Origin of the sequence: Streptomyces galbus (genome assembly GCF_005280195.1) — a bacterium.
GTDB lineage: Bacteria > Actinomycetota > Actinomycetes > Streptomycetales > Streptomycetaceae > Streptomyces > Streptomyces galbus.
Map to the genome: position 1 here is coordinate 168,468 of NZ_SZPR01000014.1, position 57,671 is coordinate 226,138.

The 57,671-nt window shown below is 73.5% G+C and carries 43 protein-coding genes and 1 other RNA gene (2 of these 44 cut by a window edge); 20 read left to right on the top strand and 24 right to left on the bottom strand.

Annotated elements, in window-relative coordinates:
- Both E4U92_RS17965 and E4U92_RS17970 read right to left on the bottom strand, forming a co-directional pair.
- Positions 1–138: the 5' end (the start) of a DUF3039 domain-containing protein gene (locus tag E4U92_RS17965; protein ID WP_137301448.1), read on the bottom strand. The gene continues 153 nt to the left of window position 1, outside the view; 138 of the gene's 291 nt are visible here — the first part of the coding sequence; it begins with the start codon at positions 136–138; the stop codon falls past the left edge of the window.
- 29 nt (positions 139–167) lie between these two features.
- On the bottom strand, positions 168–740 hold the full coding sequence (locus tag E4U92_RS17970) for a YqgE/AlgH family protein (protein WP_137301449.1): 573 nt from the start codon (positions 738–740) through the stop codon (positions 168–170).
- Between the two features lie 253 nt (positions 741–993).
- On the opposite strand from E4U92_RS17970, the gene murA reads away from it, so the two are divergent.
- Positions 994–2,340, top strand: coding sequence for a UDP-N-acetylglucosamine 1-carboxyvinyltransferase (gene murA, locus E4U92_RS17975; protein WP_137301450.1), 1,347 nt, complete (start codon positions 994–996; stop codon positions 2,338–2,340).
- A 107-nt stretch (positions 2,341–2,447) separates the two neighbouring features.
- On the opposite strand, the gene E4U92_RS17980 is transcribed toward murA, so the two are convergent.
- The 7 genes from E4U92_RS17980 to E4U92_RS18010 form a co-directional block, all read right to left on the bottom strand.
- On the bottom strand, positions 2,448–2,729 hold the full coding sequence (locus tag E4U92_RS17980) for an HU family DNA-binding protein (protein ID WP_004000874.1): 282 nt from the start codon (positions 2,727–2,729) through the stop codon (positions 2,448–2,450).
- Between the two features lie 381 nt (positions 2,730–3,110).
- Entirely contained in the window at positions 3,111–4,526 is a 1,416-nt protein-coding gene (locus E4U92_RS17985; RefSeq protein ID WP_137301451.1) for an NAD-dependent malic enzyme, read from the bottom strand.
- 400 nt (positions 4,527–4,926) lie between these two features.
- A complete protein-coding gene (locus tag E4U92_RS17990; protein ID WP_137301452.1) occupies positions 4,927–7,323 on the bottom strand; it encodes a HelD family protein in 2,397 nt (798 codons plus the stop codon).
- Between the two features lie 64 nt (positions 7,324–7,387).
- A complete protein-coding gene (locus tag E4U92_RS17995) occupies positions 7,388–8,218 on the bottom strand; it encodes an anti-sigma factor family protein (protein WP_137301453.1) in 831 nt (276 codons plus the stop codon).
- Positions 8,218–8,739: a sigma-70 family RNA polymerase sigma factor gene (locus tag E4U92_RS18000; RefSeq protein WP_010039908.1), complete on the bottom strand. Its 522-nt coding sequence runs from the start codon at positions 8,737–8,739 to the stop codon at positions 8,218–8,220. Before E4U92_RS18000 ends, E4U92_RS17995 begins: the two co-directional genes overlap by 1 nt.
- A 354-nt stretch (positions 8,740–9,093) precedes the next feature.
- Positions 9,094–9,708 carry a CGNR zinc finger domain-containing protein gene (locus E4U92_RS18005; RefSeq protein WP_137301454.1) on the bottom strand — a complete coding sequence of 205 codons (615 nt, stop codon included), beginning with the start codon at positions 9,706–9,708 and terminating at the stop codon, positions 9,094–9,096.
- A 308-nt stretch (positions 9,709–10,016) separates the two neighbouring features.
- Entirely contained in the window at positions 10,017–11,633 is a 1,617-nt protein-coding gene (locus E4U92_RS18010) for a M48 family metallopeptidase (RefSeq protein ID WP_137301455.1), read from the bottom strand.
- 289 nt (positions 11,634–11,922) lie between these two features.
- Between E4U92_RS18010 and E4U92_RS18015 the strand changes: the two genes are divergently transcribed.
- The 3 genes from E4U92_RS18015 (at position 11,923) to E4U92_RS18025 (ending at position 15,095) form a co-directional block, all read left to right on the top strand.
- A complete protein-coding gene (locus E4U92_RS18015; RefSeq protein ID WP_137301456.1) occupies positions 11,923–13,317 on the top strand; it encodes a nitrate/nitrite transporter in 1,395 nt (464 codons plus the stop codon).
- Between the two features lie 155 nt (positions 13,318–13,472).
- Complete coding sequence (locus tag E4U92_RS18020) at positions 13,473–14,624, top strand: uroporphyrinogen-III synthase (RefSeq protein WP_137301509.1); 1,152 nt, start codon at positions 13,473–13,475, stop codon at positions 14,622–14,624.
- A gap of 87 nt (positions 14,625–14,711) precedes the next feature.
- Positions 14,712–15,095: a hypothetical protein gene (locus E4U92_RS18025; protein ID WP_137301457.1), complete on the top strand. Its 384-nt coding sequence runs from the start codon at positions 14,712–14,714 to the stop codon at positions 15,093–15,095.
- Positions 15,096–15,140: 45 nt separating this feature from the next.
- On the opposite strand, the gene E4U92_RS18030 is transcribed toward E4U92_RS18025, so the two are convergent.
- Positions 15,141–16,115 (bottom strand): LysR family transcriptional regulator, encoded by a 975-nt coding sequence (locus tag E4U92_RS18030; protein WP_137301458.1) that lies wholly within the window; start codon positions 16,113–16,115, stop codon positions 15,141–15,143.
- 83 nt (positions 16,116–16,198) lie between these two features.
- Here E4U92_RS18030 and E4U92_RS18035 point away from each other — a divergent pair, with 83 nt between their 5' ends.
- The gene (locus tag E4U92_RS18035; protein WP_137301459.1) at positions 16,199–17,497 is read left to right on the top strand and encodes an MFS transporter; all 1,299 of its coding nucleotides are present in this window, start codon (positions 16,199–16,201) and stop codon (positions 17,495–17,497) included.
- Between the two features lie 88 nt (positions 17,498–17,585).
- Here the strand turns inward: E4U92_RS18035 and ssrA are convergent.
- The 5 genes from ssrA to ftsE form a co-directional block, all read right to left on the bottom strand.
- Positions 17,586–17,990, bottom strand: a transfer-messenger RNA (tmRNA) gene (ssrA, locus tag E4U92_RS18040).
- A 99-nt stretch (positions 17,991–18,089) separates the two neighbouring features.
- On the bottom strand, positions 18,090–18,569 hold the full coding sequence (gene smpB, locus E4U92_RS18045; RefSeq protein ID WP_137301460.1) for an SsrA-binding protein SmpB: 480 nt from the start codon (positions 18,567–18,569) through the stop codon (positions 18,090–18,092).
- Between the two features lie 92 nt (positions 18,570–18,661).
- Positions 18,662–19,831: a S41 family peptidase gene (locus tag E4U92_RS18050; RefSeq protein ID WP_137301461.1), complete on the bottom strand. Its 1,170-nt coding sequence runs from the start codon at positions 19,829–19,831 to the stop codon at positions 18,662–18,664.
- Positions 19,832–19,899: 68 nt separating this feature from the next.
- The gene (ftsX, locus tag E4U92_RS18055) at positions 19,900–20,817 is read right to left on the bottom strand and encodes a permease-like cell division protein FtsX (protein ID WP_137301462.1); all 918 of its coding nucleotides are present in this window, start codon (positions 20,815–20,817) and stop codon (positions 19,900–19,902) included.
- 50 nt (positions 20,818–20,867) lie between these two features.
- Complete coding sequence (gene ftsE / locus E4U92_RS18060) at positions 20,868–21,557, bottom strand: cell division ATP-binding protein FtsE (RefSeq protein ID WP_067235911.1); 690 nt, start codon at positions 21,555–21,557, stop codon at positions 20,868–20,870.
- 248 nt (positions 21,558–21,805) lie between these two features.
- Between ftsE and E4U92_RS18065 the strand changes: the two genes are divergently transcribed.
- On the top strand, positions 21,806–21,997 hold the full coding sequence (locus E4U92_RS18065) for a hypothetical protein (protein WP_137301463.1): 192 nt from the start codon (positions 21,806–21,808) through the stop codon (positions 21,995–21,997).
- Positions 21,998–22,112: 115 nt separating this feature from the next.
- Here E4U92_RS18065 and E4U92_RS18070 read toward each other — a convergent pair whose 3' ends face one another.
- From E4U92_RS18070 to E4U92_RS18085, 4 genes are all read right to left on the bottom strand, one after another.
- Entirely contained in the window at positions 22,113–22,880 is a 768-nt protein-coding gene (locus tag E4U92_RS18070) for a hypothetical protein (protein WP_137301464.1), read from the bottom strand.
- Between the two features lie 279 nt (positions 22,881–23,159).
- The gene (prfB, locus tag E4U92_RS18075; protein WP_137301465.1) at positions 23,160–24,266 is read right to left on the bottom strand and encodes a peptide chain release factor 2; all 1,107 of its coding nucleotides are present in this window, start codon (positions 24,264–24,266) and stop codon (positions 23,160–23,162) included.
- Between the two features lie 107 nt (positions 24,267–24,373).
- Positions 24,374–25,636 carry a serine/threonine-protein kinase gene (locus tag E4U92_RS18080; RefSeq protein WP_137301466.1) on the bottom strand — a complete coding sequence of 421 codons (1,263 nt, stop codon included), beginning with the start codon at positions 25,634–25,636 and terminating at the stop codon, positions 24,374–24,376.
- A gap of 134 nt (positions 25,637–25,770) precedes the next feature.
- Positions 25,771–27,474: a serine/threonine-protein kinase gene (locus E4U92_RS18085; RefSeq protein WP_137301467.1), complete on the bottom strand. Its 1,704-nt coding sequence runs from the start codon at positions 27,472–27,474 to the stop codon at positions 25,771–25,773.
- Between the two features lie 428 nt (positions 27,475–27,902).
- Between E4U92_RS18085 and E4U92_RS18090 the strand changes: the two genes are divergently transcribed.
- From E4U92_RS18090 to E4U92_RS18130, 9 genes are all read left to right on the top strand, one after another.
- Positions 27,903–31,562, top strand: a complete 3,660-nt coding sequence (locus E4U92_RS18090; protein ID WP_137301468.1) for an FHA domain-containing protein — start codon at positions 27,903–27,905, stop codon at positions 31,560–31,562.
- Positions 31,563–31,770: 208 nt separating this feature from the next.
- Positions 31,771–33,156, top strand: coding sequence for an ABC transporter substrate-binding protein (locus E4U92_RS18095; RefSeq protein WP_137301469.1), 1,386 nt, complete (start codon positions 31,771–31,773; stop codon positions 33,154–33,156).
- Between the two features lie 7 nt (positions 33,157–33,163).
- The gene (locus tag E4U92_RS18100) at positions 33,164–34,501 is read left to right on the top strand and encodes a carbohydrate ABC transporter permease (protein ID WP_137301470.1); all 1,338 of its coding nucleotides are present in this window, start codon (positions 33,164–33,166) and stop codon (positions 34,499–34,501) included.
- Positions 34,498–35,418 (top strand): carbohydrate ABC transporter permease, encoded by a 921-nt coding sequence (locus tag E4U92_RS18105; protein ID WP_137301471.1) that lies wholly within the window; start codon positions 34,498–34,500, stop codon positions 35,416–35,418. The genes E4U92_RS18100 and E4U92_RS18105 overlap by 4 nt, the downstream gene beginning before the upstream one ends.
- Before the next feature lie 183 nt (positions 35,419–35,601).
- The gene (locus E4U92_RS18110) at positions 35,602–37,863 is read left to right on the top strand and encodes a bifunctional glycosyltransferase/CDP-glycerol:glycerophosphate glycerophosphotransferase (RefSeq protein WP_137301472.1); all 2,262 of its coding nucleotides are present in this window, start codon (positions 35,602–35,604) and stop codon (positions 37,861–37,863) included.
- A gap of 158 nt (positions 37,864–38,021) precedes the next feature.
- On the top strand, positions 38,022–40,217 hold the full coding sequence (locus E4U92_RS18115) for a bifunctional glycosyltransferase/CDP-glycerol:glycerophosphate glycerophosphotransferase (protein ID WP_137301473.1): 2,196 nt from the start codon (positions 38,022–38,024) through the stop codon (positions 40,215–40,217).
- A gap of 35 nt (positions 40,218–40,252) precedes the next feature.
- On the top strand, positions 40,253–42,469 hold the full coding sequence (locus tag E4U92_RS18120) for a bifunctional glycosyltransferase/CDP-glycerol:glycerophosphate glycerophosphotransferase (RefSeq protein ID WP_137301474.1): 2,217 nt from the start codon (positions 40,253–40,255) through the stop codon (positions 42,467–42,469).
- A 26-nt stretch (positions 42,470–42,495) separates the two neighbouring features.
- Positions 42,496–43,743, top strand: a complete 1,248-nt coding sequence (locus tag E4U92_RS18125; RefSeq protein ID WP_137301510.1) for a cytochrome c-type biogenesis protein CcmH — start codon at positions 42,496–42,498, stop codon at positions 43,741–43,743.
- Positions 43,744–43,887: 144 nt separating this feature from the next.
- Positions 43,888–45,459: a hypothetical protein gene (locus tag E4U92_RS18130; protein ID WP_137301475.1), complete on the top strand. Its 1,572-nt coding sequence runs from the start codon at positions 43,888–43,890 to the stop codon at positions 45,457–45,459.
- 30 nt (positions 45,460–45,489) lie between these two features.
- On the opposite strand, the gene E4U92_RS18135 is transcribed toward E4U92_RS18130, so the two are convergent.
- On the bottom strand, positions 45,490–45,903 hold the full coding sequence (locus tag E4U92_RS18135) for an organic hydroperoxide resistance protein (RefSeq protein WP_137301476.1): 414 nt from the start codon (positions 45,901–45,903) through the stop codon (positions 45,490–45,492).
- A gap of 132 nt (positions 45,904–46,035) precedes the next feature.
- Between E4U92_RS18135 and E4U92_RS18140 the strand changes: the two genes are divergently transcribed.
- Positions 46,036–46,530, top strand: a complete 495-nt coding sequence (locus E4U92_RS18140; protein ID WP_137301477.1) for a MarR family winged helix-turn-helix transcriptional regulator — start codon at positions 46,036–46,038, stop codon at positions 46,528–46,530.
- Between the two features lie 31 nt (positions 46,531–46,561).
- Here E4U92_RS18140 and E4U92_RS18145 read toward each other — a convergent pair whose 3' ends face one another.
- Complete coding sequence (locus E4U92_RS18145; RefSeq protein WP_137301478.1) at positions 46,562–47,188, bottom strand: TetR/AcrR family transcriptional regulator; 627 nt, start codon at positions 47,186–47,188, stop codon at positions 46,562–46,564.
- Positions 47,189–47,423: 235 nt separating this feature from the next.
- Here E4U92_RS18145 and E4U92_RS18150 point away from each other — a divergent pair, with 235 nt between their 5' ends.
- Both E4U92_RS18150 and E4U92_RS18155 read left to right on the top strand, forming a co-directional pair.
- Positions 47,424–48,338 carry an ABC transporter permease gene (locus E4U92_RS18150; protein WP_137301479.1) on the top strand — a complete coding sequence of 305 codons (915 nt, stop codon included), beginning with the start codon at positions 47,424–47,426 and terminating at the stop codon, positions 48,336–48,338.
- Positions 48,331–49,155 carry an ABC transporter ATP-binding protein gene (locus tag E4U92_RS18155; protein WP_137301480.1) on the top strand — a complete coding sequence of 275 codons (825 nt, stop codon included), beginning with the start codon at positions 48,331–48,333 and terminating at the stop codon, positions 49,153–49,155. Before E4U92_RS18150 ends, E4U92_RS18155 begins: the two co-directional genes overlap by 8 nt.
- Positions 49,156–49,232: 77 nt before the next feature.
- On the opposite strand, the gene E4U92_RS18160 is transcribed toward E4U92_RS18155, so the two are convergent.
- A complete protein-coding gene (locus tag E4U92_RS18160) occupies positions 49,233–54,209 on the bottom strand; it encodes an NAD-glutamate dehydrogenase (RefSeq protein WP_137301481.1) in 4,977 nt (1,658 codons plus the stop codon).
- A 663-nt stretch (positions 54,210–54,872) separates the two neighbouring features.
- Here E4U92_RS18160 and E4U92_RS18165 point away from each other — a divergent pair.
- Entirely contained in the window at positions 54,873–55,439 is a 567-nt protein-coding gene (locus E4U92_RS18165; RefSeq protein WP_137301482.1) for a DJ-1/PfpI family protein, read from the top strand.
- A 71-nt stretch (positions 55,440–55,510) separates the two neighbouring features.
- On the opposite strand, the gene E4U92_RS18170 is transcribed toward E4U92_RS18165, so the two are convergent.
- Positions 55,511–56,176 carry an HAD family hydrolase gene (locus E4U92_RS18170; RefSeq protein WP_137301483.1) on the bottom strand — a complete coding sequence of 222 codons (666 nt, stop codon included), beginning with the start codon at positions 56,174–56,176 and terminating at the stop codon, positions 55,511–55,513.
- A 48-nt stretch (positions 56,177–56,224) separates the two neighbouring features.
- Positions 56,225–56,740, bottom strand: coding sequence for a DUF6912 family protein (locus E4U92_RS18175; RefSeq protein WP_137301484.1), 516 nt, complete (start codon positions 56,738–56,740; stop codon positions 56,225–56,227).
- A 330-nt stretch (positions 56,741–57,070) separates the two neighbouring features.
- On the opposite strand from E4U92_RS18175, the gene E4U92_RS18180 reads away from it, so the two are divergent.
- A protein-coding gene (locus E4U92_RS18180; RefSeq protein ID WP_137301485.1) for an Rv3235 family protein crosses the window boundary here: on the top strand, positions 57,071–57,671 show its 5' portion. 11 nt of this gene lie beyond the right edge of the window; only the first 601 of its 612 coding nucleotides appear in the window; its start codon is at positions 57,071–57,073; its stop codon lies beyond the right edge, outside the window.

Consider the following 57,671-nt stretch of genomic DNA (forward strand, 5'->3'; position numbering starts at 1 on the left):
GAGGGCGCTCGCCATGATCTTGTCCTTCTGGACGTAGTGGGCGAAGCGCTCGTGGTCACCGTCGCCGTGCGACACCTGCGGCGTCGGCTCTACGAGGGTCCCCGTACCGGTTCCGCGCTCGGGCTCGAGAGTGCTCATACCGCCAAGAGTACTGAAGCGGCCGGGCATCAGTTGAGCGACGGGTCGTCCGGGTAGGTGGCCACCATCGCCAGCTCGTTGCGCTGGCGGCGCAGCACTTCCCGCCACAGTCTCTCGGGGGCCGGCGAGGACACGTCACCGGGTTCGGACTCGACGACGTACCAGGCGCCCTCGGCCAGCTCGTCCTCCAGTTGCCCCGGGCCCCAGCCGGCGTACCCGGCGAAGATGCGCAGGGAGCCGAGGGCCGAGGCGAGCAGCTCCGGCGGGGCCTCCAGGTCGACGAGTCCGATCGCGCCGTGCACGCGCCGCCAGCCGAGGGGGACGCGGTCGCCGGAGGACCCGCCGGGGATCACCGCCACGCCGAGGGCGGAGTCGAGGGACACCGGGCCGCCCTGGAAGACGACGCCGGGTTCGCCGGCGAGGTCGGCCCAGCCTTCGAGGATGTCGCCCACGCCCACCGGCGTCGGGCGGTTGAGGACCACACCGAGGGAGCCCTCCTCGTCGTGGTCGAGGAGGAGCACCACCGCGCGGTCGAAGTTCGGGTCCGCCAGGGCGGGGGTGGCCACGAGCAGCCGCCCTGTGAGCGAGGACACCTCGGTCATGCCAGACATGATCCCGCATCTTCGCGCCGTGTGGGGAGGCAATGCGGGCACGGGGGTGAAGGCTGGTCAGGGCTCACGAGCGCACCCGCGGGCGCACACCGGCACCGGTGACCGCACGTGCCCGCCGCGGAACCGTTCGTGTTGTGACACAGCCATGACGTGGCTGGGCGGTCCTCGGGCTTACGGCAGGGGGGTGCACGGCGATTACTCTGTCTCCTCTGGCCCTTGCCCCACTCCACGGAACGCGAGATTCATGACCGTCAACGGCGCTGATGACGTACTGCTTGTCCACGGCGGGACCCCGCTGGAGGGCGAGATCCGTGTCCGCGGTGCGAAGAACCTCGTACCGAAGGCCATGGTGGCCGCCCTGCTGGGCAGCGCGCCGAGCCGGCTGCGCAACGTCCCGGACATCCGTGACGTGCGCGTCGTGCGCGGACTGCTGCAGCTGCACGGTGTGACGGTCCGTCCGGGCGAGGAACCGGGCGAACTGGTCCTCGACCCGACCTACGTCGAGAGCGCGAACGTCGCCGACATCGATGCCCACGCCGGGTCGAGCCGCATCCCGATCCTGTTCTGCGGCCCGCTGCTGCACCGCCTCGGGCACGCGTTCATCCCCGGTCTCGGCGGCTGCGACATCGGCGGCCGGCCCATCGACTTCCACTTCGACGTGCTGCGGCAGTTCGGCGCGGTCATCGAGAAGCGGGCCGACGGGCAGTACCTGGAGGCCCCCAAGGGCCTGCGCGGCACGAAGATCCGGCTGCCCTACCCGTCCGTCGGCGCGACCGAGCAGGTGCTGCTGACGGCCGTGCTGGCCGAGGGCGTCACCGAGCTGTCCAACGCCGCGGTCGAGCCCGAGATCGAGGACCTCATCTGCGTCCTGCAGAAGATGGGCGCGATCATCGCGATGGACACCGACCGCACCATCCGCGTCACCGGTGTCGACCAGCTCGGCGGCTACACCCACCGCGCCCTGTCGGACCGTCTGGAGGCCGCCTCCTGGGCGTCCGCGGCGCTCGCGACCGAGGGCAACATCTACGTCCGCGGCGCGCAGCAGCGCTCGATGATGACGTTCCTCAACACCTACCGGAAGGTGGGCGGCGCCTTCGAGATCGACGACGAGGGCATCCGCTTCTGGCACCCCGGCGGCCAGCTCAAGTCGATCGCGCTGGAGACGGACGTGCACCCCGGCTTCCAGACCGACTGGCAGCAGCCGCTGGTCGTGGCGCTCACCCAGGCCACGGGGCTGTCCATCATCCACGAGACGGTCTACGAGTCCCGGCTGGGCTTCACCTCCGCGCTCAACCAGATGGGCGCGCACATCCAGCTCTACCGCGAGTGCCTGGGCGGCTCGGACTGCCGCTTCGGCCAGCGCAACTTCCTGCACTCCGCGGTCGTCTCCGGACCGACCCGGCTGCAGGGCGCCGACCTGGTCATCCCCGACCTGCGCGGCGGCTTCTCGTACCTCATCGCCGCCCTCGCGGCCCAGGGCACGTCCCGGGTCCACGGCATCGACCTGATCAACCGCGGCTACGAGAACTTCATGGACAAGCTCGTGGAGCTCGGCGCGAAGGTCGAGCTGCCCGGCAAGGCGCTCGGCTAGCGGCCGGCGCCGGTCCGGCGCGGACACGGCGAAGGGGCGGCACCCGGACTCGGGTGACCGCCCCATCGGCGTACGGTGCGACACCCCCCTGGGCAGGGGGGCGCGGCTCACTTGCCCTTCGCGGCTTCCTTCAGCTTCGAGCCCGCGGAGACCTTCACGCTGTAGCCGGCCGGGATCTGGATCGGGTCGCCGGTCTGCGGGTTGCGCGCGGTGCGAGCGGCACGGTGGGTGCGCTCGAAGGTCAGGAAGCCGGGGATGGTGACCTTCTCGTCGCCCTTGGAGACGATGTCGCCGACGACCTCGGCGAACGCGGCCAGGACGGCGTCGGCGTCCTTGCGGGTCACCTCGGCGCGGTCGGCCAGCGCGGCCACCAGCTCACTGCGGTTCATGTTGTTACTCCCGTGTCTTTCTTGCCGTTGGGGCGTGCCACGCGGCGGAGCCGCACACGAGGCACTGCGATGCCGATGCGCTCGCGCCCAGGGACGCATCCTGCCCCCACCTGCGGCGGTAAAGCCAATCCGGCACCCCTAGGAGTCGTGAGAACACCCTGGGGAGTCACACGAAGGGCGCCGGCCCGGCCGCCACCCTAGAGGGCGTCCGAGCCCAGGTGGTTCCACGACGCGCCGGTGCGGGGGACCGTGGCGGTACTCACAAGCTGCTCGTATCCTCCGCAACCCGTATGTACGGTACGCCCCCGCGGCGGTGTCCCGGAGGGCCAGGGGGCTCCGGGGCGGCCGGGGCGCGCGCGGGCGTGCCGTCGCGCCGGGCGCCTACGCCGTCGCGCCCGCCGCCTTCGCCGCGTCGCGCACCGCGCCGGCGACCGCGCCCGCGACCTTGTCGTTGAAGACGCTGGGGACGATGTAGTTCGGGTTCAGCTCGTCCTCGGTCACCACGTCCGCCAGGGCCTTCGCGGCCGCGAGCATCATCTCGGTGTTGACGGTGCGGGACTGCGCGTCCAGCAGGCCGCGGAAGACACCCGGGAAGACCAGCACGTTGTTGATCTGGTTCGGGAAGTCGGAGCGGCCGGTGGCCACCACGGCCGCCGTCTGCCGGGCGATCGCCGGGTCCACCTCGGGGTCGGGGTTCGCGAGCGCGAAGACGATCGCGCCGTCGGCCATGGCGGCCACGTCGTCGCCGTCGAGGACGTTCGGGGCGGAGACGCCGATGAAGACGTCGGCGCCGCGCACGGCCTCCTTCAGGGTGCCGGTGAGGTTCTCCGGGTTGGTGTTGTCGGCGATCCAGCGCAGCGCCGAGCCGGCCGGGGCGTCCACCAGGTCCGCGCGGCCGGTGTGCACGACGCCGTGGATGTCGGCGACGACCGCGTTCTTGACGCCCGCGGCGAGCAGCAGCTTGAGGATGGCCGTGCCGGCCGCGCCGGCGCCGGACATGACGACCCGCACGTCACCGATGCCCTTGCCGACCACCCGCAGCGCGTTGGTGAGGGCGGCGAGGACGACGATCGCCGTGCCGTGCTGGTCGTCGTGGAAGACGGGGATGTCGAGGGCCTCGCGCAGCCGGGCCTCGATCTCGAAGCAGCGGGGCGCGGAGATGTCCTCGAGGTTGATGCCGGCGAAGCCGGGGGCGATCGCCTTGACGATCTCCACGATGGCGTCGGTGTCCTGGGTGTCCAGGCACAGCGGCCAGGCGTCGATGCCGGCGAACCGCTTGAACAGGGCGGCCTTGCCCTCCATGACGGGCAGCGCGGCCTTGGGGCCGATGTTGCCCAGCCCCAGCACGGCGGAACCGTCCGTCACGACCGCAACGGAGTTGCGCTTGATGGTGAGCCGGCGGGCGTCCTCGGGGTTCTCGGCGATCGCCATGCAGACGCGGGCCACGCCGGGCGTGTAGACCATGGACAGGTCGTCACGGTTGCGGATGGGGTGCTTGGACTGCATCTCGATCTTGCCGCCGAGGTGCATCAGGAACGTACGGTCCGAGACCTTGCCCAGGGTGACGCCCTCGATGCCGCGCAGCTTCTCCACGATCTCGTCGGCGTGGCCGGTCGAGGTGGCCGCGATGGTGACGTCGATGCGGAGCTTCTCGTGCCCGGACGCGGTCACGTCGAGGCCGGTCACCGAGCCTCCGGAGGACTCCACGGCGTTGGTGAGCTGCGAGACGGCCGTCCCGCTCGCCGGCACCTCCAGCCGGATCGTCATCGAGTAGGAGACGCTGGGCGCCGTTGCCATGGCCGACTTCCTCTGCTTTCACCGTGTCGCGAAGTTGTGCCGTCCGATCGTCGCACCTACCCCTCGGTACGTGGTAGCCGCCCTGGGTTGCGGACGTTGTGTTCACGGGGCGCGGTGCACGGCCGGTCGGATTCGGAAAATGTCTTCCGCCATGCGAGAGGATACGAGAGGTGATCGGCCAAAAGAAAGAGACCCACGTCACGAAGGACGTGGGTCTCTCGACGGATGAGTGGCACCGACCCGCCATGCTCGCCTCGCGGCAAGTGGTCGCTCGTAGCGACGAAGGTTGGGCCCGGGGGCTTGGATCGGGCCGGTGCCACACCCAGACTAACAAACGGATGGCGCGCACCCATTCCCGTCCGGCAGGTTCATCGGAAACAGTCCGGACGGACCACCCGGCTCAGTCCCGCAGGAGGTCCGGAACACCCTGTGCGTCCGGTTCGTCCCGGTCCCCCGAGACGACCGTGAGCTGCTGGGTGGCCCGGGTCAGCGCGACGTACAGCACGCGCAGGCCCGCCGGGGACTCGTCGGCGATCTCCGCGGGCGAGACGACCACCGTCGCGTCGTACTCCAGGCCCTTGGCCTCCAGGCTGCCGAGCGCCACGACCCGGTCGCCGAGTCCGGCGAGCCAGCGCCGGGCCTCCTCGCGCCGGTTCATGGCGACGACCACGCCGACCGTGCCCTCGACCCGCTCCAGCAGCCGCTCGGCCTCGGCCCGCACGGTCGCGCCCAGCGCCTCGCGCACGACCGCGAAGCGCGGCACCACGCCCGTCGAGCGGACCGCCGACGGCGCCTCGGCACCCGGCATGGCCAGGGCCAGCACCTTCGCGGCCAGCTCGGCGATCTCCGCGGGGTTGCGGTAGTTCACCGTGAGCTGGAAGCGGCGCCGGGGCCGGGTGCCCAGGGCCTCGTCGCGGGCCGCGGCCGCCTCGTCCGGGTCGGACCAGGACGACTGGGCGGGGTCGCCGACGACCGTCCAGGTGGCGTGCCGGCCGCGGCGGCCGACCATGCGCCACTGCATCGGCGTGAGGTCCTGCGCCTCGTCCACGATGACGTGGGCGTACTCGGTGCGTTCCTGGGCGAGCCGCTCGGCCCGCTCGCGCTGCGACTCCTCGCGCACCGGCATCAGCTCCTCCAGGCCGGTGAGCTGGTCCAGCGGGTCCAGTTCGCGCTTCCTGCGCGGGCGTGCGGGGACGCCGAGGAGCGCCTGGAGCTCGTCGAGCAGGGCGATGTCGTGCACGGAGTACCCGTCCCGCTTCAGCGACCGGGCCACCTTGCGGACCTCGCCGGGGTTGAGGACGCGGCGCGCCCAGCGGCCCAGGCGGCGCTCGTCGGCCATGGCGGCCAGCACGTCCTTGGGGGTCAGTTCCGGCCACCAGGCGTCGAGGAACTCGGTGAAGGAGTCCTCCGAGGTGATGTCGTCGTCGAAGGAGGAGCGCAGCTCGGCGGCCAGCTCCGGGTCGGTCTGCCGGCCGGCGGCCCCCGACTGCTCCCACAGCGCGTCCAGCAGCAGCTTGCGGGCACGCGGGCGCAGCAGGTTGACCGGGGCGGTGCCGCCGAGGGCCGTGCGGCGGACGCGGTCCAGCGCGGCGGCGTCCAGTTCGAGGCGCCGCCCGAAGGCGACGACCCGCAGCCGAGTGGGCGGACCGGCGGCGCCCGGCGTACCGGTCACCTCGCCGTCGTCGCCGCCGTCTAGGGTGAGCTGCCCGGCGGGCGTACCGGCGCCGCGGCCCAGCTCCAGCGCTCCCCGTGCCGCCTTGCGCAGCACCTTCAGCATCCGCGAGGAGCCCTTGGCGCGGGCCACCGCGGGCGAGTCGTACAGCGTGGCCTCGGCGCCCACCGCGTCCACGGCCAGCGAGCCGATCGCGCGGATCGCGACCTGGCCCTCCTCGCCGAGGGAGGGCAGGACGCCCTCGGTGTAGGCGACCAGCAGCGGCGTCGGCGACACGATCAGGATGCCGCCCGAGTACCGGCGCCGGTCCTGGTAGAGCAGGTAGGCGGCGCGGTGCAGCGCGACGGCGGTCTTGCCGGTGCCGGGGCCGCCCTCGACGTAGGTCACGGACGCGGCGGGGGCACGGATGACGAGGTCCTGCTCGGCCTGGATGGAGGCCACGATGTCCCGCATGGTGTGACCGCGGGCCTGGCCGAGGGCCGCCATCAGGGCGCCGTCGCCGATGACGGGCAGCTCCCGGCCGTCGAGGAAGGCGGTCAGCTCGGGCCGCATGAGGTCGTCCTCGACGCCGAGGACGCGGCGGCCCTTGGAGCGGATCACCCGGCGGCGCACGACCCGGCCGGGGTCCACGGGCGTGGACCGGTAGAACGGCGCGGCGGCCGGCGCCCGCCAGTCGATGACCAGCGGGGCGTAGTCCTGGTCGAGGACGCCGATCCGGCCGATGTGCAGCGTCTCGGCGATGTCGGCGGTCCGGTCGGGCCGTACGGCGCCCTCGGCCGGCTCGACGGCGGTGTAGGCGCCGTCGGGACCCTTCTTGCCGTCCTTGCCCGGCAGCAGGTCGATCCGGCCGAAGAGGAAGTCCTCGAACTCGTTGTTGAGCCGGTTGAGGTGGATGCCGGCGCGGAAGACCTGGGCGTCCCGCTCGGCGAGCGCGCCGGGCGTGCCGACCTGGCCGCGCTGCGCCGCGTCGTTCATGAGGAACTCGGCCTCGTGGATCTTCTCCGCGAGCCGCCGGTACACCCGGTCCAGGTGTTCCTGTTCCCCGCGGATCTCTCGGTCGCGCACGGAGTCGTGCTCGCCCCGGACCGAGTCGACCGCGTTGTCCTGCTGAGCCTGAGCGGCCACCGGGCCCCCTTCTGACGTGCTGGGCAGCCGTCAACCGTACGCGAAGGGGGCCGGTGCGCGGAAGCTACGCGTCGATCTCGAGGAGCTTCTTGCCGTCGAAGGTCATCACCTCGAAGTGGTCGATGTCGTTCACCGGCATCGACACGCCGCCCTGGACGTACAGCGGCTGCTTGGCCTGGTCGGTCTTGGCGTTGGGGATGCCGTAGCCCCACTCGGGCACCGACCAGGACGAGGCGGTCTCGCGCTCGCCGTTCTTGCCGACGGCGATCAGCGAGCACTTCTGCGGCCCGGTGACGTTCTTCAGTTCGACGACGGTCTCGGTGCCCCACGCCTTGTCCTGCAGCGCCACGGTCCCGGTGACCTTGGTGCCCGCGTCGGTGGCGGTGACCTTGTCGCCGATCGTGTTGAACACCGACCGCGCGGGGTTGCTCGCGCTCGCCACGGGCGTCCCGCCGCCGCCGTCGTCGCCGCCGGTCACCGCGACCGCGGTGAGCGGGCCGCCGATGATCAGCGCCGCCGCGGCCGCGACCATGTAGAAGGAGCGCCGGCGCTTCTGGGCGCGCCGCTCGGCCACCTCGTCGACCAGCCGCTCCGCCAGCCGTGGGCTGGGCCGGGCGGACAGGGACTCGCCGATCGCCGGCGTGCCGGACCCGGGCAGGTCCGCGAGCGCGGCGAGCATCGGCTCCATCCCGGCCAGCTCGTCGAGCTGCTGGGCGCACCACTCGCAGCCGGCGAGGTGGGCCTCGAAAGCGGTTGCCTCGGCGTCGTCGAGAATCCCGAGGGCGTAGGCGCCGACGGTCTCGTGCTCGCTCGGACTCGGAGATCCGTGCATCGATCCCTGCATGGGACCAGACATACCCGAACCACCTGTGCCGTATCCCCCGTACATGCTCATCACGCCGTCACCCCCCGCTCCTCCAGTGCCAGCTTCATCGACCGCAGGGCGTAGAACACCCGGGAGCGGACGGTGCCGCTGGGTATGCCCAGGGTTTCGGCCGCCTCGTTGACCGTACGCCCCTTGAAATAGGTCTCGACGAGCACCTCCCGGTGGGCCGGGGTCAGGTCGTCCAGCGCGTCCGACAGGGTCATCAACCACAGCGCCTTGTCGATCTCGTCCTCCGCGGGGATGACCTCCAGCGGCGACGGGTCGACCTCCTGCGGCCGGGCCTGCCGGCTGCGGTGGCCGTCGATGACGATGCGGCGCGCGACCGTCACCAGCCAGGGGCGTACCGATCCGGTCGCCCGATTGAGCTGACCGGCGTTCTTCCAGGCACGGATGAGCGTTTCCTGCACGACGTCCTCGGCGCGCTGCCGGTCTCCGGCGACCAGTCGCAGGACGTACGCAAGGAGGGGGCCGGCGTGCTCCCGGTAGAGGGCGCGCATCAGCTCCTCGTCAGGTTCCGAGGGCTGGGACATGCGATGTCGGGCCCTCGATCCACGTTCATTGGCCACGGCCGCATCCTTGCGCACGCCCACCTCCGGTGTCCGGGGGTTCCCCCAGTCGGTCGCTCCCCCACCGGTACGGATGTGAGCTGCGGAGTGTTCAAACCCGGGATGCGTATTTCTTCGAGGTGTCCCGACGAGGGGGACATGAACGCACATTCCCCCACCGGGTTCTTTACAGATCCGCCACACCGACAAGGCCGGACGGACTGCCCGTGGCGCGCGGGAGGCACACGAGGTGTAAGCGAGATCACGTGGCGGCCGGGCGGGGAGGAAGCGGCCGATCAGCGGACGGGCCCGACGTGTCGGACGCGCGGCCTCCGCCCCTCACCCCCGGGTGACGGCGGTGCGCCGACGGTGCCGGGCGACCCGCTCGCGGTTGCCGCAGACCTCGCTGGAACACCACCGTCGGCGGCGGCCGCGGGAGGTGTCGACGTACACCAAGGGGCAGTTGTCCCCCGCGCACTGCCGCAGCGCGGCCCGCGCGACCGGGTCGGTCAGCAGCTCGACCGCGTCCCGCGCGACGACGGCGAGCAGGGCGGCACAGTCCGGCGGGGCGTCCAACCGCCGTACGAGGGTGCCGTCTTCACCCCGTACGGCGCGGGGGGCCGGGGTGGCGACGCGGGCGAGGTCGTTGAGACGGGCCAGGGCCAGGAGCGGGACGGGGACGGGGACATGGGAGCCGTGGTGGTCCGCGGTCAGGGATGCGTGCACCAACTGCCCGACACACGAGCGCAGTTCCCGGAACGCCGTCACCCACGAGGGGTCCGCCTCCGGCAGCGGGGTGCCCGGGGGCACGAGTCCCGACGCGGTGATCCAGGCGTACAACGGGGGCGCGGAGTGCAGCCGTTCGACGGGGTGCGCGGTCGCCAGCAGGTCGAGACAGAGGCGCCCCGCCTCGAAGCGCGGCGTGTGCGGGGCCGTGGCCGTACCCGGTGCCATGAGCCTGTCACCGCCTAGGTAGGAGCAGTTCCCCCCGGTGTCCTTCGTTCCCCCTCTCACAGTGCCCGCCCGGGAGCACGGCCGGAAGTCCCCGGGCGGGACGGGCCGTACGGGGCGGGGGCGGACGCCGGTGGTCGCGGTCGACGCGGTCGTCGCGGTCGTCGCGGTCGTCGCAGTGGTGGACGCGCGCGTGACCGGGAGGTCCCGGTACCGGACGTGCCCGCCACCCCGGCGCCCCACCCGGTCCTCCGGCCCCGCCCGGCACGTCCCCCTGTGCGTTGCGGGTGGGGGACGGGCAGCGAGGAGGCTCAGCCCGTCCTGAGCGCCGGGCCGGCGGCGGATGCGGATCCGGTGCCGGCCAGGAGGGCGCGCAAGGGCGCCGAGTCCGGGGTGTCGGCGACGGCCGCGTCGAGGGCGTCGTCCATGCCCTTCTCCCATTCCTCGGGCAGGGCGAGCCCGGGCCGGCCCGACCAGGCCACGTCGGGGGCGGCCTGCCCCGCCTGGACGAGACGCAGGTGGACGAGACCGGCGAGGCCGTCGAAGACCCGAGGCCGGATGAAGTTGCGGGCCGACGCCCCGGTCAGCCGTGCCGCCTGATGGTGCTTGGGCATCCGCTCGGCGATCTCCCTCCACAGCAGGCCGCGGTCGAAGGCGTCCAGCACCTCCTCCAGACCGGGCAGCGCGTCGCTGTCGACCGGCCCGGCCGGTGCGCCCCCTTCGGTGCCGGCCTCCTCTGCGCGCACGGCCCTGGCCACCGCGACCCGCAAGGGCCGCGCCCACTCCTCGGCGTCGATGACGGCGCGGGCCATGACCAGGTCGTCCCAGCCCAGGCGGGGTAGCTGGGCCGCTTCGACGGGCAGCGTGCACGCCTCAAGCGCCGTGAACACCTCTTCCCCGCGGCGCACCAGGGTGAGCGCGGACCGGGTGTCGTCCAGTTCGGCGGCCCGGCCGTCGTCGGGCAACGCCTCCACCGCGGCGACCCGTTCGGCGATCGGGGGGTGGGAGTCGTACCGGTGCGGTCGCGGCGGGCGTCGTCCGGAGGACAGCTCGGCGATGCCGTCGGGCGACCGGGCATCGACCATGCGGCGGAACCCGCCGTACACCTCTCCCCGCCGCGGCAGAGCTCCCAGCGGCTCACCCATCGCGGCGTACGCCGTCAGGTAGTGGTCGTGGGCGGCGTCGAGCACGGGCAGGGCGCGCAGTGCGGCGGCGGTGGCGTCCCGTCCCGCGTGCCGGGCGGCCGTCCGGTCGGCGGCGCGTTCCTGCTCGCGGCCCGCGGCCTGCGAGCTGCGCAGGAACAGGTGGGCGTAGGTGACGTACAGCAGGCCCACGGCCCGGTGGAAGTAGGTGTCGTTCCGCCCGAACACGTCGACCGTGTGCAGCACGGCCGCACGACCACGCATGATGATGCCGCCGAGCCGGGTGTCGAGGTGCGCGTAGTGCCCGAACTCGTGGGCGAGCACGCCACGGAGCTGCGGGACGGTCAGACCGGTCAGCAGGGGCAGCCCGAGATACATGCGGCGCCGGCCGGGCAGCAGGCCCAGCAGGCGGCTCTGCTCGGCGACGGCGGCGTTGACGTCCGCGGTCAGGTACAGCTCGTCGGGCGGTCGCTCCCCCATCGCCTCGGCGGCCGCCCGGACGAGGTCCCACAGCTCGGGCTGGTCGTCCGCTCCCGCCGCGACCGCGTGCGGTTCCGTCTCCAGGCGCCCCGCCCGCAGGAAGGCGAACATGCCCTGCAGGATCGCCAGAGCCACCACCAGGGTGCCGGTCACGAGCGTGGCCGCGGCCCACGCCGCCCGGTCGACGAACACCCGCGTCACCAGCAGCCAGTCCAGCACTCCCATGGCCGCCAGCAGCACGAAGCCCATCAGGAAGAAGCCCGCCAGCAGCACGAACGCGCGCAGCACGCGCAACCGCAATCCCATTACTGTCCCCCCGCCGGACCCGCCGCCCGGACGGGCCGACGACGCGCGGATCCTACCGCCGGGTGAGACGCGGGGACATGCAATGACCGCCCCGGCAGGCGCGGCCCCGTTACCGGAACCGTCCACCCCGCCCCCCGTCACCTCTCACCCCGCCCCCCGCCCGAGTGAGAGCAACGTTCCCTCGCGGTCACCCGTGGGCACAGGGGCGAAACGCGGTCTGCCTACCTTCGGGACCCAGAAGCGCTCATCCCCCCGCACCACCTGAGTCCCGCAGCACCGTGGAGGCGTCATGACAGCCCCGAGCACAGCCCCCGCACCTTCCTCCGGCCCGCGCAGGGGCGGGCGGTGGATCGAGCACTGGGATCCCGAGGACGAGACCTTCTGGAACACGACCGGGGAGCGGATCGCCCGCCGCAACCTCTTCTTCTCCGTCCTTTCCGAGCACATCGGCTTCTCGATCTGGACCCTGTGGTCGGTGCTGGTGCTCTTCATGGGGCCGGAGTACGGGCTGACCCCCGCCGACAAGTTCCTGCTGACGTCGATGGTCACGCTCGTCGGGGCCGTCGTCCGGGTGCCGTACACCTTCGCCGTCGCGGTCTTCGGCGGGCGGAACTGGACGGTCATCTCGGCCGGTCTGCTGCTGGTGCCCACCGTCGCGGCCTTCGCGGTGATGGAGCCGGGGACGTCCTTCACGACGTTCCTGCTGGTCGGCCTGCTGGCCGGGGTCGGCGGCGGCAACTTCGCCTCCTCCATGACCAACATCAACGCCTACTTCCCGCTGCGCAAGAAGGGCTGGGCGCTCGGCCTGAACGCCGGCGGCGGCAACATCGGCGTCCCGGTCATCCAGCTCATCGCCCTCGCCATCATCGGCGCGAACGGCGGGCCGCGCGTGCTGCTCGGCATCTACATCCCGCTGATCCTCCTCGCCGCGGTGCTCGCCTTCCGCTTCATGGACAACCTGGAGAAGGTCAGGAACGACACCGGCGCCGCCCAGGACGCGGCCCGCGACGGCCACACCTGGATCATGTCGTTCCTCTACGTCGGGACGTTCGGGTCGTTCATCGGCTACAGCTTCGCCTTCGGGCAGGTGCTCACCAACCAGTTCGGCCGTACGCCGCTGCAGGCCGCGTACCTCACCTTCATCGGCCCGCTGCTCGGCTCGCTGATCCGCCCCGTCGGCGGCCGGCTCGCCGACCGCTGGGGCGGGGCCCGCATCAGCCTGTACACGTACGTCGGCATGGGCGCGGCCACCGCCGTCCTGGTGTACGCCAGCCAGCAGAAGTCGCTGGGGCTGTTCGTGCCGGTCTTCGTGGCGCTGTTCGTGCTCAGCGGGCTCGGCAACGGGTCGACGTTCAAGATGATCCCCGGCATCTTCCACACCAAGGCCCTCGCCCGGGGGCTGACGGGCGAGGCGGCCGCGGCGTACGGGCGGCGGCTGTCCGGCGCGTCCATGGGCCTGATCGGCGCGGTCGGCGCGCTCGGCGGCGTCGGCATCAACCTCGCCTTCCGCCAGTCCTTCCTCTCCTACGGCTCCGGCACCGGCGCGTTCGTGGCGTTCCTCGTCTTCTACGCCGCCTGCTTCGCCGTCACCTGGGCCGTATACCTTCGTAAGCCGGCCGGCGCGACGAGCCCGGCGGCGAGCGCCGCGGAGAAGGAGCCGCAGCTCAGCTACGCGGAAGTGTGACCGGACCGCCGGGTGCGACGTAACACCGGCGACATCGAGCCGAACCGAGCCTGTCACGCGCCGTTGACAGGCTCGATCGGCATGCGGGCACCGCGCCACTGCGGCATCCTCCTGGTGTCCGCGGCACGACGACCACGGGAATGCGGGACGACGTCATGTACGAGGAACAGCAGCGACCGGACCACGGGCCCCTGGCCGGCTTCACCGTGGGCGTGACGGCCGCGCGCCGGGCCGACGAACTGGGGGCCCTGCTCCAGCGGCGCGGCGCCGCCGTCCTGCACGCCCCCGCCCTGCGGATCGTGCCGCTCGCCGACGACGGGGAGCTGCTCGCCGCGACCCAGCAACTCATCGACCGGGCGCCGGACGTGGTCGTCGCGACGACCGCCATCGGCTTCCGCGGCTGGATCGAGGCCGCCGACGGGTGGGGGCTCGGCGAGCCCCTGCTGGCCCGGCTTCGCGAGGTCGAGCTGCTGGCCCGCGGCCCCAAGGTCAAGGGCGCGGTGCGGGCCGCCGGACTGACCGAGGAGTGGTCGCCGTCCAGCGAGTCGCTGGCGGAGGTGCTCGACCGGCTCCTGGAGGAGGGCGTCGACGGCCGCCGGGTCGCCGTCCAGCTGCACGGGGAGCCGCTGCCCGGGTTCGTGGAGGCGCTGCGGGAGGGCGGGGCCGAGGTGGTGGGGGTGCCCGTGTACCGGTGGATGCCGCCGGAGGACATCGGGCCGCTGGACCGGCTGCTGGACGCCACGGTGGCGCGCGGCCTGGACGCGGTGACCTTCACCAGCGCGCCCGCGGCGGCGTCCCTGCTGTCCCGGGCGGAGGAGCGGGGCCTTTTGACCGGCCTGCTGGCCGCGTTCCACCACGACGTGGTGCCGGCCTGCGTGGGACCGGTCACCGCGCTGCCGCTGCAGGCGCGCGGCGTGGACACCGTCCAGCCCGACCGCTTCCGCCTCGGCCCGCTGGTGCAGCTGCTGTGCCAGGAACTGCCCTCCCGGGCCCGTTCGTTGCCGGTGGCCGGCCACCACATGGAGATCCGCGGCCACGCGGTCCTCCTCGACGGCGAGCTCAAGCCGGTCCCCCCGGCCGGCATGTCCCTGCTGCGGGCCCTGTCCCGCCGCCCCGGCTGGGTCGTCCCGCGCGCCGACCTGCTGCGCGCCCTGCCCGGCGCGGGCCGCGACGAGCACGCCGTGGAGACGGCGATGGCCCGCCTGCGCACGGCCCTGGGCGCCCCGAAGCTGATCCAGACGGTGGTCAAGCGCGGCTACCGCCTGGCCCTGGACCCGGCCACGGACGCGAAGTACGCGGGGGCGTGACACCCCGGCCCGCCGGGCCTAGGTACTCGGGTCGTTCTGAGTATCCGCGCCCTGTTCCGGGGGCGGGGCCGGCGGGAGGCTGGGCGCATGAGCCAAGGACTTCCGAGACCCGTGCCCCGGCTGGTGCCCGTGCTGGTCCTCGCCGGGGTGTCGTTCGCGCTGTGGGCCGCCTGGCTGGGGTGGGACCAGCAGCGGGACGTGCAGGCCGACGGTTCGACCACCGGGCCGTACGAGGCGTGGCAGGTCGGGGGGCTCGTGCTGAGCCTGCTGGTGCCCGTGTACTGGGCCGCGTCCCGGCAGCACGTGGCGGCCGTCGCGGGGACGACCGCCGGTCTGACCCTCGCCGCCTACGGGGACTGGTCCGACGACGCCGGCGGCCTGTTCATGGTGGGCGTCACCCTGGTCATGCTGGGCAGCCTCGCCGCCACGGCCGCCGTGTCGGCGGTGATCCGCGCCGCGACGCGGGCGTGACGGCGGCGGCGTGGCGCGGCGTGCCGGCCGGTGCGCCACGCGGTGTCACGTGCGGGCGGCAGCCGAGTCCCTGTCCACGGCCGGGATCCATGCCGTGGCGGGCACCCGCAGCCACGACCTCTCGGCCGTCAGCCGGGCCGCCGCGCGCCGCAGCGCGTCGAGGCCGGGGTGGACCAGCCCCTTGCGCCAGACCAGCGAGACCGGGGACAGCGGCACCGGGTCGACGAGCGGCCGGAGCACCGTGCCGGGCAGGGCCGGGAACCCCACCACCACGAGGACCGGATCGCCCGATTTCTCGATGATGCGGCGGAACTCCTCGTCGCCGACGGCGAGCGGCGCGGGCGGCGCCACCTCGATGCCGCGCCCCTCGAACAGCCGGTGGGCGAGGTCCGTCCACTCCCGGGTGCGCGGGTTCCCGGCGCCCGCGTACACCCGCTCCCCGGCGAGCGCGGCCATCGGCACCTCCGCCAGCGCGGCCAGCCGGTGGTGTACGGGCAGCAGGACGGCCATCGGCTCGTGGCGCACGGCCTGGTGGTCCAGCGCGGCCCGCAGCGCCGGGTCCAGGCCCGCCCAGCGGCCGAACGACGCGTCCAGCCGGCCCGCCGCGATCTCGGCCGCGGCCCAGGTCAGCCCGCTCTCGAAGCGCGCCATCAGCTCCAGATCCGGGGCGAGTTCGCGGGCCAGGTGCAGCACCGCGCGGCCGGTGACCAGGCCCGGCGAGTTGAGGTCCACCAGCAGCGGGCGGGCCTGCCGGAACGCCGCGAGCAGCTCGTCCTGCGCCGCCAGCACCCGGCGCGCGTACGGCACCAGCCGCTCGCCGTCGGGCGTCAGCGTGACCTGGCGGGTGGTCCGCAGGAACAGGTCGGCGCCCAACTCCCGCTCCAGGCGCCGTACGTCACGGCTGAGGGCCTGCTGCGCGACGTACAGGCGGGCCGCGGCACGGGTGAAGTGCAGTTCCTCGGCGACGGCGAGGAAGGCGCGCAGCAGACGGGGGTCGAGGTGGGCGGGTGTGCCGGACATCCCGTGAACTTACAACGCGGGTGTGTCAATCGGTGCGGGACAGGTGTTGGACCGGGTGATCATCGCGGCGCCACCGTAGGGGCATGCCCCAGTCGACACGGCGGGACCACCCTGCCCGCACACCGTCCCGTCCCTTCCCCACGCTCACCGCGGACACCCTGGTCACCGTCGACTTCCGCCCCCGCGCGGCCCGACCGCCGGGCCCCTACCGGCGGCTGCTCGCCCGGCCGGGCGCCCGCGCCTTCGTCGCCGGGAACCTGATCGCCCGGCTGCCCGCGGGCATGTTCGGGATGAGCACCATCGTGATGATCGCCGACACCCGCGGCTCGTACGCCCTGGCCGGGGCCGTCGGCGCGACCGGACTCGCGGCGTCCGCGCTGGCCGGGCCGTGGATCGCGCGGCTCGTCGACCGGCACGGGCAGGCGCGGATCGCGGTCCCGGCCGCGCTGTGCGTGGTGCTCGGCAGCCTGGCGCTGGTGCTGTGCGTGCACTACGGGGCACCCGACTGGACCCTCTTCGCCGCGTACGCCACGACCGCGACCACGCCCAACACCGGGGGCATGGCCCGGGCCCGCTGGGCGCACCTGCTGGACGGGGACGCGGCCGCCCTGCACACCGCGAACTCCTTCGAGCAGGCGGTGGACGAGCTGTGCTACATGCTGGGCCCGGTGCTCGCGGCGTTCCTGTGCACGGCGGTCGCCCCGGAGGCGGGGCTGCTGGTGGCGGCGTCGCTGCTGCTGGTGGGCATCCTGCTGTTCGCGGCGCAGCGCGCCACCGAGCCGCCGCCGCGCCCGGCGGACCGCGCGGCGCGCTCGCCGCTGCGGGTCGCGGGCGTGCCGCCGCTGCTGGTGGGGTTCCTGGCGACGGGCGCGGTGTTCGGTTCGATGGAGGTCGTCACCGTCGCCTACGCCGACGCGCTCGGCCACCGGGGCGCCGCCGGGGTGGTGCTGATGCTCCAGGCGGCCGGTTCGTGCGCGGCCGGCCTGCTGTACGGCGCGCTGAAGCCGGCCGGTCCGGCCGAGCGGCGCCTGCCGTGGTGCCTGCTGGCGATGACGGTGCTGATGGGCCTGCCGTGGCTGAGCGCCCGTACCGCGGGTTCGCTGCCGCTGCTGGCGCTCGCGCTGCTGGTGGCGGGGATGGCGACCGCGCCGACGATGGTCACCGCGATGACCGTGCTCCAGGGCAGGGTGCCCGCGGGGCGGCTGAACGAGGGGCTGAGCCTGATGGTCACCGCGCTGCTCGCGGGGATCGCGTGCGGCTCGGCGAGCGGCGGCTGGATCGTCGAACACTCCGCGCCGACCACGGGGTTCGCGGTGCCGGTGGCGGCGGCGGGGGTGGCGTTCGTGATCGGCTCGGTGCGGGCGGTGCGTCGCGCCGCCTGAACGCCTGAACGCCTGAACGCCTGAACGCCTGAACGCCTGCGGGAACGACGAAGGCCCGGTGGCGGGTGCCACCGGGCCTTCTCATGGGGAGTGGAGATGGCGGGAATCGAACCCGCGTCCAACGGTGCGGAATCAGGGCTTCTCCGTGTGCAGTCCGCTGCGCTTTTCTCAGCCCCGGAGATCACGCGGACAAGTCTCCGACGGGCTCAGTCACTGTGTGATTTCCCTCTTCACCCCGTGACCGGGATCGAGGTTTAGTTCCCTAGCTGATGCCAGGAACCGGGTCGGGAACAGCCCCGGGCTGACACTCCCTTGAGTAAGGGGGCAGTTCGCTCGCTACCTGATCAGGCAGCGAGGGCGAACTGCTCCGCCTTGGGAGAATCGCTCTTGATAGTGGCGATTATTTTTTTCGGCCTGTGGTTTACGAGATCATGGCCGCTTCCTCGACACGCTTCCCCTGCTTCGACAGCCGCTGTCGAAACCGATCATCCCCATGTTGATTTTTCAATCCGCGCACCCGCTGTGAGGTGCAGGTGCCATCGTACGTGACCAACGTCCGTCGATGCCACCGTATTCCCCCGCCGGGGCCGGCCTACGCGCGCTGCTTGCGGCGGACGGCCGACATGGCGCGCTCGGCCTCGCGGCGGTCCTGCTTCTCCCGCAGGGTCTGGCGCTTGTCGTACTCCTTCTTGCCCTTGGCCAGCGCGATCTCGACCTTGGCCCGGCCGTCCTTGAAGTACAGCGCCAGGGGCACGATGGTGTGGCCCGTCTCCTGCACCTTGGACTCCAGCTTGTCGATCTCCGCTCGGTGCAGCAGCAGCTTGCGCTTGCGGCGCGCGCTGTGGTTCGTCCAGGTGCCCTGGCTGTACTCGGGCACGTGCACGTTGTACAGCCACGCCTCGTGCCCGTCTAGCTGCACGAAGCCGTCCACGAGCGAGGCCCGCCCCTGGCGCAGCGACTTCACCTCGGTCCCCATGAGCACCAGGCCGGCCTCGTAGGTGTCGATGATGAGGTAGTCGTGCCGCGCCTTCTTGTTCTGGGCGATCAGCTTGCGCCCTTTTTCCTTAGCCATAGTGCCGACCATTTTCGCACTACGCGGGGGGCGGACGGGAAGCCATTGACCACCAGGTGGGCGGGCGGCCCCGCGAGGCGGCCCGACGGGGGCTACTCGCCCAGGCCGTCCAGGACCGTCTCGGCCCGGCGCAGGGCGTCGTGGTCGGCCTCCAGGTCGGGGGTGATGCCCCGGCCGTCGACCGTGCGGCCCGAGGGGGTGCGGTAGTGGCCGACGGTCAGCTCGGCGACCGAGCCGTCGGGCAGCCGGCTCGGCATCTGCACCGAGCCCTTGCCGAAGGTGCGCGACCCCACCACGACCGCCCGCCCCCGGTCCTTCAGGGCGCCGGTCAGCAGCTCGGCCGCGCTCATCGTGCCGCCGTCGACGACCGCCACCAGCGGCCGTGCGGTGTCCCCGCCGCCCTCGGCGTGCAGGGCGCGCTGCTCGCCGTCCACGTCGTAGGTGGCGACCAGGCCGCCGTCGAGGAACGCCGACGCGCTGGTCACGGCCTCGGTGACCAGGCCGCCGGAGTTGCCGCGCAGGTCCAGCACGATCCCCTCGTCGGCCGGCGCCCGGCGCACGGCGGTGCGGACGGTGTCGCCGACGCCCTTGGTGAACGCGGCGATCCTGATCACGGTGGCGCCCCCGGCGAGCCGCTGCACGGTGACCGAGTCGGTCGACAGCCGGGCCCGGCGCAGGGTCTCGCGCCACGCGCGCGTGCCGCGCTCCAGGCCGAGGGTGACCCTCGTGCCGGCCGCCTCGCCGGTCGCCTCGCCGCGCAGCAGGGAGACGACCTCGGTGACCGGCAGGCCGTCCACGGTCCGCCCGTCGATGCTGCGCAGCCGGTCGCCCGCGCGGACGCCCGCGGCGGCGGCCGGCGATCCGCCCTGCACCTTGGTGACCTCGATGCGGCCGTCCCGCTCGCGCCGTGCCCACAGGCCGACACCGGTGTAGCGGCCGTCGAGGGCGTCCTCGAACTCCTCGTACTCGCCCGGGGAGTAGACGGCGCCCCAGCGGTCCCCGCTGCGGCTGACGGCCCGTTCCGCGGCCTCCGTGGGGGACTTGCCCTCGGCCATGGCCTCGGCGGCGGCCCGGGCGACCGCGTCGTGGCGGCTGCCCGGCGCGGCGGTCGGCCGTGAACTCCCGGTCGCCCCGGGCCCGTCGGCGTCGCCGGGCAGCGACCCGGTGGCGGCGCCGGCGACCAGCACACTGGCGAACACCAATGTCAGGGCGGCCCCGCGGCCGAAGCGGCGGGGCTGACGAAACAGGTCACAACCCGACATGGCGGTGAGTCTAGGCGAACGCGCGGGGCGGAACGGCGTCCGATCCGTACGGCCCCTTTTGGTATGCGTCACACCTTCAGGTACTTGCGCAACGCGAAGAACGCGGCCAGCGCGGGCATCAGCAGGCTCGTCGCGAGGATCAGCGGGAGCTTCGTCAACACGGCGTCCCAGCCGATGAAGTTGATGAGGTTCAGCTTCTGCGACAGCGCGAGGCCGTGGTCGATGATGAAGTACCGCGCGACCACCAGGAACCCGCAGGCGACCCCGCCGCCGATGAGCCCGGCGACCGCCGCCTCCGCGATGAACGGCGCCTGGATGTAGAAGCCCGAGGCGCCGACCAGGCGCATGATCCCGGTCTCGCGTCGCCGGCTGAACGCGGAGACCCGCACGGTGTTGACGATCAGCATCAGCGCGACGACCAGCATCAGCGCCATCACCATCCGCGCGGCCCAGTTCATGCCGTTGAGCAGCCCGAAGAGGTTGTCGAGGATGCCCTTCTGGTCCTGCACCGACTGCACGCCGTCCCGCCCGTCGAAGGCGGTCGCGATGACCTGGTACTTCTCCGGGTCCTTCAGCTTGATCCGGTACGACTCCTGCATCTGGTCCGGGGTGAGCGAACTGGCCAGCGGGGAGTCGCCGAACTGCTGCTTGTAGTGCTTGTACGCCTCGTCCTGCGACTCGTAGGTGACCGTGTCGACCACGGCCATCTTCTTGAGGTCGGTGAGGATCTCCTTCTTCTGGTCCTCGGTGACCGCGCCCTTGGCGCAGTTGGGGTCGGACTCGGCGTCGCTCTTGTTGCAGAGGAACACCGAGACGTTGACCTTGTCGTACCAGTAGCCCTTCATGGTGTTGACCTGGTCGCTCATCAGGAGCGACCCGCCGAACAGCGCGAGCGACAGGGCGACGGAGACGATGACGGCGAACGTCATCGTGAGGTTGCGGCGGAGTCCGACACCGATCTCGGACAGAACGAACTGGGCGCGCATGGCGGCGGGTCAAACCTTTCCGTGGAACGCGTGCGAGGAGCCGGGCGGTCTCAGTGCTGGTAGCCGTAGACGCCGCGTGCCTGGTCGCGGACGAGGCGGCCCTTCTCCAGCTCGATGACGCGCTTGCGCATCTGGTCCACGATGTTCTGGTCGTGCGTGGCCATCACCACGGTCGTGCCGGTCCGGTTGATCCGGTCCAGCAGCTTCATGATGCCGACCGAGGTCTGCGGGTCGAGGTTGCCGGTGGGCTCGTCGGCGATCAGCAGCTTCGGCCGGTTGACGAACGCCCGCGCGATGGCGACGCGCTGCTGCTCACCACCGGACAACTCGCCGGGCATCCGGTCCTCCTTGCCGCCGAGCCCGACCAGGTCGAGCACCTGCGGCACGGACTTGCGGATCTCGCCCCGGGACTTGCCGATGACCTCCTGCGCGAAGGCCACGTTCTCCGCGACCGTCTTGTTCGGCAGCAGCCGGAAGTCCTGGAACACGGTCCCGAGCTGGCGGCGCATCTGCGGCACCTTCCAGTTGGACAGGCGCGCGAGGTCCTTGCCCAGCACGTGCACCTGGCCGTGGCTGCACCGCTCCTCGCGGAGGACCAGCCGCAGGAAGGTGGACTTGCCGGAGCCGGAGGACCCCACGAGGAAGACGAACTCGCCCTTCTCCACCTCGAGGGAGACATCCCTGAGTGCGGGTCGGGTCTGCTTGGGGTAGACCTTGGAGACGTTGTCGAATCGGATCACGGTGCACCACGGGTCGCCGGGGGTAGATGAGCGTGACCATACGCGAACCGGGAGCGCGAGCGCAGGCGCCGTACGGGGTTGGGGCGTGCTTGTGCGGTTTTGTACGGTGCCCCGGGGGGAAAGGGAGCGCGCCCTTCGTCCGGCACCCCTGAGCGCGCCGGGCGGGAACCTGGCACAGTGGGAGGGGAACGTTCGCGTTTCCGTGAGCGTTGTACGGAGCAGAACCGGGTGCAAGGAGGGCGAGGCGCATGACGTACGACCGGCTGGTGTGCGCGAACTGCGCGGCGCCCGTGAGCGAGGGCCGGTGCCCCGTGTGCCGCGCGAACCGCGAGCGGCTGCAACAGGAGAGCTTTCTGGCGGGCCTGAACCCGATGGCCCTGATCGCGCTGCTGGCGGTGCTGGTGGCGGCGGTGGCCCTGCTGGCCCACCAGACCGCGTAGCCCGCGGCGGCGGCGCGAGCCCCCAAGACGGCACGAGAGACGGCAAGAGGCCCGGAGCGAGCGCTCCGGGCCTCTTCCTGTCACACGCGCACGGTCCGTGCGGTCGCGGCTACCGTCAGGCAGCGGCTCCGCCGCGGCCCGCGACCAGGCGCGGGAGGACGCGGAAGCCGACGCCGCCGGCGATCATCGTCGCGGCGCCGATGACGAGGAAGGTGGTCTCCCCGGCACCGGTCTCGGCGAGCTGCTTGCCGCCGCCCTGGGCGGTGGTGTCGGCGGCCGTGGCGTCCGAGGTGTCGGTCAGCGCGGAGCTGCCGGCCTCCTGGGCGGAGGTGCCGTCGGGGGTGGTGCCGCCGGTGCTGCTGGAGCCACCGCCGGAGGTGGAGCCGCCGTTGCCGCCGGTGCTGCTGGAGCCGCCGGAGGTGGAGGAGCCGCCGCCGTTGTTGCCCGAGCCACCGTTGTTGCCCGAGCCACCGTTGTTGCCGGAACCGCCGTTGTTGCCGTTGCCGTTCGAGGTGTTGCCCTGGTCCGAGCCCTGGTTCGCGTTGCCCTGGTCCGAGCCCTGGTTCGCGTTGCCCTGGTCCGAGCCCTGGTTCGCGTTCCCCTGGTCCGAGCCCTGGTTCGCGTTGCCCTGGTCCGAACCCTGGTTCGCGTTCCCCTGGTCCGCGCCCTCATCGGTGTTGCCCGGGTCGCAGTCGGGGGTGACGATGATGTCGCAGGGGTCGTCCGGAGACTTGACGTTCCCCTCGAGCGTCTCGACGAGGCCGCTGTCGCCGCCCTCGTTGTCGACGGCCTGGGCCACGCCCGCCACCGTCAGCGAAGCACCCGCGGCGATCACGGCGCCCGCGGCTATGCGCGCGACCCGGATCCGCGTCTTGTTGGTCATAAGGCTGCTACCCCCAGTAGCTGATCGTCGAAGAGGCCGCGTTCGGGGCCGTGATCGACGGAGGTAGCGAGATCTGCGAAGCCCCCCGGTTCACATGCGCCCCAAAGATACGCATGCCACGCTTCACCCTTCCGAGTTTTCCCAGCAGCGTCAAGGCCGTTGCGCGCGCAATGTCCCCCCGCGTACGCAATGGCCGGTTCTTGAGGCTGTGAGTGTGACGTAAAACCCAGACATAAGCCAACCGCCCCTGAACCAGGGGCGGTTGGCTTGTCGACAAAGTTACTTCTCGCGCTGCTTGCGCCAGCGAATGCCGGCCTCGAGGAACCCGTCGATCTCACCGTTGAACACGGCCTCGGGGTTGCCCACTTCGTACTCGGTGCGCAGGTCCTTGACCATCTGGTACGGGTGCAGGACGTACGAACGCATCTGGTTGCCCCAGGAGTTGCCGCCGTCGCCCTTGAGCGCGTCCATCTTGGCCTGCTCCTCCTGCCGGCGCCGCTCGAGCAGCTTGGCCTGGAGGACGTTCATCGCGGTGGCCTTGTTCTGGATCTGCGACCGCTCGTTCTGGCAGGAGACGACGATGCCGGTCGGCAGGTGCGTGATGCGCACCGCCGAGTCGGTGGTGTTGACGCCCTGGCCGCCGGGGCCGGAGGACCGGTAGACGTCGATGCGCAGCTCGGACTCGTCGATCTCGACGTGGTCGGACTGCTCGACCACGGGCAGGACCTCCACGCCCGCGAACGACGTCTGGCGGCGCCCCTGGTTGTCGAAGGGGGAGATCCGCACCAGACGGTGGGTGCCCTGCTCGACCGAGAGGGTGCCGTAGGCGTACGGCACCTGCACGGCGAAGGTGGTCGACTTGATGCCGGCCTCCTCCGCGTACGAGGTCTCGATGAGCTCGGTCTTGTAGCCCTTCTGCTCCGCCCAGCGCAGGTACATCCGCTGGAGCTTCTCGGCGAAGTCGGCGGCGTCGACGCCACCGGCCTCGGCGCGGATGTTGACCAGGGCCTCGCGGGAGTCGTACTCCCCGCTCAGGAGCGTGCGGACCTCCATCTCGTCCAGGGCCTTCTTGACGGCGGTGAGCTCGGACTCGGCCTCGGCGCGGGTGTCCGGGTCGTCCTCCTCCTCGGCCATCTCGAAGAGCACGGCGAGATCGTCGATCCGCGAGCGCAGCGCCTCGGTCTTCCTCACCTCCGCCTGGAGGTGGGACAGCCTGCTGGTGATCTTCTGCGCCTCGTCCGGGTTGTCCCACAGGGACGGCGCGGCCGCCTGCTCCTCGAGCACGGCGATGTCTGCCCTCAGCTTGTCGAGGTCCAGAACGGCCTCGATCGACTCCATGGTCGAGGAGAGGGACTTGAGCTCTTCGGATACGTCGACGACTGCCACACCCCCAGCGTAACGGCTCCGCCCGGCGGGCAGCGCCGGTGGCGGCCGGGGAGGCCGGGGACGGGCGCCGAGCCGGAGGTCAGGGGGCCGGGGGGGCAGGGGCGGGGTCAGGGGGCGGACGGGCCGGAGGGGGTCGAGGTGGCCGACGAGGTCGGCTTCGAGGGGCTCGCGTCGGCGTCGTCGCCGGAGGTGGCGAGCCAGGTGCCGACGCCCGCCGCGGCGGCGAGGACCACCGCGGCCGCGGCGAGGACCAGGCGGCGGCGCCGCGTGGCGGCGCGGTTGCGGGCCGAACCGGGGCGGGGGGCGCCCGCCGCCCGGGGGACGCGGGCCGTGCCGTGCGCCCCGCCGGCCAGCTCGTCGGGGGCCGGCACCCGCATCGAGGTGTGGGTGTCGCGGTTGGAGTCGGGCCGGGCGCCGGGCACCAGGGGCACCGCGCCGCGCCGCGCGCGGGCGGCGGGCGCCGCGGCCGGGGCGCCGGCGGCCGGGGCCGTCTCGGGCTCCTCCTCCGGCTCGGTGTCCGGCTCGTCCACGTCCAGCGGCGGCATCCCGGCGAGCGTCGGGAGCTGCTCGCGCAGCCGTGCCGCCAGCTCGGAGGCGCGCAGCCGGGAGGCGGGCGCCTTGGCGAGGCACTGGACGATGAGCTGCCACAGCTCGTCCGGGATGCCGGGCAGGGGCGCGACGCTCTCGGTGACGTGCCGGCGCAGCACCGCGCCGGGGTGGCCGCCGCCGAACGGCGTGAAGCCCGCCAGCAGCTCGTACAGCACCGTGGCCAGGGCGTAGATGTCGACGGCCGCGCGGGGCGGCAGGCCCTCGACGATCTCCGGGGCGAGGTAGTCCGGAGTCCCGATGATCTTCGTCGCGCGGGTGCGCCTGGGGGTGTCGATGAGCTTCGCCACGCCGAAGTCGGTCAGCAGGGCACGGTGCGAGCCGCCGGGGCCCAGCGGGCCCTGCATGTCGAGCAGCACGTTCTCCGGCTTGACGTCGCGGTGGACGATCCCGGCGGCGTGGGCCGCTGCCAGTCCCTCGGCGACGTCGGCGGTGATCGCCACGGCCGCCTCGGGGGCGAGCCGGCGGTCCCGGTCCAGCCGGGTGCGCAGGTCGGTGCCCCGGACCAGGTCCATCACCAGGGCCAGGTCGTTGCCGTCGACGACGAGGTCGCGCACCGAGACGACGTTGGGGTGGTCCAGGCCCAGCAGGGCGGTGCGCTCCTGGACGAAGCGGCCCACCAGCTCCTCGTCGGACGCGAGGTCCTCGCGCAGCAGCTTGATGGCGACGGGCCCCTCGGGTCCCTCACCCAGCCACACCGTGCCGGCGCTGCCCCGCCCGAGGATCTGGTGGGCGGTGTACCGGCTGCCGATCTTCCGTGCCAAGGCTGCTCCTACGTACGCGTGTTGCCGACAAAGCTACGCGTCCGAGGAGCCAACCTTCACCGCGGCGGCCGAAATCACCCGCCGGATGTCGACAAATCCCCAGAGTCGCCCGCATCGTTACCGGGCGTACCGGACTACTGGGAGGAACCGCTGCTGCCGAGGTCGCCGATCCAGGTGGTGACGGTGTCGATCCAGTCGCCGAGCTGCTGCCAGTAGCCCTTGCCGGTGCCGATCCAGTCCTGCAGCGGGGTGAACTCCCACACCATCCAGCCGGCCACGAGCAGGATGACGAGCGTGAAGAGGCAGCCCTTGAGGCAGCCGAGGCCGGGGATCCGCATCGGGTTGGCGCTGCGCCGGCGCGGCTCGCGCGGCTCCGGGGCCGGCCGCTGGGGCCGCTGCGGCTGGGGCGTGGGCGGCGGGGCGTAGCGCTGGGGCTGCTGGTGCTGCGGCGGCGCGTACGGCTGCGGCTGCTGCTGGCGGCCGTAGCCCTGCGGCGGGCGCTGCTGCTGGGGCTGGGGCTGGGGGCGCGGCTGCTGCTGCGGGCGGGCCACCTGGCGCTGCGGGCGGCGGCGCAGCGGGTCCTCACCGGGGTCGAGGTACTGGATCTGGGTCTGCTCGTTGCGGTCGCGCGCGGCCCGCAACTGGGTCTGCCAGGGGTGCGGCTGCTCGGGCGGCTGCCCGCCCTGGCCCGGCTGGCCCGGCTGGCCGGGTGGCACCGGCGGCAGCACGGCGGTCGGGTCGGCCGCGCCGGTGTGCGGCAGGACGGCGGTGGGGTCCGCGGCGCCCGCGGGCGGCTGCGCGCCGGTGTGCGGCAGCACGCTGGTCGCGGCGTTCGGGTCGTACGCCCCCGCCGGTCCGGCCGCCGAGCCGTGCGGCAGCACCTGGGTGGGGTCGGCGACGCCGCCCGCGTCCGGCACCGCGGCGGGCGCCGGGTCGGGGGCGAGGACGTGGCCGACGCCCTCGGCGGCGGCGATCTGCATCGAGTTCGCGTGCACCCCGACGCCCTCGGCGACGATGCGCAGCCCGCGCGCGAGGTTCTGGGCGCTCGGCCGCTCGGCCGGGTTCTTGCGCAGGCAGCGCTCGATGACCGTCCACAGCGGGTCGGGCACGGTCGACGGGCGGCGCGGCTCGGCGCTCAGGTGCTGGTGCAGCACCTCCAGGGCGGACCCGCCGGAGAACGGCGGACGGCCGGTGACCAGCTCGTACAGCAGGATGCCGGCGCCGTAGACGTCGACGGCGGAGGTCTGCGGGCGGCCCTCGGCGGACTCGGGGGCGACGTACGCGGGCGTGCCGACGAACTCGCTGGTGCGGGTCAGGCCCGGGGAGTCGGCGAGGCGGGCGATGCCGAAGTCGGTCAGCATCGGGTGCATCTCGCCGCCGCCCTGGCGCAGCAGCACGTTCGCCGGCTTCAGGTCGCGGTGGACGACGCCGTCGGCGTGGCTCGCGGCCAGCGCGTCGGCGATCTGCGCGGTCAGCAGGGCGGCGCCGACCGGCGTGAAGGGGCCGTTCTGGCGCAGGTAGCGGTGCAGGTCGGGGCCGTCGACGAGGTCCATGACCAGGGCGAGCAGATCGCCCTCGACGACCAGGTCGCGCACCCGGACGATGTTGGGGTGGGTGAGGCGCAGCAGCACCGAGCGCTCGCGCAGGAAGCGCATCACGACGTCGGGGTCGCTCGCCAGCTCCTCCTTGAGCACCTTGATCGCGACCGTCTCGCCGGGCTGGCCGGGCACGGCCGCCTCGGCTCCCGCGGTCTCGCGCTGACGGGCTCGCCACACGGTCCCCGTGGCGCCGCGCCCCAACGGCTCCTCAAGGAGGTACTTGCTCCCTACCGGCCGCACGTCTGCGCTCCCTGCTGCTTGCCTACATTCCGACCCACTGTAGTGCCGCGGCCCGTGCCACCGGCCTGTCCGCGGCGTGCCGCCCGGTGTTCCGCACCCGTTGCGCGTCCCACCGGGGTCCACCGGGGGTCCGTGCGTCGTACGTACGGCTCCCCGGACATGTTCGAACGAAAGACGCTCTCCCCGGTCCGCCGGTTGCCCGGAGCGGGCGTGACCGATCTCAAGTGGATCTCGAGCGGTCGCCCGCAGGGCACCTGTCAGGCACTTTTGCGGGCAGAGCCGACCAATCAAGATCACTTGTTCCCGGGCGGCGGGCGCGTTGTCGGTGACAGGTGCGAGGATGCCTGGAGTACTGGCCGACGTGCTCGTGTGGGGTGGGGGGTAGTCCGCGCCCGCGCAGACCCGCGCAGAAGGGACCGCTGACGCCGATGCAGATCCGGCTGACCGTCGTAGACCCGCTCGGCCCGCCCGCGTCCGAGGCACGCGGCCGCGCCGCGAGCCGCGACGTGCTGGTCACGGCGCCCGCGGGCACGGCGCTGGCCGCGGTCGCGTCGGCGCTCGCCACGGCGGTCTCCGGCGAGACGAGCGCGTCCGGCGGCGCGGTGGTGCTCTACGCGGGCGTGGAGCGCCTCGACGTCCAGCGCTGCACCCTCGGCGAGCCCCCGCTGGTCGACGGCGCGGTGCTGTCCCTGGGCGCCCCCGCCGACCCCGAGCCGCACCCGGAGGTGGCCGACGCCCCGGCCCGCCTCGACGTGGTCGCCGGCCCGGACGCGGGCGGGGTCCACCTGCTGCACGGCGGGCAGGTCCGGGTCGGCCGCTCCGCCGACGCCGACGTCCCCCTGGACGACCCGGACGTCTCCCGTCTGCACTGCGCGGTGACCCTCGCCGCCGACGGCCGCGTCACCGTCGCCGACCTCGGCTCCACCAACGGCACCACCCTGGACGGCACCCGCGTGCCCGCCCGCCCGGTGCGCTTCGCCCCGGGCGCCCTGCTGCGCATCGGCGAGTCCACCCTGCGCCTGGCCCCGCCCGGCGGCCCCGGCACCCCGGTCCCGACCACCCCGGACGGCGAGGGCCACGTGCGCGTGGCGTGCCCCGGGTCCACGGCGGGCGGCACCGGGCGCGACGGCACGCGCAAGGGTGCCGCCGGCCAGGGCGCGCCGGGCGGTGCGCCGGGCTCCAGCCGACGGGTGAGCGGCCGGGGCGGACTCACCGCGCGCACGGTGCAGGCCCCGGCCGGCGACGGCACCGGCGCCCCCGCGGACGCCCCCGACCCCGCCCCCACGGACCTCGGCACCTCCCGCTCCCCCGACGGCGCGACGCATCACGGCTACGGCACGGGCGGCTGGGCCGGGCCGGCCCCGACCCGGGGCGAGCGGCCGCACGCACCCGGCGCGGCCTCCGGCGAGCGCGGAGCCCCCGCTGCCGAACCCGGCCCGACGGTCCCCGGGCAGGGCGGCGCCCCGTCCGTCGAACGGCACGGCGGTGCCGCCGGCCCGCCCCCAGGGGGTGCCGACGCGACCCACGCGGGCCGCCCGGGGCACGATCCGTTCGACGGACTGGCCGCCGACACCCGGGGCGCACACGTCCCGGCCGGCACCGGGACGCCGTACGACGGACCCGGCCGCAAGCCCACGCCCCTGCGCGGCACCGACGTCCCGCCGCCCGCGCGCCGGCGCGGCGGGCTCTCCGCGTGGGCGCGGCGCCTCACCGGCGGCCGCGGCGCCGCCCCCGGCACGCCGGACGAGGGGCCGTACGACGTGCCCCCGGCGGACACCGCGCCCGAGCCGGCGGCCGCCGTGCCCGGTGTGCCCGAGACCTGGCCCGACCCGGCCACGCTGCTGCTGACGGCGCTCGGCCCCGGCCCCCGGCTGTGGGAGCGCGGGCCCGGGCACCCGGAGGCGCTCACCGTGCGGCTCGGCACGGCCGACCGGGCCGCGCCCGACGGCTCGGGCGTGCTGCCCGCCGTCCCGGTGACGACGGACCTGCGCGAGGTGGGCGCCCTGGGCCTGGCCGGTCCGCGCGAGCGGCTGTCCGGCCTGGCCCGCGCGGTGCTGGCGCAGCTCGCCGCGCTGCACTCCCCCGACACCCTGGAGATCGTCCTGGTCAGCACCGACCGCGCCCGCTCCGCGGAGGAGCGCGCCGCGGAGTGGGCCTGGCTGGGCTGGCTGCCCCACCTGCGTCCCGCGCACGGCCAGGACTGCCGCCTGCTGCTCGCCCACGACCGGGAGCAGGCCACGGCCCGCCTCGACGAGCTGCTGCGCAGGCTGGACACGCACGACGAGCCCGACGCCCACCGGCCGGGCCGGCCGGCGTCGTCCGCGCCGGACCGGTCCCTGCCCGCCCAGCGCCAGCCCCGGCCGGCCGAGGACGCCACGGACGGCGAGCCGGCCGACCCCGCCTCCCGGGCGACCCACCAGATCCCCCACCCCGGCCCGCACGCGTCCGCCGCCCCGGCCCGCCGTCCCTCCTGGGCGTTCGCCGACGGGCCCGCGGACGCCTCCGCCGCCCCGCAGCCTCACCCCGGCCCCCACACCGTCCTCGTCGTCGACGGCGACCCCGGCGGCGCCGACCTGCGGGAGGCCGTGGCGCGGCTGTCGCTCGACGGCCCGGATGCCGGGATCCACGTGCTGTGCCTCGCCGAGACCGCGTCGGCCTCCCCCGCCTCCCCGGTGACCGAGACGTACGAGGCGGCCTGCGCGGCCGTGCCCGCCTTCCGGCACTGCGGGGCCGTGGTGCTGCTCAGCGGCGACGTGGCGACGGCCCTGCGGCTGCTGCGCGTGGTGCGGGTCGGCGGCCCGGGCAGCGAGCCGCCCGGCCCGGTGGGCCACGGCACGGTCGGCGCGGTGGACGCGGTGTCCGCCGCCTGGGCCGAGCGCTTCGCGCGGGCGCTGGCCCCGCTGCGCCCGGACGGCGCCGGTGAGCGGCACCCGCGCGTGGCGGCGCCGCTGCCCGCGTCGGCCCGGCTGCTGGACGAGCTGGGGCTGGCCCGCGCCACCCCGGCGTCCCTGATGGCCCGTTGGGCGGACGCGGCCGACGACCCGGAGGCCCTCGGCGGCCGGGCCGTCGGGGTGCTGGGAGCGGGCCCGCGCGGCCCGGTCGGCGTGGACCTGGCCGCCGACGGCCCGCACCTGCTGGTCGAGGGCCCGCCCGGCAGCGGCCGCACCGAGCTGCTGCGGGCCGTCGTCGCCTCGCTCGCCGCCGCCGAACGGCCCGACCGGCTCGGCATCGTGCTGATCGACGGCCGGGACAGCGTCGGCAAGGGCGGTGCCGGGCACGGCGACGGACTGGGGGTCTGTACCGACGTCCCGCACGTCACGACCCACCTGACCGCCAACGACCCGGTGCGCATGCGGGAGTTCGCGCAGTCGCTGAGCGCCGAGCTGAAGCGCCGCGCCGAACTGGTGGGCCGGGTGGACTTCGCGGAGTGGCACCGCCACCGCGCGGTCGCGGACCGGATCGGCCCGCAGCGCGGCCCGGGCGGCGGGGGCGCCGCCGACCTGGACGGTCCGCCCAGCTCCACCCTGCGGCTGCGCCCCGGCGCGGCGGCCCGCCCGCGCACGGAGCCGGCGCCCGCGCTGCCCCGTCTCGTGGTGGTCGTCGACGACCTGGACGCCCTGGTCTCCCCGGCGCTGGGCTCCCCCGGACGGCCCGCGGCCGGGTCGGTGACGCGCGCGCTGGAGGCGGTGGCCCGCGACGGCGAGCGGCTCGGCGTGCACCTGGTGGCGGCGGCCGGCCCCGGTGGCCGTACGGCGGAGTCGGAGCCGTCCCGGCGGGCGACGCTGCGCATCACCCTGGACGCGCCGGGCTCCGGCGCGGACGAACCCGCGCCCGGGCGGGGCCGGCTGACCGGCCCGGACGGCCGCGTGACGCCGTTCCAGGGCGGCCGGGTGACGGGCCGTATCCCGCGTACGGCGACGGTGCGGCCGACGGTCGTGCCGCTGGACTGGCGCCGGATGGGCGACCCGCCGGCCCGCCGCCCGGTGCGCGAGCTGGGCAACGGCCCCACGGACCTGGCCCTGTTGGCCAGCGCGTTGGAGCGGGCGGCCCGCGAGGTTGCCGCGGCGGAGGTGCCGTCGCTGCTGTAGCACGGGACGCTGGGCGCTGCGCGTCGCTTCCGATGGCGGTGCCGGCGCGCGTGGCGTGGCGTCGTGCTCGGGCCCCGCGCGATCACGACGCGGTCACGATCGCCCGCTTGACACGGTTCGCGCTCTTGCCGACCCCAGGCACCCGGCGTAGACCAGAGGCCACGGGACAGCGCTCGATCGTTCGACGAGGACGAAGAACGGGGCAGTGATGCGCAGCACCAGCAACACCATCCGGACACGCAGAACCGTGCGGGCCGCGGCGACGCTCCTGGCGGGGGCCCTGGCGCTCTCGCTCTCCGCGTGCGGCGGCGACGACAACGACAGCGACAGCAGCTCCTCCCCCAGCGCGGGTGCGCAGGGGAACGGCAGCTCCCTGAACCTCCCCAAGCTCGACGGCACCAGTCTGTCGGTGGCCGCCGTGTGGACCGGCACCGAGCAGGCCAACTTCAAGAAGGTCCTCGCGGAGTTCGAGAAGCGCACCGGCGCGAAGGTCACCTTCGTCCCGGCGCAGGACCCGATCATCAACTTCCTCGGCTCCAAGGTGGCCGGCGGACAGCCGCCGGACGTGGCGATGCTGCCCCAGCCGGGCGCCATCAAGCAGGCCGTGGACCGGGGCTGGGCCAAGCCGCTGGGCGCCGAGGCGCAGGCGGAGCTGGCGAAGAACTACTCGCAGGGCTGGCAGGACATCGGCAAGGTCGGCGGCAAGCAGTACGGCGTGTACTACAAGGCCGCCAACAAGTCCCTGATCTGGTACAACGCGAAGGTCCTCGAGAACGCGGGCGCGAGCGAGCCGAAGACGTGGAAGGACCTGCTGTCCACCGCCCAGACGGTGTTCGACTCGGGCGTGACGCCGTTCTCCGTCGGCGGTGCCGACGGCTGGACGCTGACCGACTGGTTCGAGAACGTGTACCTCTCCCAGGCCGGCCCGGAGAAGTACGACCAGCTCGCCCAGCACAAGATCAAGTGGACGGACCCCTCCGTGAAGGAGGCGCTGACCACGCTCGCGCAGGTCTGGGGCAAGAAGGACTGGATCGCCGGCGGCCCGACGGGCGCGCTGCAGGTGGAGTTCCCGGCGTCGGTGACGCAGACGTTCACCGGCGGCGACCAGCCCAAGGCGGCCATGGTCTACGAGGGCGACTTCGTCCAGGTGAACATCGCGGACACCAAGGAGAAGGTCGGCACCGGGGCGAAGGTGTTCCCCTTCCCGGCGGTCGGCGGCACCGCGCCGGTGGTGTCCGGCGGTGACGCCGCGGTCATCCTGAAGGACTCCAAGGGCGCGCAGGCGCTGGCCACGTTCCTCGCCTCCCCGGACGCGGCGACGATCCAGGCGAAGCTCGGCGGCTACCTGTCGCCGAACAAGAACGTGGACAACTCGGCGTACCCGAACGACGTCCAGCGCAGGATCGCCAAGGCGCTGATCGAGTCCGGCGACGACTTCCGCTTCGACATGTCCGACCAGGCGCCGCAGGCGTTCGGCGGCACCCCCGGCAAGGGCGAGTGGAAGGAGCTCCAGGACTTCCTGAAGAACCCGTCGGACGTCGCCGGGACCCAGGCGAAGCTGGAGGCCGACGCGGCCAAGGCGTACGGGAGCTGATCCGGCCATGGCGTCGGCAACGGCGGGGGCCCGCAAGGCCCCCGCCCCTCGTTCGCGCAAGAGCGTGACCGGCACCCGCAGGAGCGTGGCGGCGCTGTTCCTGCTGCCCGCCCTGGTGCTGCTGGGCGCGCTCGTGGTGTACCCGATCGGGTACTCGGTCGTGCGCAGCTTCTACGACCAGTCCGGCGACGGCTTCGCCGGCATCGACAACTACAAGGAACTGTTCACCGACGACGGCATCCGCACCGCCCTGAAGAACAACATCATCTGGGTGGTGTTCGCGCCGACGGTCACCACCGCGCTGGGCCTGATCTTCGCGGTGCTGACCGAACGGGTGCGCTGGGGAACGGCGTTCAAGCTGGTCGTCTTCATGCCGATGGCGATCTCGATGCTCGCCGCCGGCATCATCTTCCGGCTGGTGTACGACCAGGACCCCGACAAGGGCGTCGCCAACGCGGTGTGGGTGGGCGTGCACGACACGTTCGCCCAGTCCTCGGCGTTCCCGAAGGCGCACCCGGGCCGCCGGTCGCCGCTGGTGGCCCGCGACGGCGGCTTCGTGACCAGGCAGCCCGTGCACACCGGCGAGGCGGTCACCCTGCCGCTGGTCGGCGTCGCCCCGGGCCAGATGCCCGACGGCGCGAAGAAGGCGGTGGCGCCCGGGGCCGACCCGGGGAAGATCACCGGCACGACCTGGCAGGACTTCACCCGCGGCAAGGGCGTGGGCACGCTCGGCGCGCCCGACCCGACGGAGCTGGGCTACGCGGGCATGAGGATCGAGGCGGTCAAGGACGGCAAGGTCGTGGCCTCGGCCACGGCGGCCGGCGACGGCACGTTCACCCTGCCGGCGAAGGCCGACGGGGCCCTGCTGCGGCTGCCCGCCAGCAACTTCAAGGAGCCGTACAACGGACTGGACTGGCTGGGCCCGTCCCTGGTCACGCCGGCCATCATCGGCTCGTACATCTGGATGTGGGCGGGCTTCGCGATGGTGCTCGTCGCGGCGGGCCTCGCGGGGGTGCCCCGGGAGCTGCTGGAGGCGGCCCGCGTCGACGGGGCCACCGAGTGGCAGGTGTTCCGCCGGGTCACGGTGCCGCTGCTGGCGCCCGTGCTGGCGGTCGTCACCGTGACCCTGATGATCAACGTCCTGAAGATCTTCGACCTGGTCTTCATCATCGCGCCGGGCTCCTCGCAGGACGACGCCAACGTGCTCGCCCTGGAGCTGTACCGCAAGGGCTTCTCCGAGGACCAGCCGGGTGTCGCGAGCGCGATCGCGGTGTTCCTGCTGCTGCTGGTGATCCCGGTGATGTGGTTCAACATCCGCAGGCTGCGGCGGGAGGTGCGGCGATGACCACGCACGCCGGAAGTGCCGGCAGCGTCCGCAAGACGGCACCGCCCGTGGAGGGCGTGACGCCGCGCGAGCCGCTCGCCGCGCGGATCGTCGAGAAGCTGGGCGGCGGGCTGGTGCGCGTCCTGCTGCTCGTCGTCGGGCTGTTCTGGCTGGTGCCGACGATCGGTCTGCTGATCTCCTCGCTGCGCCCGCCGGACGAGATGAGCGCGAGCGGCTGGTGGAAGGTGTTCAGCGAGCCGTCCCAACTGACCTTCGACAGCTACCAGAAGCTGCTGGAGAACAGCGACATCACCAACTCCATCCTCAACACCGTGCTCATCACGGTCCCGGCGACGCTCCTGGTCGTGATCGTGGGCTCGCTCGCGGGCTACGCGTTCGCGTGGATGGAGTTCCCCGGGCGCGACTGGTGGTTCCTGGCCGTGGTCGGGCTGCTCGTGGTGCCGGTGCAGGTGGCGCTCATCCCGATCGCCGAACTGTTCGGCAAGATCGGGCTGTTCGGTTCCATCCTGGGTGTGGTCCTGTTCCACACGGGCTTCGGCCTGCCGTTCGCGGTGTTCCTGCTGCGCAACTTCTTCGCGGAGATCCCCCGCGAGCTGCTGGAGGCGGCCCGGCTGGACGGTGCGGGTGAACTGCGCCTGTTCTTCCGGGTGGTGATGCCGCTGGCCGGTCCGGCGGTCGCCTCGCTGGCGATCTTCCAGTTCCTGTGGGTGTGGAACGACATGCTCGTCGCCCTGGTGTTCACCGACGCCGACAGCCAGCCCATCACGGTCGCCCTGCAGACGCAGGTACGGCAGTTCGGCAACAACATCGACGTGCTGGCGCCGGGCGCGTTCATCTCCATGGTGATCCCGCTGGCCGTGTTCTTCGCGTTCCAGCGGCAGTTCGTCTCGGGCGTGATGGCCGGCGCGGTCAAGTGACCGGCGGCGCCTGCCGGCAGGGCGGGTGACCGGCGCGACCGGTCGAGGGGGGCGGGTCGGTACGACACCGGCGCGCCCCTCGTCGTTCACCCCCGCTTCCCCCGTATGCCACAAAAAGCGTAACCACGTCACTCCATTGGCCGTTGGCGGGCCGAACGCCCGCGCCGACCCATGGATGTCCCCTTGCCCAGGTTCAGTGTCATCGTCCCCGCGTACCAGGTTCAGGCGTACCTGCACGAGTGCCTCGAATCGGTGCTGTCCCAGTCGTACCCCGACCTCGAACTGATCGCCGTCGACGACTGCTCGCCGGACGCCTGCGGCGAGATCATCGACGAGTTCGCCGCCCGTGACCCCCGGGTCAGGCCCCTGCACCTGCCGGAGAACACCGGTCTGGGCCGCGCCCGCAACGCCGGGATCGCCGAGGCGACCGGTGACTACCTGCTGTTCCTCGACAGCGACGACACGCTCACCCCGGACACCCTGCTGGCGATCGCCGACCGGCTGAAGGAGACCGGCGAACCGGACGTCCTGGTCTACGACTTCGCGCAGACGTACTGGACGGGCGAGACGGTCCGCAACCGGTTCGCGGCGCAGCTCACCGAGGACGGCCCGGCCCCCTTCCGGCTCGAGGACCGCCCGGGCCTGCTGCGGGTGCTGATGGTCGCCTGGAACAAGGCCTACCGGCGGGACTTCGTCGCGCGCGAGCACCTGGCCTTCCCGCCCGGCTACTACGAGGACACCCCGTGGACCTACCCGGTGCTCATGGCGGCCGGGTCGATCGCCACGCTGGACCGGGTCTGCGTGCACTACCGCCAGCGCCGGGGCAGCATCCTGTCCACCACCAGCCGCAAGCACTTCGACGTCTTCGACCAGTACGACCGGGTCTTCGCGTTCCTCGACCAGCGGCCCGAACTGGCCCGCTGGCGGCCCGTGCTGTACCAGCGCATGGTCGACCACCTGTCCACCGTGTTCATCCGGCCGGGCCGGCTCCCGCGGGACGCGCGCGCCGCGTTCCTGCGCCGGGCCCGCGCCCACTGCCGGCGCCACCGCGTGCCCGGCGCCCGCCTGCCGCTGCGCTCGCGGCTGCGGCACGCCCTGGTCCACTTCGGGCTGCACCGCACCTACCGGGTGGTGCAGCGGGCGACGGCGCTGGCCGGGTGGACGCGGCGGCTCGCCGCACGGTCGGCGCGCGCCGTGCGCGCGGTGGCCCTGCAGGCGCACTACCGCGTCCAGTTGCGGCTGCCGCTGCGCCCCGACCGGGCCGTGTTCGCCGCCTACTGGAACCGCGGCTACGGCTGCAACCCGGCCGCCCTGGAAGCCGCGTTCCGCGCCCACGCCCCGCACGTGCGCACCGCGTGGATCGCCCGGCCCGAGCACCAGCACACGGTCCCCGCGGGCACCGACCGGCTCACCCCGGGCACGGCCGCGTACTGGACGGCGCTGGCCCGCTCCCGGTACCTGGTCAACAACGTCAACTTCGACCGGCGGCTGGTCAAGCGGCCCGGGCAGGTGTTCGTGCAGACCCAGCACGGCACCCCGCTCAAGCACATGGGCCTGGACCTGCAGGAGCGCCCCGCCGCGGCCCGCGGCACCGACTTTACGGAGCTGCTGCGGGGCGTCGACAAGTGGGACTACGTGCTGTCCGCCAACCGGCACACCACCCTGACCTGGGAGCGGGTCTACCCCGGTGGCTACGAGACGCTGGAGTACGGCTACCCCCGCAACGACGTCTTCCAGCGGGCCACCGACCAGGACGTGGCCCGGGCGCGCGCCGCGCTCGGCCTGGCGCCCGACACGGTGGCGGTCCTGTACGCGCCGACCCACCGCGACTACCGCCGCACCCAGCGCGCCGCCCTCGACCTGGACCGGGTGCTGCGCCGGCTGGGCCCCCGCTTCGTGGTCCTGGCCCGCGCCCACTACTGGCAGGACGGCCCCCTCGGCACGCACCCGCGGATCCTCGACGTCAGCGGCCACCCGAGCGTGGAGGAGCTGTGCCTGGCCTCGGACGCCCTGCTCACCGACTACTCGTCGATCATGTTCGACTACGCGGGCCTGGACCGGCCGATCGTCCTGCACACCGGCGACTGGGAGGCGTACGAGGCGGCCCGCGGCACCTACTTCGACGTGCGCGCCTGCCCGCCCGGCGCGGTCGCGCATAGCGAGGACGAGCTGATCGACGTCTTCGCGTCGGGCCGCTGGTGCGACGCGCGCAGCGACCGGCTGCGGGCCGCGTTCCGCGAGCGCTTCAGCCCGTACGACGACGGGCGCGCCGCCGAGCGCGTGGTGCGGCGGGTGGTGCTGGGCGAGCCGGAGAGCGCCCTGCCGCCGGTCGTGCCGCTGGCTGAGCGGCGCCCCGTCCCGTCGGCGGCCGCCCACCCGGAGCGCTCGCCGCTCGCCACCGTGCCCCCACCCGCCGGCCGGCTGCCCGTCACCGACCGGCGCTGAACGCCGTTTGCCTTTCCGGGAGTCCCGATGCCCCCCAGCACGTCGCGGCCGACACCCACCCGGCCGTCCACGTGGCGGCCGACGGGCCGCCCCGGTCGCCGTACGGCGTGAGCCGCGGCACCGGCCGGCCCGACCGATTCGAGCAGAGAAAGATCGCGATGCCCCGCTTCAGCATCATCGTCCCGTCCCATGGGGTCGCGGGCCGGCTGTCCCTGGCGCTGGACTCCGTCCTCGCCCAGTCGTCCGGCGACCTGGAGCTGATCCCGGTCTGCGACGGCCCCGGCGCCCCCGCCGCGGCCCTCGCCGCCGGGTACGCCGGCCGGGACCCCCGGGTGCGCCCGGTGCACTCGCCGCCGTCCGCCGGGCTGAGCGGGGCCCGCAACACCGGCCTCGCGGCCGCGACCGGCACCTACGTGCTGTTCCTCGACGGCGACGACACGCTCGCCCCGGGCGCGCTGGCCGCGCTGGCCGCCCGGCTGGAGCAGACCGGCGACGTCGACGTGGTGTACGCCGAGCACGAGCGGGTCCCCTGGTGGGAGGGCGAGCCGGTCAACCCGGCCGCCCCGCTGCTGGCCCGCGCCCCCCGCTCGGCGTTCACGCCCGCCGAGGCGCCCGCGGTGACCGGCGTGCAGCTCCCGGCGTGGGGCACGGCCTACCGGCGGGCGTTCCTCGCCGAGCACCGCCTCGCCTTCCCCGACGGGCACTTCACGGACACCGGGTTCGGGGGCCTGGTCACCCTGCACGCCGAGCGGATCGCGGTGCTGCGCCAGGTCGTCGTGCGGCACCTGCTGCGCCGGCAGGGCAGCCGGCTGAACGCGCCGGGCGGGCACCACGCCGAACTCCTGGACCGCACCGAGCTGGTGCTGGCGCGGGCGGCGGAGCGCGGACTCGAACCGGAGCGGGCGCAGGCGCTGTTCGGGCAGCTCTTCGCGGCGGTGCTGAAGACGGCCGCCCACCCCGGACGGCTGCCGTCCGGGCTGCGCCGGTCCTGGTTCCGGCGCGCGAGCCGGCTCTACCGCCGCCACCGCCCGGCCGGCTACCGGCCGCCGGGCGGCAAGCAGGGCGTGCAGCACCGGCTGCTGGCGGCGGGCGCGTACGGCGCGTTCCAGGCGCTGCGCGGCGCCCACCACCGGGCGGCGCAGCTCGCCGAGCGCACGCCCCGGCCGCGGGGGCTGCGCACCCGCCTGTACTACCGGCTCCAGCTCCGCCGCCCGCTCGACCCGGAGCTGGCCGTGTACTGCGCCTACTGGGGCCGCGGTTACGCGTGCAGCCCGGCCGCGATCCACGCCCGGGCCGCCGAACTCGCCCCGCACGTGCGGTCGGTGTTCCTCGTCGAGGCCGACCAGGCGCACACGCTGCCGGCGGGCGTCGACCACGCCGTGCTCGGCAGCCGCCGCGCCTGGCGCCTGCTGGCCCGGGCCACGTACCTCGTCAACAACGCCAACTTCGCGGAGGGCGTGGTCAAGCGGCCCGGCAGCGTCCACGTGCAGACCCAGCACGGCACCCCGCTGAAGAAGATGGGCGTCGACCAGTCGACGTACCCGGTGGTGGCGGCGGCGACGGGCAGCTTCACCAAACTGCTCGGCCGGGTGGACCGCTGGGACTACAACCTGTCGTCCAACTCCCACTCCACGCAGATGTGGGAGCGCGCCTTCCCCGGCTCCTACGAGCAGTTGGAGTACGGCTACCCGCGCAACGACGTCTTCTACACGGCGACCGCCGACGACGTCGCCCGCGTCCGCCGCGAACTGGGCGTGCCGGAGGGCAAGGTCGCCGTGCTGTACGCGCCGACCCACCGCGACCACCACACCGGCTTCGAGCCGGGCCTGGACCTGGAGGCGTTCTGCGCGGCGGCCGGCGAGGACGTGGTGGTGCTGCTGCGCGCCCACTACTTCTACGACGGCGGCGCCGCCCGCGGCTCGGGCCGGATCATCGACGTCACCGGCCACCGCTCCTCCGAGGAGGTGTGCCTGGCCGCCGACGCGCTGGTCACCGACTACTCGTCGATCATGTTCGACTACGCCAACCTGGACCGCCCGATCGTCGTGTACGCCGACGACTGGGACGTCTACACCGAGACGCGGGGCGTCTACTTCGACCTGATGGCGGCGCCGCCCGGCCCCGTCGCCCGCACGCCCGAGGAGCTGGCGCGCGTCTTCGCCGACGGCTCGTACGCGGGCCCGGCCTCGGCTCAGCTGCGGGCCGCCTTCCGCGCGCGTTTCTGCCAGTTCGACGACGGCCGGGCCGCCGAGCGCGTGGTGCGCCGGGTGCTGCTCGGCGAGCCCCCGGAGGCGATCGCGCCCGTGCGCCCGCTCACCGAGCGCGTCCCGGCCCCCGCCGCGAGCCCGGCCTGATGGACGAGACACCTTCTAAGGAGCTGACCCCCGCAGTGCCCCGCTTCAGCATCATCGTCCCCTGTTTCAAGGTGCAGGGCTTCCTGCGCGAATGCCTCGACTCCGTCCTGGAGCAGTCCTTCCGGGACATCGAGGTGATCGCCGTGGACGACCGCTCACCCGACGCCTGCGGCGAGATCCTCGACGAGTACGCGGCCCGCGACCCGCGCGTGACGGCCCTGCACCTGCCGGAGAACGCGGGCCTCGGCCGGGCCCGCAACGCCGGGATGCCGCACGCCACCGGCGACTACCTGTTCTTCCTCGACAGCGACGACACCCTCACCCCGGGCGCGCTCGCCGCCCTCGCCGACCGCCTCGACGAGGCCGGTGACCCGGACGTGCTGGTCTTCGACTACGCCCGCACCTACTGGTGGGGCGGCACCCGCCGCAACGCCCTCGCCGAGCTGCTGTCCGCGACCGACGCGACGTTCACCGCCGCCGAGCGGCCCGAGATCCTCGACCTGCTGATGGTCGTGTGGAACAAGGTGTACCGGCGCGCCTTCGTCGAGGAACACGGTTTCGCGTTCCCGCCGGGCTACTACGAGGACACCCCGTGGACGTTCCCGGTGATGCTCAGCGCCGGGCGGATCGCGACGCTCGACCGGATCTGCCTGAACTACCGCCAGCGCCGGCAGGGCAACATCCTGTCCACCACCAGCCGCAAGCACTTCGACATCCACGACCAGTACGAGCGGGTCTTCGCCTTCGTCGGCTCCCGCCCGGAGCTGGCGTCCTGGCTGCCCTACCTGCACCGCAAGATGGGCGAGCACTGCCTGGACATCCTGTCCAAGCCGGACCGGCTGCCGCCCGCCGACAAGGGCGAGTTCTTCCGCCGCACCGCCGAGCTGATGCGCCGCCACCGGCCGGCCGGGGAGCCGTTCCCCGCCGACCTCGGTGTGCTGCGCGGCCCGTACGCGGCCTACCGGGTGCGCCGGCAGGCCGGGCGGGCCGGGCGGGAGCTGGCCCGGCGCGGGGCGCAGGCGCGCGCCGCTGCCGGGGCCCGGGCGCTGCGGGGGCTGACGGCCGTGCAGGCGCGGCGCCCGCTGGACCCGCACCTGGTGCTGTACTCGGCGTTCTCCCACCGGGGCGTGCTGGGCGACCCGGCCGCGGTCTACCGCAAGGCCCGGGAGATCGCCCCGCAGCTGCGCGGGGTGTGGGTGGTGCGCGACGAGGAGACGGCCGCGCGGCTCCCCGAGGGGGTCGAGCACGTCCTGCTGGACTCCCCCGCGTACCGACGGCTGAGCGCGCGGGCCACGTACTTCGTCAACAACGTCAACTGGCCCGGGTCCCTCGTCAAGCGCGCGGGCAGCGTGCACGTGCACACCCACCAGGGCACCCCGCTGAAGTACATGGGGGCCGACCTGCTGGACAAGCCCGGCGCCCGGCTCGGCGTGGACGTGCCGCAGATGCTGCGCCGCGCCGACCGCTGGGACTACAGCCTGGTCGCCAACGAGCACTCGGAGCTGGTGTGGGAGCGGGCCTACCCCTGCCACTTCACGTCGGTGCGCTCGGGCAGCCCCCGCAACGACGTCCTGGTGGACCCGCCGCGGGACCGGGCCCGCGCGGTGCGCGCCCGGCTCGGCGTGCCCGAGGGCCACACGGTGGTGCTGTACGCGCCGACCCGCCGCGAGTACCGGCGCGGCGGCCACGTCGAGCGGCTCGACCTGGCCCGCCTCGCCGCCGACCTGGGCGAGGGACACACCCTGGTGGTGCGGCTGCACCCGTCCCTGGCGACCGGCCCGGCGCGCGGCATGGGCCTGTCCGAGCTGCACCGGCGCGGGGTCGTCGTGGACGCCACCGACGAGCCGCACGTGGAGGACGTCCTGCTCGCCGCGGACGTCCTGGTCACCGACTACTCGGCCCTGATGTTCGACTACGCCAACCTGGACCGGCCGATCGTGGTCCACGCCGACGACTGGCCGGCGTACACGGCGAGCCGGGGCGCCTACTTCGACATCACCGCCGAACCGCCCGGCCACGTCACGCGCGGCCACGACGACCTGGTGCGGCTGTTCGCCTCCGGCTCCTGGCGGGACGAGGAGTCGGCCCGGCTGCGGGCGGCCTTCCGGTCCCGCTTCTGCGCGTACGACGACGGCCGCGCCGCCGAGCGGGTCGTGCGGACGCTGCTGCTCGGCGAACCGATGCCCGAGCCGGGCGCCGCGGTCCGGGTGCCCGGTCCGGCGGTCGGCGGCGACCTGCTCGCGGCCAGGTGAGCGGGCGACCGGGGCCGCGCGCCTGGATGCTGGTCCTGGCCGCGCTGTTCGCGGTGTCCCAGCTCGCGAACGTCACCGGCCGGGACACCCCCGACACCAAGAACTACCTGGCGTACGCGCTGTCGCTGCGCGGGGACGACAAGCGGGCCGCGGCGGCGGCGACCATCGACTACGCGTGCGCGGGGCGGGCCGCGATCGCGCTGCGCCGGCAGAACGTGGACGTGGTCCGCTTCCACCGCGGCGACCCGACCCCCCGGATCATGGCCGAGTGCCGGGCGGCGGAGTGGCGCACGGTCGACGCCCGGCTGAGGGCGGGCCAGACGGGCGGGCACACCGTGCCGTTCATGCCGGAGCGCTTCATGCGCATCTTCGAGGTGCGGCCGGGCTACCCGGTGTTCCTCGTCCCGTTCGTCACCGCGTTCGGGGTGACGTGGGGGCTGTGGGCGGCCGGGGTGGCGGTGACCGTCGCGGGCGGGGTGCTGGCGTTCCTGGTGCTGCGCACGCGCGGGGCGCCCCCGTGGGCGTGCCTGACCGGCCAGGGCCTGTACTACGTCCTGCCGTGCGGGACGACCGCGATGCGGCCGATGACGGAGGGCCTGATGCTGGCGCTGACCCTGGCCGCGCTGTGGGGCTGCGCCCTGGCGGTGTCGGGGCGGGTGCGGGCCGGGGTGTGGCTGGTGGGCGGGGCGCTGGCGGCCCTGTTCGCGGTGAAGCACTCGCAGGCGCTGTTCCTCGGGCTGTGCCTGGCGGCCGGCGCGCTGGTGGTCGTGGTCCGGCGGCGCGGGTCGCGGCCGTACCGGGCGCTCGCGGTGGCGGGCGGCTGCGGGGTGCTGGGCACGCTGCTGCTGGCGCGGCTGCTGCACTACCCGTCGGAGGCGGAGAGCGTGCAGGACCTGCTCACCGCCCACTTCTCCCGCCCGGACCGGCTGCACCCGTGGCCGGAGTTCTTCCGGCTCCAGCTCAACTTCTGGATCGAGTGGGCGCGACGGCAGCTCTGGGAGCCGCTGTTCCTGGCGGCGCTGGCGGGCGGTGCGTGGGGGGCGCTGCGCCGGGACCGGGCGTTCGGGGTGCTGGTGGTGGCGGCGGCCGGGACCGGGTTCCTCACCCAGGCCGGCCACCCCGACGTCGCCATCTGGGGCGACCGGCTGATCGTGCTGGCCTGGCTGCTGCCGGCGCTGGGCCTGCCGCTGCTGCTGCGGCCCGTCGTGCGGGGCCTGGTGCCGGGTCCGGCCCGGGAACGGCGGGAGGGCGCCGCGGTCGGGGCGGCGCGGTGAGGGGCCGGACGGCGCGTGGCGTGCGGTACTCACGCGGCGAATGCGCCGGACGGGCTCACTCGATGAGGTGACGGAAGGCAAGGCCGTTGACCCCGGCGGGAACATACGGCCAATGCCCCTGATGTCCCTGATCCCCGCAGTCCGATGATCGGCCCGAGCGGTGCGGCCACCGGTGTCCTCACCCGCCGGGTGGCGCGCGGTGCGACGGCGCTGCGCGGCGGCCGGACGTGGCGGCCGAGTCCGTACCAGGCCGTCGGATTCCTGTTCTTCCTGGTGATGACGCTGGCGTACTGGCGGGTCCCGCTGTGCTGCGACGCCGGCCAGCACGCGGCGGTCGTGGAACGGCTGAAGGCGCACCTGCTGGCCCCCCGTCATCCCATGGCCGACCTGCCGGGCGCGGGCAGCCCGTACTACTCGCCGTACGCGGTGGCCGAGGGCGCGTTCGCCCGGCTGACCGGACTCGGCGGCTGGCAGGTGGTGCGGGTCGCCGGACCGGTGAACCTGCTGGTGCTGCTCACCGGGGTCGGCCGGTTCGTGCGGGTGCTGACCCCCCGGCCCTGGGCGCCGGTGCTGGCGCTGGCCGCGATGACCCTGCTGTGGGGCACCGAGCGGGCCTGGTGGAGCGGTTACCTGGGCCTGATGTCGATGACCGGCAACCTCGGTTACCCCTCCACCTTCGCCATCGGGCTGGCGTTCTGGGCGTGGGCGCTGACCGGCGAGCGGGCGCGGGACCCGCGCCGGGTGCGGTTCGTGGGGCCGAGCGGGCTGCGCGGCCTGGCCGGGTTCGCGGCGCTGGGCGCGCTGTACGGGCTGGTGCTGCTGGTGCACCCGATCACGGCGGTGGCGGCGGTGCTGGGCGCGCTCGCCCTGGTCGCCGGGTGGCAGCGCGGCTGGAGCGGCGGGGTCCTGGCACGGTGGGCGCTGACGGCCGGGGTGGCGCTCGCCGTGGCCGTGCCGTGGCCGTACTTCGACGTGCTCGCGCTCGCCGGGGACGACAGCGTCGACGCGATGCACCGGCGGCTGTACGACGGGCTCGCCGGTCACTTCTGGCTGGCGCTGGCCGGGCTGCCGGCGCTGTGGGCGCGGGCGCGCCGCTCGGCGCGGGACCCGCTGGTGCTGATGTTCGCCGCGGACTGCCTGGTGGTGGCGTACGGCTGGGCGAGCGGGCACTACACCTACGGCCGGATCCTCGGGCTGACGCTGGTGGCGCCGCAGTTCGCCCTGACCGTGGAACTGGCGGCGCCCCGGCCGTGGCGGCCGGGGCGCCGGGTGCTCGGGGCCCTCGCGGCGGTGGCGGCCTGCACCGGGTTCCTGACCGTGCAGGCGGGGGCGGTCGTGCCGCGCTCGCTGGACCCGGTCGGCTTCGAGCAGCCGCCGCGCTGGCCGTCGTACGACTGGGCGGCGCGGCACATCCGGCCCGGCGAGGCGGTGATCACGGACGGGTACTACGCGGTCCACGCGATCGCCGGGTACGGGCCGGACCTCGCGGCGCCCGCCTGGCCGGACGCCTCCCTAGACGAGGGGCAGCGGCTGCGGCGGGTGGCGGACGTGCGGGCCTACCTCTCGCCCGGCTCGTCGCGCGCCGAGCGGGTCGCCGTCGCCCGCCGGTACCGGGTGCGCTGGCTGCTGCTGACACGCTGGCACCCGGTTCCCCCGGAGGCGGTGGTGGTCGACTGGAGCCGGCGCACCGGGGAGGTGCTGGCCCGGGTCGGCTGACCCGGTGCCGCCCCCGGGGCGGGGGCGGGACTACTCGATGACGAGGTCCACGTCGATGTTGCCCCGGGTGGCGTTGGAGTAGGGGCAGACCTGGTGGGCCTGCTCGACCAGCTTGCGGCCGGTGGCCTCGTCCACGGTGTCGGGCAGCTCGACGCGCAGCGTCACCTTCAGGCCGAAGCCCTCGCCCTGCTTGCCGATGCCGACCTCGGCGGTGACGGCCGCGTCGCTGACGTCGACCTTGGCCTGGCGGCCGACGAGGCCGAGGGCGCTGCCGAAGCAGGCCGCGTACCCGGCGGCGAAGAGCTGCTCGGGGTTGGTGCCCTGACCGCTGCCGCCCAGCTCCGGCGGCGCGGCGAGCGCGAGGTCGAGCGTGCCGTCGGAGGAGACGGCGCGGCCCTCCCGGCCGTGGGTGGCGGTGGCGACGGCGGTGTAGAGCGCGTCCATGGAAACCATCCCTCTCGAGTCGGCGTGGGCCGGGGTGCGGCCCGGGGGCCCGGTGGCCCCGCACGACGACAAGTAGAGCACACAATTCAATTGCGCACAACCAATCAAGGCGGCCGGAGCTACCCTGGGGGCATGACCCCGACGCCCGCTTCCGCCCCGGCCACCGGCACCGCCCCCTCCGGCGAGGAGAACTGGCTGCGCCTGGACCGCCAGATCTGCTTCTCCCTGCACGCCGCCTCGCGCGCCTTCAACGGCGTGTACCGCGTGGTCCTCAAGGACCTGGGGCTGACCTACCCGCAGTACCTGGTCATGCTGGTGCTCTGGGAGGAGGGCGAACTGCCCGTCAAGAAGCTGGGCGAGCACCTGCGGCTGGACTCCGGCACGCTGTCCCCGCTGCTGAAGCGGCTGGAGGCGGCCGGCCTGGTGGTGCGCGAGCGCAGCGCCCGCGACGAGCGCTCGGTGGTGGTGCGGCCGACCCGGGAGGGCGCGGAGCTGCGCGAGCGGGCGGAGCAGGTGCCGCGGCGCATCGTCGCGGCCACGGACCTAGACGTCGAGGAGATCCGCGACCTGCGCGACCGCCTGGACGTCCTCACGCGGGCGCTGGACGCGGCGGCCGAGGAGCGCTAGCCGGGCCCGCCCCGGGCGCGGGGAGCGGCGCTCAGAGGGCCTTGAGGGCCCCCGCCGTGGCGCGGGCCAGGGCGCCGAGGTAGCCCTTGGGGAGCTTGGGGCTGCGGATCACCACGGAGCGCCAGTACAGCGGGCCCGAGATGATGTCCAGGGCCAGCTCGTCGGTGGCGCCGGCGCTGATCTCGCCGCGCCGCGCGGCCGCCGCGAGGATCTTCACGGCGACGCCCTCCTGCCCCTCGCGCAGCGTCTTCTGCATCGCCTCCGCGATGTCGGGGTTGCGGGCCGCCTCCGCCTGCAGGTCGGGGATGACCTGCGAGGCCACGGGGTGGCGCAGCGCGCGGGACGTGACCTCGTACAGCACCCGCAGGTCGCCCTCCAGGCTGCCGGTCTCCGGCGCGGGCAGGCCCTGCACGGCGATCGCCGACACGACGTCGAGGACCAGGTGCAGCTTGGAGCGCCAGCGGCGGTAGACCGCGGTCTTGCCGACGCCGGCCCGGCGGGCGATGCCCTCGATCGACATCCGGGCGTAGCCGACGGACGCCAGCTCCTCGAACACGGCCGCCCGGATGGCCTCCGTCACGTCCTCGCGCAGCACGGCCGCTCCGGCGGGGGTCCGGCGGCGCGGACGCGTCTGGGGTCCGTCGGCGTTGGTCGTCATGCGACCCAGCATAGGGCGTTGCGACGATACGGTCCCGTCCTGTCGCCAACATCACGACGATACGGTACCGTTCTGACGTCCGCGTTACGTCGAAACGGTTGCGTTCCGACGCCCACTGGCCCTACGCTCCTTACGACGATACGGACCCGTCCCGACGCAAAGAGCACGTCAAGAGAACGTAGGAACGCCGGGCGGGTACCGGACGCACCCCCACCCCCGAGTGAAAGCAGCGGATGTGAGCCAGGTACTCGACACACCGCCCAACGCGACGGCCGCCCACGAGGATCTAGCGGCCCTCGCGGCCCGTCATGGTCTCTCGGTCAGCGGCGCGCGTCCCTCACTGCCCGAGTACATCCGCCAGCTCTGGGCCCGCCGCCACTTCATCAGCGCCTTCGCCACCGCCAAGCTGACCGCCACCTACAGCCAGGCGAAGCTCGGTCAGCTCTGGCAGGTCATGACCCCCCTGCTGAACGCGGCCGTCTACTACTTCATCTTCGGTGTCCTGCTGGGGACCAAGCGCGGCGTCCCGGACTACGTCCCCTTCCTGGTCACGGGCGTGTTCGTGTGGACCTTCACGCAGAGCTCGATCATGGCGGGCACGCGCGCGATCTCGGGGAACATCGGCCTCGTGCGGGCCCTGCACTTCCCCCGGGCGGCGCTGCCGATCTCGTTCTGCATCCAGCAGCTCCAGCAGCTGATGTTCTCGATGGCCGTCCTGGCGGTCATCCTCCTCGCGGTCGGCGTGCCGCCGGCGGTGTCCTGGGTCCTGGTGGTCCCGGCCCTGGTGCTCCAGTTCGTCTTCAACGCGGGCGTGTCGATGGTCCTGGCCCGGATCGGTGCCAAGACCCCCGACATCGCCCAGCTCATGCCGTTCGTCCTGCGCACCTGGATGTACGTCTCGGGCGTCATGTGGAGCATCGACAACCTGCTCAAGCAGCACCACGGCTGGCCCGTCTGGCTCGACGACGTGCTGCGGGCCAACCCCGCCGCCGTCTACATCGACCTGATGCGCTTCGCCCTCATCGACAGCTTCCACGCCGGCCAGCTCCCCCCGCACGTGTGGGCCTGGGCGATCGGCTGGGCCCTGTTCGCGGGCGTCGGTGGCTTCATCTACTTCTGGAAGGCTGAGGAGACGTACGGCCGTGGCTGAGAACACCGCGCTCACCGACGAGCGGATCCCCACTGTCATCGCGGACCGCGTCGACATCGTCTACCGCGTCAACGGCACCACCGGCGGCCGGGGTTCGGCGACCGCCGCCCTCAACCGCATGCTGCGGCGCAAGGCCAGCGAGAAGGCGGCCGGCACCCGCATCGTGCACGCCGTGAAGAACGTCTCGTTCGTCGCCCACAAGGGCGAGGCGATCGGGCTGATCGGCACCAACGGCTCGGGCAAATCCACCCTGCTGAAGGCCATCGCCGGCCTCCTCCCCGTCGAGCGCGGCAAGATCTACACCGACGGCCAGCCGTCCCTGCTCGGCGTCAACGCCGCCCTGATGAGCGACCTCACCGGCGAGCGCAACGTCTACCTGGGCGGTCTGGCCATGGGCATGACCCGGGAGCAGATCAAGGAGCGCTACCAGGAGATCGTCGACTTCTCCGGCATCAACGAGAAGGGCGACTTCATCTCGCTGCCGATGCGCACCTACTCGTCCGGCATGGGCTCGCGGCTGCGCTTCTCCATCGCCGCCGCCAAGGACCACGACGTGCTGCTCATCGACGAGGCCCTCGCCACCGGCGACGCCAAGTTCCGGTCGCGGTCCGCCGAGCGCATCCGCCAGATGCGGGAGCACGCCGGCACGGTGTTCCTGGTCAGCCACAGCAACAGCTCGATCCTGGAGACCTGCGAGCGGGCGCTGTGGCTGGAGCGCGGTGAACTGCGCATGGACGGCCCGGCCGAGGACGTCATCAAGGCGTACGAGGAGTTCACCGGCGATGGGAAGAAGAAGCCCAAGCCCAAGGCGGCCTGACCCGCACGGCAGCCGCACACCGCACGCGCAGGGGCGCCCCGGGCCGCACGGCCCGGGGCGCCCCTGCGTCGTGCTCCCTAGGAGTGCGTCCGCAGCAGGGTGCGCATCGTCCGCATCGCCACCGACAGGTTGGCCAGGTCGAACGTCTCCGAGCCCTGGATCTCCTCCAGCGTCGTGCGCGCCCGGCCCAGGATCGCCGTGTTGCGCTCCTCCCACGCCGTGAAGCGCTGCGCGGGCGTGGACGTGCCGTTGCCGACGGCCAGGACGTCCGCGGTGAGCGCCGCGTGGGCCGCGTACAGGTCCTCGCGGATGGAGGCGCGGGCCATGGACTGCCAGCGGTCCGCGCGCGGCAGCTCGATGATGCGGTCCATGAGCTGGGTGATGTGCAGCCGGTCGGCGAGGTCGTAGTAGACCTCGGCGACGTCCAGCGGGTCCTTGCCCATGCGGTCGGCCACCGACACGATGTCCAGCGTCGGGAAGGCGGAGGAGAACCCGGCCACGCGCGTGGCGAGTTCGTCCGGCACGCCCGCGCCGGTCAGCTCGTCGTGGATCTGCTGGTACCAGTCCAGGTCCGCGCCGCGCAGCAGCTTCGGCAGCTGCTGCCAGACCTGCTCGACGCGCTCGGAGAAGAACTCCACCGTCTCGGCGAGCTGCAGCGGCTGCGGCCGGTTGTTGAGCAGCCAGCGCGTGCCGCGCTCGACCAGGCGCCGCGAGTGCAGCCGGATGCGGGTCTGCACCTCCGCCTCGACCTTGTTGTCCAGCGCCTCGACCGCGTCCCACACCGGCGCCGAGCGGAAGATCGCCCGGGCCGCGGTCTGCGCCCGCACGATCTCCTCCAGCGAGGCGCCGGTCTCCTCACGCAGCCGGTGCAGGTACGTCGTACCGCCCGTGTTGACCGTGTCGTTGACCAGCACGGTCGTGGTGATCTCACGGCGCAGCGGGTGGTTCTCGATCTGCTCGGCGAACTCCTGGCGCAGCGCCGTCGGGAAGTACGCGTAGAGCAGCCCGCGCAGGTAGGGGTCGTCGGGCAGCGAGGTGTGCAGCAGCTCGTCCGACACCGTGATCTTCGTGTACGCCAGCAGCACGGCCGTCTCCGGCCCGGTCAGGCCGTGGCCGGCGGCGAGCCGCTCGCGGATCTGGCGGTCGGTCGGCAGGAACTCCAGCGCCCGGTCCAGGTGGCCCGCGCGCACCAGGTGCTTCATGAAGCGCTGCTGGGCGTGGAGCATGTCCTTGGACTGGGCGAGGGCGTTGGCGATCGCCGTGTTCTGCGCGTAGTTGTTGCGCAGGACGAGGCGGCCGACCTCGTCGGTCATCTCGGCGAGCAGCTTGTTGCGCTGCTTGACGGTCATGTCGCCGTCCGAGACCAGCCCGTTGAGCAGGATCTTGATGTTCACCTCGTGGTCGGAGGTGTCCACGCCCGCGCTGTTGTCGATGGCGTCGGTGTTGATCCGGCCGCCCTGCAGCGCGAACTCGATCCGGCCGAGCTGGGTCAGGCCCAGGTTGCCGCCCTCACCGACGACCTTGACGCGCAGGTCGGCGCCGTCGACGCGGATGGCGTCGTTGGCCTTGTCGCCGACGTCCGCGTGGGACTCCGTCGACGCCTTGACGTACGTGCCGATGCCGCCGTTCCACAGCAGGTCGACCGGCGCCCGCAGGATGGCCTTCATCAGGTCCGCCGGGGTCATCTTGGCGGTCTTCTCGTCGATGCCGAGGGCCGCGCGGATGTGGCCGTTGAGCGGGATCGACTTGGCCGTGCGCGGGAAGACACCGCCGCCGGCCGACAGCAGGCCGGTGTCGTAGTCGGCCCAGCTGGAGCGCGGCAGTTCGAACAGGCGGCGCCGCTCGGCGTAGGAGGTGGCCGCGTCCGGGGCCGGGTCGATGAAGATGTGCCGGTGGTCGAAGGCGGCGACCAGGCGGATGTGCTCCGACAGCAGCATGCCGTTGCCGAACACGTCACCGGACATGTCGCCGATGCCGACGACCGTGAAGTCCTCCGCCTGCGTGTCGACGCCCATGTCGCGGAAGTGCCGCTTCACGGACTCCCAGGCGCCGCGCGCGGTGATGCCCATGCCCTTGTGGTCGTAGCCGGCCGAGCCGCCGGAGGCGAAGGCGTCCCCGAGCCAGAAGTCGTACGACTCGGCGACCTCGTTGGCGATGTCGGAGAAGGTCGCGGTGCCCTTGTCGGCGGCGACCACGAGGTAGGTGTCGTCCTCGTCGTGCCGGACCACGTCGGCCGGGGGCACGACCTCGCCGGCCACCATGTTGTCGGTGATGTCCAGCAGCGCCGAGATGAACGTGCGGTAGCTGGCGATGCCCTCCGCCATCCACGCGTCGCGGTCCACGCCCGGGTCGGGGAGCTGCTTGGCGACGAAGCCGCCCTTGGCGCCGACCGGCACGATGACGGTGTTCTTCACCATCTGCGCCTTGACCAGGCCGAGGATCTCCGTGCGGAAGTCCTCACGCCGGTCGGACCAGCGCAGACCACCGCGTGCGACCTTGCCGAAGCGCAGGTGCACGCCCTCCACGCGCGGCGAGTACACCCAGATCTCGAACGCCGGGCGCGGCGCGGGCAGGTCGGGGATGGCCTGCGGGTCGAACTTCATCGACACGTAGTCGTGCGGCTTGCCGTCCGAGGCGGTCTGGAAGAAGTTCGTGCGCAGCGTCGCCTTGATGACGGTCAGGAACGACCGCAGGATGCGGTCCTCGTCCAGCGACGCCACCTGGTCCAGGGCCGCGTCGAGCTCCTCGAGGAGCGCGTCGACGATCTCGTGCCCGGCGCGCTGCCGGTCCGGCGACATCCGCGCCTCGAACAGGGAGACCAGCAGCCGGGTGGTGTGGACGTTGTTGCGGAGGGTGTCCTCCATGTAGTCCTGGCTGAAGGTGGACCCCGCCTGGCGCAGGTACTTCGCGTACGCGCGCAGCACCATCGCCTGGCGCCAGGACAGCCCGGCGCTCAGCACCAGGGCGTTGAAGCCGTCGTTCTCCGCCTTGCCGGTCCAGGTCGCGGCGAACGCCTCCTGGAACCGCTCGCGCGCGTCGTCGGCGAGGTAGTCGCCGCCGTTGGCCGCCTTGGCGAGCAGCGCCCGCGGGATGCGCAGGCCGAAGTCGTAGATCCAGGCGTTGGCGCGGTCCGCGCAGCGCAACTCGTACGGCCGCTCGTCGATCACCTCGACGCCCAGGCGGGCCAGCACCGGCAGCACCCGGGACAGCGAGATCGACTCGCCCTTGCGGTAGATCTTGAAGCGGCGCTCGTCGGGGCCGGCGCCGACCGGCTCGTACAGGCTGAGCGCGAAGTCGTTGTCCTGGTCCAGCCGTTCGAGGTGGACGAGGTCGGCGACGGCCGCCCGCGGGGAGTGGTCGGCCTTGTAGCCCTCGGAGAAGGCGTGGGTGTAGCGGCGCATCAGCTCGGCGGAACGCTCCTCGCCGAGTTCGGCGTTCAGCGCCTCGGCGAACCCGTCCGCCCAGGAGCGCGCGGCCTCGACCAGCCGCGCCTCGATGCGCTCCTTGTCGCCGTCGCTGAGCTGCTGCAGCTCGGTGCCCGGCGGGACGCGGACCACGAAGTGCAGCCGGGACAGGATCGACTCGGTGTTCCAGGCGGTGAAGTCGACGCTGACGCCGCCCAGTTCCTCCTTGAGGATGTCGATGATCCGCAGCCGCACCCCGGTGGTGTAGCGGTCGCGCGGCAGGTAGACGAGGGCCGAGTAGTAGCGGCCGTACTCGTCCTGGCGCAGGTACAGCCGCAGCCGGCGCCGCTCCTGCAGGTACAGCACCGAGGTGACGATCGCCTGGAGCTCGCCGACCGGCGTCTGGAACAGCTCGTCGCGCGGGTAGGTCTCCATGATCTGCAGCAGGTCGCGCCCGTCGTGGCTGTTGGGCGAGAACCCGGCGCCCTTCAGGACGGCCTCGACCTTGCGGCGCACCACGGGCACCCGCAGCACCGACTCGGTGTACGCGGCGGAGGAGAACAGCCCGAGGAAGCGCCGCTCCCCCACGACGTTGCCGTCCGCGTCGAACTTCTTCACGCCGACGTAGTCGAGGTACGAGGGCCGGTGCACGGTGGCCCGGCTGTTGGCCTTGGTCAGCACGAGCAGCTTGTGCTCGCGGGCCTTGGCGCGGGCGTCGGCGGGCAGCCGCTCGAAGGACGGGCTGACGGGGTGGCTCTCCTCGCCGGAGTGGTGCGGGTCGGAGCGCAGGATGCCCAGCCCGGTGCCCGGCACGGCGGCCAGCGAGTCGTCCTCGCGGAGCTGGTACTCGCGGAAGCCGAGGAAGGTGAAGTGGTCGGCGGCCAGCCAGCGCAGCAGCTCGCGGGCCTCGTCGAGGTCGGGGCCGGGCAGGTCGCCGGGGACCGTCTCGTCCTGGAGGCCGTCGGCGATCCGCAGCGCGGCGTCGCGCATCTTCTCCCAGTCCTCGACGGCCTCGCGGACGTCGGACAGGACGCGCAGCAGGTCGGCGGTGATCTGCTTGAGGTCGGACCGGTCGGTCTCCCGGTCGATCTCGACGTGGATCCACGACTCGACGTGCGCGTCGTGCGGCAGCCCGGCGGCCGCGGCCGGTGCGCCGAGCACCTCGATCAGCTTGCCCGTGACGTCACGGCGCACCACGAACTGCGGGTGGATCACGACGTGGATGCCGCGGCCCTGGCGGGTCAGCTCGTTGGTGACGGAGTCGACGAGGAAGGGCATGTCGTCGGTGACGACCTCCACCACGGAGTGGCTGCACGTCCAGCCGTTCTCCTCGACGGTGGGGGTGTGCACGCGCACGTTGGCGGTGCCCTGCGGCCGGTTCTCGGCGAGCCGGTAGTGCGAGAGCGCTGCGCCGAACACGTCGACCGGGTCGCGGTCGCCGAGGTCCTCGGGGGCGGTGTGCAGGTAGTAGCGCTGGAGGAACGACAGCACCGACTCGTGGTCGGGGGCGTCCGGGCCGTCCGGGGTGTCCGGCGCGCTGCCCTCGCTCGTCGTCCCGGTCGGTAGGTGCCCCCCGACCGGGCTGTTCTCAGCGACCCGGGCGGCCCTCTCGAGCAGCTCGGCCTTGGCTTCGTCCAGCTTGGTCTGCATTGTCCTCTGGCTCCTGTCGCGCGCCGTTGCGTGACGTAGAAGGAAATACGGTCTCGGTCCCTTCGGCGTGACGCCGCGACACGGGGTCTCCGGTCTGTTCCGACGCTATGCCGAGAGATGAGATGAGCGGGGGGTTATCAGCCATGTCCGACGCCCCGACGCCGGCGGTGCGGCTTCGCGCGTCCCGCTCGTCCAGGGTGTACGGCGTCCGGGGATCCCTCGATCCCTCGTCCCGCCCGCGAGGACCAGCGACCGCCGCCCGGTCACGGAGACACTCCGTGCGAACCGGGCGCAGGGCAGGGGCAACAGCACCCCCGCGAACTATCGCGCTGATCACGCCACCAGGCTATCGCCCCTCCCGGGCCCCCCGTCATGAGCCGTATGTGTACAAAACAGGGGCGGGAACTTTGACGTTCTGCACAGGGGTGGCGACGGGGGTGAGGTGCAGGGGGCGCCTCCGGGACGGAAGTGACGCACGGGAGGACGACGTTCGCACGGCCGGCCGGGCCACGCCCGGCCGAACCGGGAGGGAGCGGCCCGCCGAACCGAAAAGTGGCCGCGGCCCCCCGGAGGGGCCAGGCTGAAATCGGCCACCGGCCCCTTGGCACAGCGCCGCCGGGGCGGCACGGTGCCCGTACCACCACCCGGCAGGAGGAGGCCGCCGTGCCCACGAACATCCTCATCGTCACCGGCGACGCAGCGGAGTCCCTGGAGGTCCTCTACCCCTACCAGCGCCTGCGCGAAGAGGGCTACGAGGTCCACATCGCCGCCCCCACCCGCAAGAAGCTCCGGTTCGTCGTCCACGACTTCGAGGACGGCTTCGACACCTACACCGAGAAGCCCGGCTACACCTGGCCCGCCGACCTGGCCTTCTCCGAGGTCGACCCCGGCCGCTACGCCGCCGTCGTCGTCCCCGGCGGCCGGGCCCCCGAGTACCTGCGCAACGACCCGGAGCTGCGCAAGATCCTCAAGTCGTTCTTCGACGCCGACAAGCCGGTCGCCCAGATCTGCCACGGCCCGCTGCTGACCGCCGCCGTGGACGCCCTCAGCGGCCGCCGCGTCACGGCCTACCCGGCGCTGGAGATCGACATGCAGACCGCCGGCGCGACCTTCCAGGACACCGAGGCGGTGGTGGACGGCGGCCTGGTGTCGTCCCGCGCCTGGCCGGACCACCCGGCCTGGATGCGCGAGTTCCTGACCGTCCTGCGCGCCAAGGCCCCGGTCACCTGAGGCCGGGGGGCGGGGGTCTGAGGCCAGGAGTCGAAGTCGGGAGTCCGGGGCCGGAGGTCAGGGCACAGGGGTCACGCGGCGAGGTCCTCCGCCACCTGCACGGCCTCCGCCAGGCTGTCCACCACCGGCACCCCCACCGCCTCCAGGCTGGCCCGGCCGTGCGAACCCCCGGTGTACAGCACCGCCCGCGCCCCCACGTGCAGCGCGGCCACCGCGTCGTCCGCGGCGTCGCCGATCACCACGGTCCGCCCCGGGTCCACCGCCGCGAGGGCCCGGAGGTGGCGCACCATGTGCTCCGCCTTGCTGCCCCCGGAGGGCCCGACCCGCCCGTCGACCCGCAGGAAGTGCGGCTCTATGCCGAACCCGCGCACCAGCGGCACCAGGTCGTCGTGCCCGTACATGCTCAGCAGCGACTGGCTGCGCCCCGCCGACAGCCACCCGGCGAGCAGCTCCGCCGCGCCCTCGGTCAGCGCGCAGGTCGCCCGCCGCTCGGCGTAGTACCGGTGGAAGACCGCGTCCATGACCTCCCACTCGGCGTCCGTGGGCAGCCTCCCCATCAGCCGCTCGTAGAACTTCGGCACCGGCACGCAGTACAGCGCCCGGTACCGCTCCAGCGTGATCGGCTCCAGCCCCAGCTCCGCGAAGGCCGCGTTCGTCGCCCCGATGATCGCCTCGTTGTCGTGGAACAGCGTGCCGTTCCAGTCCCAGACGATGTGCGCCCCAGTCTGCATCCCCATGTCCGCAAACGTACCCGCCCCCACCGACAGCCGGGAGGTGGCGGACGCTCAGCCGCCCGACCCCACCAGGTTCGCGATCTCCTGCGTGGCGAACCACAGCAGCTCGTGGTCCTCGGCCCCGTCCACCACGAACTGCGCGTCGTCGTCGCCGCCGTCCGCGGCCGGCAGGGCGTCCGCCGCGGCGGCCACGTCCCCCTCCGCGTCCGCCGCGTCGACGTGCACGGACGCCGCCTTGGCCAGCGCCACGGCCCCGGCGACCCGCACCTCGCCCAGCGCGGCCGGGTCGAGGCCGCGGTCCGGGTCGGACGCCGCCGCCCCGTCCGGCACGTCGACGGCGACCACGACGCGCCGCCGCGGTGCCCCCGGGTCCGCCGCGAGCAGCCGCAGCGAGGCCAGCGCGGCCCGGCTGAGCGCCGCGTACTCCAGCTCCTCGATGTCGTCGGAGAGGTACCACTCGCGCAGCCCCGGCGTGACGGCGTACGCGACGAGCGGCCCGGACCCCAGCTGCCCCGTCCTGTGCGCCTCGGCGAGCCCGGGGAGGGTCAGGGGGACGTACACGCGCATGGCAGCCGCTTTCGTGGGTCGGGGGCTCTCGGACGGCCTCCAGAATACGTGCGGCCGCCGTGCGGGCGTCCCCTTTCGGGTCTGGCCCCGCGCCTCGGCGGGCGTCCACCCGGCGCCCGCCGTTCACCCGGCCCGCCCGCTCCCTCATGGGCCGGAGCACGCTCCTCGTCACTCTGATAGGTGAACTTCCCCGGGCCTCCGCCACGACGGCACCCTTGCTTGCCCTCCCCCTCGCCGACCCCGTACAAGATCGACCACCGCGTCCAGTTACCGACCGGTACCGACCGGATTGCGCCGAGTTCCCCTCGCGCACCAGATCACGGGGATCACATGAACAAGGTCATGACCAGGAGCCAGCGCCGCCCCGCACCGCGGGCCGCCACCCGCCCGCCGGGCCGCCGCGACTCCGGCCGCCCCGGCGGCGCCCCGCCGCGCACACCCAGCGGCGGCACCGCCCGTACGACCGCCGCCGGGGACCGCCCGCCGGCCGGCCCCGGCGCCGCCCACCGCACCCGCCCCGCCGACAACCGCCCCACCACCCCGTCCGGCACCCCCACAAGGGCCGCCGGGGCCGCCCCGGCGGGACGAGGGGCGCCGCCGCAGCCCACCACCACCGACGTCTTCGCCGAGCGCCTGCTCGCCGTCCTCAGCGGCCGGCAGCCCGTGCACGCCATGCTCCGGCACACCCTCGGCCGCGCCTACGACGACCTGGTCCGCCTCGCCGAGCACGGCCCCCTACGCACCCCGCACGGCACCCGCCCCGTCGTCCGCGACATCGGCCACTACGAGGTCCGCCCCGGCGCCGTCGAGGTCTTCGCCCGCATCCGCGCCGGCGACCGGCTGCGCGCCATGGCCTTCCGCCTGGAACGCGGCACCGACCACCGCTGGCGCTGCACGGCCGTCGAACTCGGCGGCCCCCGCCCCCACCCCG

What these genes read in the sequence shown, in the direction of transcription:
- E4U92_RS18030 (WP_137301458.1), bottom strand. Translation starts at nt 16,115, where the DNA reads ATGTCCGGCACACCCGCCCACCTCGACCCCCGTCTGCTGCGCGCCTTC.
- E4U92_RS18115 (WP_137301473.1), top strand. Translation starts at nt 38,022, where the DNA reads ATGCCCCGCTTCAGCATCATCGTCCCGTCCCATGGGGTCGCGGGCCGG.
- E4U92_RS17985 (WP_137301451.1), bottom strand. Translation starts at nt 4,526, where the DNA reads ATGGCAACGGCGCCCAGCGTCTCCTACTCGATGACGATCCGGCTGGAG.
- E4U92_RS18005 (WP_137301454.1), bottom strand. Translation starts at nt 9,708, where the DNA reads ATGGCACCGGGTACGGCCACGGCCCCGCACACGCCGCGCTTCGAGGCG.
- E4U92_RS17980 (WP_004000874.1), bottom strand. Translation starts at nt 2,729, where the DNA reads ATGAACCGCAGTGAGCTGGTGGCCGCGCTGGCCGACCGCGCCGAGGTG.
- E4U92_RS18145 (WP_137301478.1), bottom strand. Translation starts at nt 47,188, where the DNA reads ATGACGACCAACGCCGACGGACCCCAGACGCGTCCGCGCCGCCGGACC.
- E4U92_RS18035 (WP_137301459.1), top strand. Translation starts at nt 16,199, where the DNA reads ATGCCCCAGTCGACACGGCGGGACCACCCTGCCCGCACACCGTCCCGT.
- E4U92_RS17995 (WP_137301453.1), bottom strand. Translation starts at nt 8,218, where the DNA reads ATGAGCATGTACGGGGGATACGGCACAGGTGGTTCGGGTATGTCTGGT.
- E4U92_RS18070 (WP_137301464.1), bottom strand. Translation starts at nt 22,880, where the DNA reads ATGACCAACAAGACGCGGATCCGGGTCGCGCGCATAGCCGCGGGCGCC.
- E4U92_RS18170 (WP_137301483.1), bottom strand. Translation starts at nt 56,176, where the DNA reads ATGGGGATGCAGACTGGGGCGCACATCGTCTGGGACTGGAACGGCACG.
- E4U92_RS17970 (WP_137301449.1), bottom strand. Translation starts at nt 740, where the DNA reads ATGACCGAGGTGTCCTCGCTCACAGGGCGGCTGCTCGTGGCCACCCCC.
- E4U92_RS18125 (WP_137301510.1), top strand. Translation starts at nt 42,496, where the DNA reads ATGCTGGTCCTGGCCGCGCTGTTCGCGGTGTCCCAGCTCGCGAACGTC.
- smpB (WP_137301460.1), bottom strand. Translation starts at nt 18,569, where the DNA reads ATGGCTAAGGAAAAAGGGCGCAAGCTGATCGCCCAGAACAAGAAGGCG.
- ftsX (WP_137301462.1), bottom strand. Translation starts at nt 20,817, where the DNA reads ATGCGCGCCCAGTTCGTTCTGTCCGAGATCGGTGTCGGACTCCGCCGC.
- E4U92_RS18130 (WP_137301475.1), top strand. Translation starts at nt 43,888, where the DNA reads ATGATCGGCCCGAGCGGTGCGGCCACCGGTGTCCTCACCCGCCGGGTG.
- E4U92_RS18065 (WP_137301463.1), top strand. Translation starts at nt 21,806, where the DNA reads ATGACGTACGACCGGCTGGTGTGCGCGAACTGCGCGGCGCCCGTGAGC.
- E4U92_RS18105 (WP_137301471.1), top strand. Translation starts at nt 34,498, where the DNA reads ATGACCACGCACGCCGGAAGTGCCGGCAGCGTCCGCAAGACGGCACCG.
- E4U92_RS18135 (WP_137301476.1), bottom strand. Translation starts at nt 45,903, where the DNA reads ATGGACGCGCTCTACACCGCCGTCGCCACCGCCACCCACGGCCGGGAG.
- murA (WP_137301450.1), top strand. Translation starts at nt 994, where the DNA reads ATGACCGTCAACGGCGCTGATGACGTACTGCTTGTCCACGGCGGGACC.
- E4U92_RS18090 (WP_137301468.1), top strand. Translation starts at nt 27,903, where the DNA reads ATGCAGATCCGGCTGACCGTCGTAGACCCGCTCGGCCCGCCCGCGTCC.
- E4U92_RS18095 (WP_137301469.1), top strand. Translation starts at nt 31,771, where the DNA reads ATGCGCAGCACCAGCAACACCATCCGGACACGCAGAACCGTGCGGGCC.
- E4U92_RS18160 (WP_137301481.1), bottom strand. Translation starts at nt 54,209, where the DNA reads ATGCAGACCAAGCTGGACGAAGCCAAGGCCGAGCTGCTCGAGAGGGCC.
- E4U92_RS18175 (WP_137301484.1), bottom strand. Translation starts at nt 56,740, where the DNA reads ATGCGCGTGTACGTCCCCCTGACCCTCCCCGGGCTCGCCGAGGCGCAC.
- E4U92_RS18100 (WP_137301470.1), top strand. Translation starts at nt 33,164, where the DNA reads ATGGCGTCGGCAACGGCGGGGGCCCGCAAGGCCCCCGCCCCTCGTTCG.
- E4U92_RS18020 (WP_137301509.1), top strand. Translation starts at nt 13,473, where the DNA reads ATGTACGAGGAACAGCAGCGACCGGACCACGGGCCCCTGGCCGGCTTC.
- E4U92_RS18025 (WP_137301457.1), top strand. Translation starts at nt 14,712, where the DNA reads ATGAGCCAAGGACTTCCGAGACCCGTGCCCCGGCTGGTGCCCGTGCTG.
- E4U92_RS18010 (WP_137301455.1), bottom strand. Translation starts at nt 11,633, where the DNA reads ATGGGATTGCGGTTGCGCGTGCTGCGCGCGTTCGTGCTGCTGGCGGGC.
- E4U92_RS18050 (WP_137301461.1), bottom strand. Translation starts at nt 19,831, where the DNA reads ATGTCGGGTTGTGACCTGTTTCGTCAGCCCCGCCGCTTCGGCCGCGGG.
- E4U92_RS18015 (WP_137301456.1), top strand. Translation starts at nt 11,923, where the DNA reads ATGACAGCCCCGAGCACAGCCCCCGCACCTTCCTCCGGCCCGCGCAGG.
- E4U92_RS18000 (WP_010039908.1), bottom strand. Translation starts at nt 8,739, where the DNA reads ATGTCCCAGCCCTCGGAACCTGACGAGGAGCTGATGCGCGCCCTCTAC.
- E4U92_RS18140 (WP_137301477.1), top strand. Translation starts at nt 46,036, where the DNA reads ATGACCCCGACGCCCGCTTCCGCCCCGGCCACCGGCACCGCCCCCTCC.